Here is a 57,671-nt window from a genome sequence, read left to right on the forward strand (position 1 = left end):
CGGCTGCGCTGCCGCAGCGCCGGCACGCTCGCCCGGCGCCGGCGCTGCGGCGTCTAGCGCCGCGGCATCCGGCACCGCCGGCTTCGCGGCGTCGCCGCTCGAGCGCAGCAAACGCTGCAGCGCTTCGGCATGCGCGGCTTCTTGCGCCCGCAGCCGCTCAAGCGCCTGCTGCGCTTCGCAGCGCCGCTCGAGCGCAGCCAGCTCCGCGCGTAGCGACTCCGCTCCGGAGCGGCTTGCGGCGGCCAGCTCCGCATGCGCGCGATCCAGCACGTCGAGCGCCAGCCTGCGGTAATGCGTCTTCACTTCGCCCGCGATTTGCTTCGCGTAATTGAGCGTATATTCGCCTGTGAAGCTTGCGCCCGGCTGCACCTGATCCGCCAGCCATTGCGGCGTAATCGGGAATAGAATCGAATCGGTCGCGCCATCATAAGCGTCGCCCTTCAAGCCGCTCTCCTCCAGCGACGATTTCACCATCGCCTGCAGATGCCAGGCAATGCCCGCCCGCACGCGCTCGCTGAAATCGGACTGAAACGCCAGCAGCCTGCTTTCCGTTTCCTTGGCCGTCTTTGCCGCTCCGGCAAAAAAGCCGACCTTAAAGCCGGGTTTCCTGCTTTGCAAATAACGCTCCGCAAGGTCGCGAGTAGCGGCTGGCGTAATATTGGCGTTATCGAGCAGTGACTGCAGCTCCTTCTTCCATTCGGCCAGCTTCAGGTCCGCTTGCTCCGTCAATGCCGACAGCTCCCGCCGCTTCCGATCGAGCGCTTCCAGCAAGCTCCCCGCATCCAAGCCGGCTCTTTCGTTCTCCGCTTCTTCGGCAGCGCTTTCCTCATAGACGTCTTCCGTGTTTTCACCGTCCGACATGCTGCTATCCGCTGCAGAACCGGCACTGCCTAATGCTATCTCGGCAAGCTTGCTCTTTTCCTCTTCATTGCCGGCTTCGACAACCTTCGCATGGTCCCTTATCAGCTGGTCAGTCGAACAGACCGCAGACCATTCGCGCAATTCGTCCGCCTTCGCTTGAAGGCCGCCGATCAGCCAAAGCAGCTTATCCCATTCATGATGCGGGTGATCCGGATACTTCAACGACAAATAGACGAACCCGTCCGGCGATATATGCCAGTTGGCGAACGCCTCGGCTACCCCCTGCCGGAACGATTCGAAGGTCAACTCCTGCTCGCGATGCTTATCGATCTGGTTCACGATCAAGTAGATCGGCTTGCCCCATTCCTTCAGCTTCTTGGCAAACTCGAAATTCATTTCCGAAAGCACATGATTGTAATCCATGACGTAAAAAACGACGTCGGCAAGATGGAGCGCGGATTCCGTCGCCATCCGGTGCGCATCGTCGGTCGAATCTACGCCCGGCGTATCCAGCAGCGCGAGCCTGTCGCCGAGCAGCGGGATCGGATACGAAATATCGATGGAGGCGATATCCTCTCCGTTCTTGCAATAGGCATCAAGTTCTTCAGGCGCGATTACCGCCGTCCGCTCTCCTTCTCCTTGATCGGTACGCGTTACTTTAACGGCAGGCTCGCCGTTGCGAATGGCGACGATATTCGCGCTCGTCGGGATCGGACTCGAAGGCAATAACCGATGACCGCAAAGCCTGTTAACGAGGCTTGACTTCCCCGCCGAAAAATGACCGCAAAATGCGATCGTCAGCTCGCCCGACGAATATTTCCGCTCTACTTCAGCCAGCTTATCCGCGTGAATGCCGTCACCTGATTCCCGCATCAGCCGCGCAATATCCAAAAGCGTTTGATTAATCATTCCTGTTCCCCTCGCAGCCCGTCATTCCCGGGAAAATTCGCCGCCTCTCCGCAGCGCTATCCCGTTTTCTCGTTTCTCACACTGCATTATGCGACGCAAATCTCACATACAAGCTTCCGGCACGCCGGTTAAGCTTCTAAACATATCAATGAACCCCACATACAGCATGGGGTTTTGTCGTATTTGTAAAAAGAAGCCGAAAAATCCGGCTTCTATTGCAAAACATTTTCTTCTTCAGGAATGAAGATTTCAAACACGTCGCCGTGCTGCAGGATCGTAATGTCCTTTTCTTTCACTTTCATGACGACTACGTCCGGACGCACTTTCATACGCTCCAAGTAATTTTCCGGAACGGTACCCGACTCGCTTACCACGACGCCTTCGACCTCGCGTTCTTCATTTTCCGCCAGCGGCGTGTTCAGAACCTCTTCGTAAATGTCCGAGAATTGCTCGAAGCTTTTCGTGTAGACTGCGATGCATTTCATTTTTAATCCCATCCTTATTTAATATCTGCTGCTACTTCTGAATCTTACCAGTGTTTCTAACCTTCGGCGTTTTCATACGCTTTTTGCCTTCCCGGCATACGTCCAGCAGCGGGCAAACCGTACAAGCAGGGTTTTGCGCCTTGCAATGGTATCTGCCGAAAAAAATAAGGCGATGATGCGTGATCGTCCATTCGTCCTTCGGTACTTTCTTCATCAGTTTCTTCTCGACTTCAAGCACCGAATCTTCTTCCTTGGCGAGTCCCAAACGTTTGGAAACACGATCAACATGGGTATCGACAGCGATTGCCGGCACGCCGAATGCGTTCGAAACGACAACGTTAGCCGTCTTCCTGCCGACGCCCGGCAGCTGCACAAGCTGCTCGTGCGCCTCCGGCACGTTCCCGCCGTATGTATCCAGCAAAATGCGGCACAAGCTTTGGATGTTTTTGGCCTTGCTGCGAAACAGTCCGATCCGACGTATATCCTGCTCGAGTTCTTCAATCGGCACAGCCACATAATCATCGGGCTTTCTATATTTCACAAACAGCGTTTGGGTCACTTTATTGACCGTTTCATCCGTGCACTGAGCGGATAGCAGAACGGCAATTGTTAATTCGAACGGGTTGGAATGGTTTAACTCGCAATGCGCATCGGGAAACATGTCCGCGATTGTGTCGAGTACATGACGAACTTGTTTCGAGACCACTTGCATTTAACCCCTTCCGTCGCTGAAGTAGCTTTTGCCCAATACCCATCAGTGTACAGAATAGAACCGGGATAATCAATATTTTCTTTCATCAAAAATCGAACTTTTTTTGCAAAAAAATTAAAATTCGTTCGAAAACAAGGATAAAACACTGTCCGCATCCTTGAAGCCGGCGTGAACGGTGGGTCTCGAGCCGCTTGCCATTTATGCGATTGATTAAAAAAAAGGCCGTCCCCTGGTCATTTAGACCTTAAGGGACAGCCCGATTCGGATGATTGCGGAAAGCTCGGTTATTCTGCTATGGCTTGCATGAAAAAAACTATTGCCGTTCCACTTCGATGATTTTACCGTCAAGCAAATAAATCGTGACTTGCTCTTGAGACACTAAATAGTTAGGAATGTAAGACGTATCCCCTCTGTGTACATAAACGTTCGGATGAAGCAAATATTCGGTTTTGTCGCCGATCGATCGAAGCAGCAGCGAAAGTACTCTGGAAGTCGCATTGTACGAAGAAACCGTTCTTTGCTGCTTCTCCGCCACGACAGCAGTGAAGCCGCCTTCCGGGTTCGCATTCAGCTCGATGCGGTCCCCTTCTTTAAGAGCGGAAAGCGAACCTGTCGCATTGCTTCCTTGGCGTACCACGATGTTACCCGCCGTATCGATCGTTTGCTTGGCGCCCGACGAGTCCTGCACGGTAAGCTTGCCGCCGGCTGCATCTAAATTTGTAACGAAACCGCGTAAAGTTGATTGTAACGCTATTTTAGTCACCTTTGATCCAACAAAAGATACGTGCATATTTTCGTCAAGAGGCATGTCGGAAAACTTAGCATTCGCCTTCACCGAATTAAGGATTGGAACATCGTAATTTACTACAAAAGTCTCTGTCGTTCCCACTACATCGGTTACCTTAATTTGACGGTTTGGCTCATCCTTCGAAACAAGACGGACAAGCTTCGATTTTATTTGTTGAATATTTCCGACGCGGTCTTGAGAAGAATTCAGCGTAATTCTCACTTTATCATCGATCGCCAGCTTTGAAGGAACAACCGAACCTTGTACGCCTGCAAGCTCAACGAAAGGCGATGAACTCATTTTTACTGGGATAATTTGACCATCATCAGTTTTAATTGTCAAATCCGAAGTTGAAGTATTAATAAGTACGATCTTTCCTTCATACGTGTTCGAAACCATAATTTTTTGAACGGATTTATCGCTTTGGGAAGCGACCAGATCGACTTTCATTCCCTTTGGAAATTGACCTGAGAAATTTGAAAGTGCAACCGGATACCCGTTTTTGTCGATTATCGTGCTATCGTTTAATACATATGCTTCAGGTTTACCGTCCTGCAACACCGTAAGCGACTTCGAATCCGCGTCGTAGCTGACAATGGACAATAAATAAGTTGATCGAATAGAACGCGACGTAACAGTAATCGCCGAAACGCTATTATTTTCGTCAAGTTCGATATTCAGCTCGTCTCCTGCTTTCAAATCCTTTATCCCTGCATGAGATATCCCGTTAATCGTAACTGAGACGTCAGAGCGTAGATCATAACTTGTCAGCTTATTTCCGTTCGCTTTACGGATTGTCAAATAGGAATTATTTACGTCGGAATTGACATACTCCAGCTTCCCTTGATCGATCGATTCCGCGTACAGCTTCGTAATATTAAGCGACGTAATGAGACCGTTCAACGTTTCGTAAGCAACCTTGTCGCCCTTCTGGAAGCTTCCGAGCTCGGTCGTCGTCGTGCCTTTGAGCGTTAAATCCGCGTCGGATGCCAGCTTATACTCAACCGTGCTGCCGTCTTTATTCGCGATGGTCAGCTTGTTTTCCGAAGCTTTGACGCTTTGCACCGTACCTTCGCCGTTCGTTATAACAGGCAGCTGAACGATCGTTACTTGGCTGAACTTGCTGCCGGCCGGGTAAGACAGCCGTTTAAGCGAAAGCGTGCTCCCTACTTCCAGCGAGCCGATGCTCGAGCCGCTTCCATCCTTATTAAGCACGGTAGCCGTTTGAGACAAATCGTACCAGCCGCTCCCGTTTGCGGCAGCCAGCTTAAGCTTCATTTCGATCAGGTTGACCTCTTCCAATACGCCTTCTACGAGCTCGAAGCCCGCATCCTCGCGCAGCACCTCGATGTATACCGCATTCGTGCCTGACGTAACCGCATAAACCTGGCTGCCGGTTTTCAAATTGCTCAGCCGGATTTGGCTGGGATCGTTCGATGCGTTGAAAATGGCGCTTCCGGCATTGATCCCGAAGGATGCGGAATTGCCGTTCGAATCGGCCAGACGTACGGAGGATTCTCCGATTTGATCGATGAAGCGGATGGAAGCGAGACCCGATTTCTCGGCGATATCCTTCGCTCCGCGGCTAAGGAATGTCGCCATTTCGGCGCGCGTTACTTTACCGGCAGGCTTGAAGCTGCCATCCTCGAAGCCGTCAACCAGCTTCAAAGCGACTGCTTCGTTTATGTATCCGATAGCCCAGGAAGACATGCTCCCCGTATCGGTGAACGTTGTGGAACCGGTCTGCAGCTTGTCCGCTTCTTCTTGCTTGCCGAGCATACGTACCACGATTTTGGCGATCCATTCGCGGGAAGCGCCCCGTTCGCCCCAAATCTTTTTATCGGGATTTTCCGCTCCGCCGGACTCTTCTTCTATTTTGATCAATCCGCTTTCGATCGCTTGTATGACGTATGGCTTGGCATAAGCGGTTATGGCCATGTCTTTCGGCAGAACGGTTTCGACGCTGATTTCTTTCGCTTTCTCCTCAAGCCCCATCATCCGGATCGCCATGATGAGCGCATCTTGCTGGGAAACGTTGTCCCCCGGGAAAAACTTACCGTCATACCCTTCGATAATACCCAGCAGCGATAATTTCGTTATATGCTTGTTAGCCCAATGACTCGTCGCCACGTCGGGAAAGCTCGCTTTAGCCGATACGGCGCTTCCCTGACTCGATCCGGTTCCCGTGTTCGTTTCGGCCGCCCATGCGGGCGCACCGCCTAACGCCATCGTCGCCGCGATCGTTACGACGACGGCGCGTTTTGCCACCTTCGAATTATGCATGTATGATCTCCTCTCTCCGTGAGCCGCACTTGCGTCTTACCTTCGCATAGGATGCGGCAAATCCATATGCCCCATTAAACTTTCCACTTGCTTGCCGTCAAGCAGAACGTCGATCGATTTCAGCTCCTGGAACTGAAACATCGTCTTCTGCAAAGCTTGCAGCAGCATGGCTTCTCCTCCGGAACCCAGCTGCCCGTCAGGCTTCAGGGAAACATCCAGGACGAGCTCGCCGTCCTTGACCGCCGCCGATTTCAACGTCAATCCCTCCAAGAGAGGGATCGCTTGCTTATCCGGCGCTGTCTGCAGCGCTTTGAAGGCTTCCGCGTATTTGTCTTGCTCCTTCTCGTACCGAATCGTTACGGTTCTGGTCTCCAAATTACTGGCCGACTCGTCCGAATAATAAGACTGAATGCTTGTTTCCTGCATAACCGGCGCAGCCGAAGGCGTCGGCGATGGACTAAGCGATGGCTGCGTTGCGGCAGATGGCTGCGCGGCGTTGTTGTTCGGCTGCTTCGCTTGCCCGCAACCGACGGCGGTTACGGCCACACAGGCAGCTACGATGTACGTGATGGTTTGTTTGCGCATGGTATCCCCTCCCGGTGATTGGATTGCCTGAACGATCGTCTAAGCAGGTTTGGTTTACCGTTTAAGGTATTCCTTAATGCCGGACGCGATCGCTTCGGCAACCTTCGTCTGAAATTGCTCGTTAAACATTTGCTTTTCGTCTGCAACATTCGACAGGAACCCGATTTCGCACAGCACGGCCGGCATCGAAGTATATTTAATGACACGGAAATCGGAATTTTTCACTTTTCTGTCCGGGAAGCCCGCTGCCGCCAAAATCTTCTCATGCAGCAGCTTCGCCAACTCGAGACTATCTTCCTTCCAATAGTACGTTTCCGTACCGCGGGTATTGGGCGCCGTAAACTTATTTCCATGGATCGATACGAACACATCCGCATTGTTGCCGTTGGCGAAATCTACGCGTTCGTTCAATTCCAGGAAGGTGTCGTCTTCGCGCGTCATCAAAACCTCGATGGAAGAATCCTGCTGGAGCAGCTTCTGCACCTTGAGCGCCATAGCCAGCGTGAATTCCTTCTCGGATCTGCCCGTTACCGAAGATGCCCCGGGATCGCCGTCACCGTGCCCGGCATCGATGACCACTCTGTATTTGCCGTTAGGGTTAGGCCGCGTTTCCTTATCGCTGAACGCGACGACTATCGTTCCCGCCGAAGCCGACTCTTCTAAATTATAAAATATTTTTGAATTCAGGTCGACCACAACCCGGACAACAGGCGGCTCATTCGAAAAATTCGCGAATCGGATCTTGCCGATCGCTTTATGTACGGTTGTAAATTCTCCTCCGTTGCTTGAAAATATGGCCGGTACGGCATCCTTGCCTTTCTCCGTTTCGCCGCCGGCCGGGCTGCCGGTTGCTCCATCCGGGCTGCTCGAGGAACCGCCTGCATTTGCATTCGGACTTGGCGTAGGGCTCGAGGAGCTTTCGCCCGCTTTGGCGGAGATGGTTGGCGCCCCATCCACAGAACTTGCGATCGCCTTGGCCTTAGGGCTAGGCGTAGGACTTGCCGAGCTTTCGCCAGTCTTTGCAGAGGAGTTCGGCGTAGGGCTTATCGGATTTTCCCCGATTTTAGCGGCCGGACTTTGCGTCGGACCGGACGTCTCGAGTCCGTTGCCCTCAGAACCGTTCAAGCCTGCCGATTTCACTTGGTTCGAAGCGGAACTATCGCCTGCAATCTCTCCTGCCTTCAACGATTTCGACAGCTTGCTGTTCGGCAATTCGATAACGAGCCGATTCGGATTGCTAAGCGTAAACAGCTTGGGCTTTACATTCCCGCTTGCCTTTATGGTCAGCTTATTATCCGTGAATCCGATGGCAGTGACCTCAGCCGCTGCAGACGGCTTTTGGCCGCCGCCCACCGGACCCGGCGTGTTCGGAAGAGCTTGTCCGTTCTCGCCTCCGGTTTTCCCATCATCCGGCTTGCTCTCCGCCTGCTTCCGGGCAAGACGCACCGCCTGTCCTTCTTGATCCCAATTGATCTCTAACCCCATCTGCTCGGCAATAAGTCTCACAGGGAGCAGCGAAGTCCCCTCTACGTTGATCGGCGCGACCTCCAGGTTATGAATCGTACCGTTAACATCCGCTTCCTTGCGGCCGATTCGAAACGATACATGCAAATCGCCTTTATCGACCGTTACTTTCTGCTCCTCCTGATTCCATTTGACTTCAGCTCCCAGCGATTCCGTAACGATACGCACCGGTATCATCACATTGCCGTCCACATTACGCGGCGGCTGTTCCGCCTTCAGCAGCTTGTCATCCAAAAACAGCCGTACCGGCGTCTCTTTTGCCATCCCGATTTGCGGCAGCAGCAGCTGCATCAGCAAAAGGGCAGGCAGCATCGCAATCCAAAGCTTTTTCATCGCACACCTCAACCTAGTTCGTATTCGTTCTGCATAAAACTCACGGCTTCCGACTCTATCCGACATTAGGTTAAACGCAAAATCTTCGATAAAGTTGCGATTTATGTCGTATTTTACTAGATTTCGACTTTGTAGGCCGATTCCCTGCTTGAAAGGAATCAAATCTTGCTTTCATTCTCTTTTTCATCGTTTATCAAGGATAAACGGTTTCGCCGACATAAACGCTTTCTAAGAAATCGACTTCGTATGCATAAGCCGGGATACGCGCGTTACCGTTGAAAGATTTGTGAAACCTCTAAAGCTTACATTTTTAAAAAAACGCGCAAAATAGCCGCGGAGCTGCAGCCCCGCGGCTATTGGGAACAAGCTTAATTGTACGCGATACGCTCTGCATGCTTGGCTTCATACTCCGCAATAGCGGAATCATGCTTCAGCGTCAAGCCGATATCGTCAAGGCCGAGCAGCAAAAACTGTCTGCGGTGCTCGTCAAGATCAAAGGCGATTTCAAGGCCTAAATCGTCCGTAATTTTTTTCTGTTCGAGGTCGACGTTGAGCTTGTAGCCTTCATTCGCAGCCGTGCGCTGGAACAGCTCTTCCACTTGCTCCTCGGAAAGCTTGATCGGCAGGATGCTGTTTTTGAAGCAGTTATTGTAGAAAATGTCGGCGAACGAAGGCGCGATTACAACCTTGAAGCCGTAATCCAAAATTGCCCAAGGCGCGTGCTCGCGGGAGGAGCCGCAGCCGAAATTGGCGCGCGAGATCAACACGGAGGCTCCTTCAAAGCGCGGCTGGTTCAAAGAAAAATCCTTAATGACATTGCCGGACTGGTCGAAGCGCCATTCAAAAAACAAAAATTGTCCGAAGCCTGTACGCTCGATTCTTTTCAAAAACTGCTTAGGGATAATCGCATCCGTATCGACATTGACGCGGTCGACCGGTCCGACGATACCCGTATGTTTAATAAAAGCTTCCATCTATTCGTTCTCCCTTCGAAGTCGTTCTAGCGTCCCTTATTGAAAACGAAGACTGCGCAGGTTCTCAAAAAGGGACTCTTAAACGTTCAATTGTACTCTTAATGGAACTGCCATTCGCGAACGTCGTAGAAATGCCCTTTGATCGCAGCTGCTGCCGCCATCGCCGGAGAAACCAGATGCGTACGGCCGTCGCGGCCTTGACGCCCTTCAAAGTTACGGTTAGAGGTCGACGCACAGCGTTCCCCCGGGCTCAGAACATCCGGGTTCATCGCCAAACACATGGAGCAGCCCGCATCGCGCCATTCGAAGCCCGCTTCGACGAACACCTTATCGAGACCTTCTTTTTCAGCCTGCAATTTCACGCGTCCGGAGCCCGGCACGACCATTGCGCGAACGGCAGAATCGACTTTGTAGCCTTTTGCCACGGAAGCCGCTGCACGCAGGTCTTCGATACGTCCGTTCGTACAGGAACCGATAAACACGACGTCCACTTTCAAATCCGTCATCGGAGTTCCGGGAGTAAGTCCCATGTATTCAATCGCTTTTTCCGCCGCCTTGCGCTCGTTCTCCGTAGGGAGGCTTTGCGGCTCGGGCACGGAAGAAGTTACGTCGGTACCCATACCAGGGCTCGTTCCCCAGGTAACTTGCGGCACGAGGGATTCGGCGTCGAATTCGACGACCGTATCGTAAGCTGCGCCTTCGTCCGTCGTCAGCTTCTTCCACTCGGAAACCGCTTGATCGAACGCTTCGCCTTGCGGTACGTATTCGCGTCCGCGCAAGTAATTAAACGTCGTTTCGTCCGGAGCGATCAGACCCGCGCGCGCACCCGCTTCGATCGACATGTTGCAGACGGTCATCCGCTCTTCCATCGACAAGCTGCGGATCGACTCGCCCGTATATTCGACGACATACCCTGTCGCGAAATCCGTGCCGTATTTGGCGATAACGCCAAGAATCAAGTCTTTGGCCGTTACGCCCGGCTTCAGCTTGCCGTTAATGCGAACTTCCATCGTTTTGGACTTTCCTTGCTGCAAGCATTGCGTAGCGAGCACATGCTCCACTTCGCTGGTGCCGATTCCAAACGCCAATGCGCCGAAAGCGCCATGCGTGGAAGTGTGGCTGTCGCCGCAAACGATCGTTTTGCCCGGGTGCGTCAGACCGATTTCAGGTCCCATAACGTGAACGACGCCTTGATCGACATTGTTGAGATCGAACAGCTTGACGCCGAAATCGGCGCAGTTTTGCGACAGCGTATCGATTTGCTGCTTGGAAATCGGATCCGCGATATTGAAACGGTCCTTCGTCGGCACGTTGTGATCCATCGTTGCGTATGTCAGGTCCGGACGGCGAACCTTCCGGTTGTTCAAGCGAAGTCCTTCGAACGCTTGCGGAGAAGTTACCTCGTGAACCAGGTGCAAATCGATATAAATAATGGCCGGCTTGCCCGCTTCCTGATGAATGACGTGATTGTCCCAAATTTTTTCGTACATCGTTTTTTTCGTCATCGTTACCCCGCCTTTTCATGAAGATGTCGAACTTTGATAATAAACTTAACCTATGAATTTCGATGCAAATATCGTATCATTTCTTTGTTCATTGTTCCAAGATATAATATCTATAAGAGCTATAGGATAGAGTAATAAACAAAAACCTCGGTGCGTTCAAGGAGGAATAGAAATGGAAATACGTCAGCTGCTGTACGCAGTCCAAATTGCGGCCGACAAAAATTTTTCCCGCGCGGCGGAAAAGCTTCATATCGCCCAGCCTTCGCTCAGCCAGCAGCTTGCCAAGCTGGAGAAAGAAATCGGCGTACTGTTGTTTCAGCGCAACACGAATTCCGTCGAAGCCACGCATGCCGGAACGGTTTTTGTGGAGAAGGCGCAAACGATACTCGATATGATCGCACAGCTCAAAAAAGAAATGGAAGACATCTCGCAAATGCGGAAAGGGAAGCTGATCGTCGGCTCCTTGCCCATGACGGGAGCGCATATACTGCCCAGAGTTCTTCCGGTATTCTACAAGCTTCATCCCGGAATCGAAGTGATGCTTGTGGAAGAGACGACCTCCAATTTGGAGGCGCTGACGGCCAGCGGACAAACCGATATCAGCTTGCTTACGCTCCCGGTAATCGATCCCGCCCTTTCGTATGCGCCGCTTATCGAGGAGGAAATCGAGCTGGCCGTTCCGCCGCAGCATCCGCTGGCCGCCCTCGGGCAAAACGGAGAAGCCGTCGATATCGGCAAGCTCCGGGACGAGCCGTTCATCGTCCTGAAGCGCGGCCAGGGCTTCCGACAGCTCGCGTTCGAGCTTTGCGAAACCGCCGGCTTCGTGCCGCGCGTCGTATTCGAAAGCAGCAACATCGAAACCGTACAATCACTGGTCGCAGCCGGCATGGGCATATCCTTCGTCCCGTCGATGATCGCAAGGGAGCTTGGCAGTCCGTTCGTTCCCGTATATGTTAAGCTGAACGGAGCGCCGAGCCGGATGCTCGTCATCGCGTACCGTAAAGGCAGGTACCTATCGAAAGCGGCGGAGGCGTTCATCGAAACCGCGGTCGAAGCCGTAAAGCAGCATCCGCAAGGATAAGAGGCTTCGCGGTCCTAAATGCTTTCAAAGAAAGCGACTTCGTAAGCGTAGGCATGGACTCGTGCGTTTTGAAAAAAGCGCTTGATTGGTGAAACAGTTAAAATAACCCCGCCTGCTTTATCATGAAGCGGCGGGGTTACTCTTTTAATATAAATGAGGGCGGCGATCCTCAAAAATCGGAATCGTCCGGCGCACTTTATCGACGTTATCCAGATCGACCGTAGCCGTCAAAATCGTTTCTTCCTCCCCGCCTTCGGCAATCGCCTCGCCCCACGGATCGATAACCATCGAATGTCCGAAAAACGATGTCGTGCCGCTCGTTCCGACCCGATTGCATGAAACGACGTACATCTGATTTTCGATAGCCCGGGCCATAAGGAGCGTACGCCAATGGTGAAGCCGCGGGTGCGGCCATTCGGCAGGCACGAACAGCAGCTTCGCGCCGTCGAGCGCCAGCTTCCTGGACAGCTCCGGAAACCGGATATCGTAGCAAATCATCATCCCGGTTTGTATGCCGTCGAGCTCGAAACGGCCCAGCCGTTCTCCCGCCGTCAAATATTTTTCTTCGTCCATCAAGCGGAACAAATGAATTTTGGAATAATCCGCCGCGACATTGCCCGTCCGGTCGAACGCATAAATCGTGTTCAGGATCGCGTCTTCCTTCTTCTCGGCGATCGAGCCTCCAATAATATTGACCTGATGCTGCCGGCTGAATAACGATAGATATTCGCGCGTCCGCTCGCCTTGCACATCGGCAAGCTCATGAATACGGTCGAGCGCATAGCCGGTATTCCACATTTCCGGAAATACGATGACATCCGGCTTTTCGGCTGTGCTTACGGCCTGCTCCAGCATCGACTCCAGCTTGGCGAAATTTCGCTCCGGTTCCCCGATGGCGATGTCCATCTGCAGCAAACTGATGCGCAGCTTTGATGTAGTCATGGTCGATAAACTCCTCTGTAACGGTTATTTATGCGCTTCATTCCGCAAAAACGGTTTCCAAATGAATGTCCAGATCGTCGAAAATGCCGACCTTCAAAGTATCCTCCGCCGCATACGGCTCGATTTCGCCATACTTTCCGCCGGCGTTCAACTTATAAACGAGAACCGCCTTCTCACCCGGATACACGATCCAGTACTCGCGAACGCCGGCTTTCTCGTAAAGACGGAGCTTCGTCAGAACGTCATGGCGGAAGCTGGAAGGCGAAACGATTTCGACGACCAGATCGGGGCTGCCTTTGCAACCCTTGTCGTCAAGTTTGCCGCGGTCGCAGACGACGGTCAAATCAGGTTGTACGACCGTACGGATATCGTCGTCCTTCTCACTGCCTTTCGGCAGACGCACGTCGAAGGGCGCCATATACACATCGCATGTTTTACCTTTTAAATATTGATGAAAAGCAGCATGTAATTCACCCAAAATACGCTGATGCTGCCGGGAAGGCGCAGGCGACACCGCCACAGCTTCTCCTTCGATGATTTCCACTCTTTCCCCTTCCGGCCAGCTCAAGTAATCCGCATAGGTAAATTCGTGTTTCGGCATCGGCATGCTCATCGCATTCACCTCGTTTCAAAGCTTTTCCTCATTATAGCATATTCCAGCCGCGTCTCGAAGAAATGAGCTAAGTCCGAGCCGGAAGCTTTCTTCGTCCCGCTTGCGCCGAACCGATCCAGAGTAACATGTTCCGAATGCTCTAGGTACGCCTGAGAAGAGCTGCCGCAGTTAACCTGACGAACGTCGGGTTCGCCGCACACTATACAGTTAACCCGTTTTTTGATACAGTAGAAATCGACTTGTGCACAGGATAAACCCAAGCGTGGCCGACCGTTTTCACACGGAGACCCGCCTCAATAATCCACCGGAGTGAAGCGATATGACACACGAAAATAAGGTGACGCAGGAGCCGTTCGTTTTTCGTCCTGCGGAACGAATGAATCAGCTTCCGACGCAATTTTTCGCCACCCTGGTCAAAAAAGCGAATGCGGAAATCGCCGCGGGCCACGACGTTATCAACTTGGGACAAGGCAATCCCGACCGCCCGACTCCCGACCATATCGTTCGCAAGCTGCAAGAGGCGGCGCCGAATCCGCTGTATCACAAATACCCGCCGTTCAGCGGCTACGGCTTCCTGAAAGAAGCGGTCGCCCGCCGCTACGCCGAGGACTACGGCGTTTTGCTTGATCCGGAAACGGAAGTGGCCGTACTGTTCGGCGGCAAAACGGGACTCGTCGAAATCAGCCAATGCCTGCTAAATCCGGGCGACGTCTGTCTTGTTCCGGATCCGGGCTACCCCGATTATTGGTCCGGGGTCGTGCTTGCCGGCGGCGAAATGGTGTTCATGCCTCTGCGCGAAGGGAATCGGTTTCTGCCGGATTATTCGGAATTGAAGCCGGATGAGCTGAGCCGCGCCAAGCTGATGTTTCTCAACTACCCGAATAATCCTACAGGCGTAAACGCGCCGGCATCCTTCTATGAGGAAACCGTCCGGTTCGCGGAGCGCAACGGCATCGTCGTCGCAAGCGACTTTGCCTACGGAGCGATCGGCTTCGACGGCCAAAAGCCGCGCAGCTTCCTGCAAACGCCGGGAGCCAAAGAAGTCGGTGTGGAGTTTTATACGCTGTCCAAAACCTACAACATGGCCGGATGGCGCGTCGGCTTCGCGATCGGCAACCGGGAAATCGTCCGCCAAATCAATCTGATTCAGGATCATTATTATTGCAGTTTGTTCGGCGGCATTCAGGAAGCGGCTGCCGAAGCCTTGACGGGACCGCAGGATTGCGTGCGCGAGCTAGTGGCCGTATACGAATCCCGCCGCAACACCCTCTTCGAGGCGTTGAAACGGATCGGCTGGCATGCCAAGCCTTCGGAAGGCTCTTTCTTCACATGGCTTCCAGTTCCCGAAGGCCATACTTCGGCTTCGCTTGCCGATCTGCTGCTTAGCGAAGCGAAAATCGTCGTCGCTCCCGGGATCGGCTTCGGTTCATGCGGCGAAGGTTATGTGCGCATGGGGCTCCTTACTTCCGAGGAACGCCTCGTCGAAGCGGCAGAGCGTATCGGAAAACTAGGCTTGTTTACGAAAGCGTAATTTGTCCGATTATTCATCATATCCGATAGGCGGAGGCCGCGATTATCACGTTTTACCGGCCGATATTGGCTTTACAACCGGTGATCGGCATGCTATGCTATACGGAAATCATTTCTATCCCGATTATGCAAACGTATTGACGGGGCCAGTAGGAAGAAGAATCGCGTCAGAGAGTAAATTTCGAGGCTGAGAGAATTTACCGCGAATCCTATCCGAAACCCACCCCCGAACGGTCAACGACGAGTTGAACGGGTCCCTGCCGTTACTAGGGTATCAAGTCGGACGGTTCCTTCGGGAAACCCGTCAACTAAGGTGGTACCGCGGAAGCATAAGCTTTCGTCCTTGTTTTTACGAGGACGGAGGCTTTTTTTATTGGCAGCAAGCATGTCCTCCGCTAATTGTTTCTTAGCTGTCCGGCAATCCATTATTATTTTGCAGGGAAGTGACTCTAATGACGCAGCGAATCGTAGTAAAAATCGGCAGCAGCTCGCTGACCTCGGAAGCCGGAGGCTTAAACCGAGAACGCGTAGCGTTCTTCGCCGGCGAGCTGGCAAAGCTTCAAAAAGCCGGCAATCAGGTACTGCTGGTAACCTCGGGAGCGGTGGCAGCCGGATTTACGTCAATCGGCTACAAGCAGCGGCCGAAAAACTTGCACGAAAAGCAAGCCGCCGCCGCCGTCGGGCAAGCCTTGCTGATGCAGGCCTACCAGGAGGCTTTCGCCTCCTACGACGTCCATGTGGCGCAAATTTTGCTGACCCGGTCCGATTTTTCCAACCGGAAACGTATGCATAACGCACAAATGACGATCGACGAGCTTCTCGCGCATGGGATCGTGCCGATCGTCAACGAGAACGACACCGTTTCGATCGACGAGCTCAAATTCGGCGACAATGACAAGCTGTCGGCGCTTGTCGCCAACCTGGTTAAAGCAAAACGGCTGATCATTATTACCGATACGGACGGACTTTATACCGATAATCCGCGAACGAATCCCGAAGCGCAGCGTATTGAGCGGGTCGATATCATTAGCGAGGACATTTACAGGTTTGCAGGCGGAGCGGGCTCGGCCGTCGGAACCGGCGGCATGCGCTCGAAGGTGGAAGCCTCCCGTATCGCGATGCGCGGAGGCGTTCCGGTATTTGTGGGGCGCGTCTGCGAGCCCGGCGATTTGCAGCTGGCTTCCGCCAATACAGGCAAAGGCACTTATTTCGAAACGAGCGAGAACAGCCTGTCGATGAAAAAGCAATGGGTCGGCTTCCACTCGCTGTCGAGCGGCGCCATTACGGTGGACGACGGAGCACGCTCAGCACTGCTTTCCGGAGGCAAAAGCCTGCTTCCTGCCGGCATCACGCTCGTGGACGGTGAATTCCACCCCGGCGACGTTGTCGATGTCATTAGCACGGGCGGACAAACGATCGGGCGCGGCGTCGTCAATTATACCTCCTCGCAGCTTCGCGCCGCGGCCGGCCTGTCTACGGACGAAGTGCAAAAACGCTTCGACGTTCTGCGAATCGAGGTCATTCACCGCGACGAATGGGTCGCCAACTAAAGGAATGGAGGCGAGAGCACGATGAGAATGAAGCATGCATTAATCCCGACCTTGCGTGAAGTGCCCGGCGAAGCGAAAGTCGACAGCCACCGGCTGATGCTGAAGGCCGGTCTCGCCAGACAGCTTGCCGCAGGCGTATATACGCTGCTTCCGCTCGGCTTGAAGGCGCTGCGCAACGTTCAATCGATCATCCGCGAGGAAATGGACGCAATCGGCGCACAAGAGATGCTGATGCCCGCGCTGCATCCCGCCGAGCTGTGGCAGCAGTCCGGGCGCTGGGAGCAATACGGTCCGGAGCTGATGCGGCTTACCGATCGCAACGGCAGCTCCTTCGCCCTCGGCGCCACTCACGAGGAAGTCGTGACCTCGCTTATCGCGAACGAAATCAAATCGTACCGCAAGCTGCCGGTAACCGTCTATCAGCTGCAGACGAAGTTCCGCGACGAACGCCGTCCGCGATTCGGCGTGCTGCGCTCGCGGGAGTTCGTGATGAAGGACGCCTATTCCTTCGATACGACCTGGGAGGGACTCGACGAAACCTACGCCCGGATGTACGATGCTTATACCGCGATTTTCAACCGCTGCGGCTTGACGTTTCGCGCCGTCGAAGCCGATCCCGGCACGATAGGCGGCACGGATACGCATGAATTTATGGCGCTGTGCGCAATCGGCGAGGACACGATCGTTTCCTGCACTAGCTGCGGTTATGCGGCAAATATCGAGAAGGCCGAGGTTTCTCCTTCTAAATCAATTGCAGTAAGCACAAGCGGCGCCGTTCCTAAGCTGCTCGAAAAAATGCATACGCCGGATGTGCGGACGATCGAGCAGCTCACCCGATTTTTCGATTGCTCGGCGGACAGAATCGTCAAGGCGGTCGCTTACAGGGTCGACGATAGAGTAGTGCTCGCCTTGGTACGCGGCGATTATGCCATTAATGAATTAAAGCTGAAGCATGCGCTTAAAGGCTCCGATGCGGCAATGCTCGAAGAGGACGAAATCGCCGAAGCGTTCGGCTGCAAGCCGGGATTTATCGGTCCTTTCGGCGTCCCGGGCGTCACCGTAGTCGCAGACCGCAGTATACGCGGCATTCGGGACGGCGCTGCGGGAGCGAATGAGCAGGACTTCCACTGGACCGGCCTCGATGCGGAACGCGATCTTCCCGGCGTACCGTTCTTCGATCTTCGGAACATGACCGAATCGGATCCTTGTCCGAAATGCGGAGAGCCTGTGCGTTTCACGGAAGGGATCGAGGTCGGCCACGTGTTCAAGCTCGGCACCAAGTACAGCGACGCGCTGAATGCCGCATGTCTGACCGAGCAAGGGAGCCTGGCGCCGATCATTATGGGCTGTTACGGCATCGGCGTAACCAGAACGGTCGCCGCCATCATCGAGCAGCATCACGACGAGCACGGCATCATATGGCCGCTTGAAGCGGCCCCCTACTTCATTCATTTGATATGCGTATCCATGAATGACGAGGTTCAGCGCGAGACAGCCGAAGCCTTGTATGCTTCTTTAAGAGCCAAAGGCTGCGAAGTGCTCTACGACGACCGCGACGAACGCCCGGGCGTGAAATTCAAGGATGCCGACCTGCTGGGTATGCCGGTTCGCATAACCGTCGGCAAGAAAGCCGCCGAAGGCGCTGTCGAATGCAGCACGAGGGCCGAACGCGTCCATACGGACGTTCCTCTGCAAGAGCTTGACGCCTACTTGTCCGCCATTATGAAACGAAACGACAGCCATATACGAACCGATTCATTATAAGGAGGAAAATTTATGACCGCCATTACTGAAGTGAGACAAAAAGCGATGCTTGCCAAAGAAGCCGCGCCGCTGCTCGCCAAGCTGACGACCGAGCAAAAAAACGAAGCGCTCCGCCTCATGGCGGAAACGCTTGTCGAAAGGCAGGATGAAATCATCGCCGCCAATAAGGAAGATTTGCAGCGGGGCGAAGCGAACGGGATGACCCGCTCCCTGCTCGACCGGCTGACACTGACGCCGGAGCGCATCGCAGGCATCGCCGAAGGCCTTATGCAGATCGTCGAATTGCCCGACCCGATCGGCGACGAGCTCGAAAGATTCGACCGTCCGAACGGTCTCCGCGTCCATAAAGTACGGGTGCCGATCGGATTGATCGGGATCATTTATGAAGCGCGCCCGAACGTTACGGTCGATGCAGCCGGTCTTTGTCTCAAATCGGGCAATGCCGTGCTTCTGCGCGGGGGTTCCGATGCGCTATCGTCGAACCGTGCGGTAGTAAGCGTCCTGCACGACGCGCTTGCCCGCACGGATGTGCCTCGCGATGCGCTGCAGCTTGTGACGAGTCCCGACCGCGCGTCCGTCGACGACATGCTTAAGCTGAACGGTTTGATCGACGTCGTCATTCCGCGCGGCGGACGATCGCTCATTCAAAGAGTCGTAGCGAATGCAACCGTCCCTGTCATTGAAACGGGTGCCGGTGTATGCCATACTTATTTGGATGAGACCGCATTGCCCGACATGGCGTCGGACATCGCCTTCAACGCGAAAGTGCAGCGCCCGTCCGTCTGCAACTCCATGGAAACGCTGCTTGTAAACCGCGTATTTGCCGAGTCTCATCTGCGTACGATCGCCGAGCGGTTGCGCGGAGCCGGCGTCGAGCTGCGCGGCTGTACCGACAGCTGCCGTCTCATCGGCGACGCCATACCGGCAACGGAAGAAGATTGGGGAACCGAGTATAACGACTATATTTTGAACGTCAAAATCGTAGACCGTCTCGATGAAGCCCTCACCCATATCCGCACTTACGGCACTATGCATTCCGAGTGCATCGTCACCGAAAACGAAGGGAATGCGCAAAGATTTTTGCTGGAGGTCGACGCGGCTGCCGTCTATCATAACGCCTCCACCCGATTTACGGACGGATTCGAATTCGGCTTCGGCGCGGAGATCGGAATCAGTACGCAGAAACTGCATGCACGCGGGCCGATGGGACTTCCGGCGCTTACTTCCACTAAGTACGTCGTATACGGCAGCGGCCAAATCAGGGGGTAATGAAGCATGGCAAGCAACCGATTATCCGCCAAAAAAATAGCGTTTGTCGGAGCCGGCTCGATCACGGAAGCGATCGTTCGCGGCCTCGTCGAGCAGAAAATCGCCCGGCCGGACTTTTTATTCGCGCTTAACCGCAGCAGCCGGGAGAAGCTCGACGCGATGAAACGGCAGTACGGCATCCAAGCTTGTACGCTGGAAGAAGAACGGGAATGCTACGAAGCATATATTCGCGAAGCCGATGTCGTCGTGATGGCGATGAAGCCGAAGGATGTCGGCGGGGCCGTACACGCCCTCAAGCCCTTCTTGAACGCGAATCAGCTTCTCATTTCCGTAGTCGCCGGCTTATCCATCGACACGGTGGCCCGTATTCTGCTGAACGGCATGCCGATCGTCAGAACGATGCCGAATACGTCCAGCACGATCGGATTGGGCGCAACGGGCATGAGCTTCTCCCAAGAAGCTTCGGCGGAGCAGCAGGCGATCGCGCTGGAAATGTTCCAGGCGATCGGCGAAGTGAGCGTCGTGGCGGAGGACCAGCTCGATATGGTGACCGGATTGTCCGGCAGCGGCCCCGCTTATATATATTACATGATGGAAGCGATGATTAAAGCGGGCGTCCAAGGGGGCCTGACCTTCCAGGACGCACATTCCCTAACGGTGCAAACGGTGCTTGGCGCCGCTTCAATGGTAAAAGCGACGAAGGAAGACCCCGCCGAGCTTAGGCGCAAGGTTACATCGCCCAACGGAACGACACAAGCGGCGCTCGAGCTGATGAACGATAACGGCTTTGCCGAAATCGTTGAGCGTGCCGTACTTCGCGCTTCGGAACGCGCCCGCGAGCTTGGCGACATGATTTCTTCCGATGTCGCCAACAAAACGACATAAAGGGGATTGGCATGAGTTCCTATTGCATAGCGACTTATCGTTCTTATGATGAAAAAGCTGATTTTCACAAAAAAGCGCAAGGCATTGCCGTAGGCCTTACTGTAGGCAGCTGGACAGACCTTCCTGAAGCGAGAAAAGCGGAGATGGAAAAACATCTCGGCCAAGTCGTGAGCGTCGAGGTGCATGAATCGGGCGCTGACGGCCGATATGCCGATATCTCGATCGCTTACCCGGACGTTAACTTTTCCGCCGATATTCCCGCCCTGCTCGTCACTGTTTTCGGCAAACTGTCGATGGACGGCCGTATCCGGTTGATCGATCTGCATTTCTCGGATTCGTTCCTCGGGCATTTCCAAGGACCGAAATTCGGCATTGCCGGCGTTCGCGGCTTGCTTGGGGTTCATGACCGCCCCCTGCTCATGAGCATATTCAAATCCGTTATCGGACATGACGTTCATGGGCTGAAGGAGCAATTTTATCAGCAGGCGCTCGGCGGCGTGGACTTGATCAAGGACGATGAAATATTGTTCGAAAATCCGGATACGCCGATCGGCAAAAGAGTGACGGTATGCATGGAAGCCGCGCGGCAGGCAAACGAGCTCACGGGCCAAAAGCTGCTATACGCAGCGAACGTAACCGGCCCGACCTTAAACCTCAAAGATCAGGCGAAGCGGGCGATCGACGCGGGGGCCAACGCCCTTTTGTTCAATGTATTGGCGTACGGCTTCGATATGCTGCGCGAGCTGAGCGCCGACCCGGACATCAACGTTCCGATCATGGCGCATCCGGCGATGGCCGGCGCTCTTTACCCTTCGCCGCATTACGGAATCGCGGCTTCGGTCCTGCTCGGCAAGCTGATGAGACTGGCTGGCGCGGATCTCGTGCTGTTCCCTTCCCCATACGGCTCAGTCGTCATGCCGAAGGAAGAAAATATGGCCATCAAACACGCGCTGCTAGCCGCAACCGACAGTCCGGCCTACAAGGCGGTCTGGACCGGCTCCGGCGCCTCTTCGGCCGGCCATGCTGCACCTTCGCTGGCTGAAAGCTTTCCGGTGCCGTCGGCCGGTATCCATCCAGGTCTCGTGCCGCTTATTTTGAAGGACTTCGGAGGCGAGGTCGTCGTAAATGCAGGCGGAGGCATCCACGGCCATCCGCTCGGCACCGCTGCAGGCGGCCGCGCCTTCCGTCAAGCGATCGATGCGGTGAAAGCCGGCATCGGTCTCGCGGACTATGCGGCTGACCGCCCTGAGCTTAACGCGGCCATTCAGGCATGGGGGATTCGCGAATGAAGAAGCCTGTCATCTTTTGCGATTTTGACGGAACGATCACCGAAAACGACAATATCATCGCGATTATGAAGCAATTCAATCCTCCCGGCTGGAAGCAAATCGTCGACGATTGCTTCGCAGGCCAGCTTACATTGCAGGATGCGGTCGGCAGCATGTTCGCCCTGCTGCCGTCGGCCGACAAAGACGAGATCGTCAAGTTTGTCCTCGAGCATATCCGCATCCGGGCGGGCTTCCCGGATCTGCTGGCATACAGCAAAAAACACGGCATCGATTTTCTCGTCGCCAGCGGAGGCATCGATTTCTTCGTCTATCCGACGCTAGAGCCATTCGAAATCGAAACGTCGCGCATTTTTTGCAACGGAAGCGACTTCTCCGGAGAAACGATTCGCATCCTCTGGCCCCACGCTTGCGGCGATGCATGCGAGCATAAGGGCTGCGGCATGTGTAAGCCGACCATCATCGAATCGTACCCGAGCGATACTTACGAACGGATCATGATCGGCGACAGCGTGTCCGATTTTCCAGCCGCCAAAGTAGCGGATACGATCTTTGCCCGCTCCCATCTGGCGGAACGTTGCGAAGAGCTCGGTCTGCCCTTCTATCGGTACGAAACGTTTCACGAAGTCGTCACGCAGCTGGACGCTCATCTGACTCGTTCGGGTGCCGGCAGAAGCTAAGCATTAGCGTGAAGTCTACCGTCCCTCAGTGCTAACTGGAATGCAGCTTTGCGGGGCACAGTATAGGAGGATTTAATCAACATGGCGATTACATTGGAACAAAAACAGCAGGCATTCGCCGAGCTGCGGGATATTAAAACGATTTTGGCAACGCGCGGCTGGTTTCCCGCAACGAGCGGCAACTTGTCCATCCGCGTCGGCGACGGTGCCGGAGAGGAACTTACGTTCGCCATCACAGCCAGCGGCAAAGATAAAGCCGTCCAGACGCCGCAGGATTTTCTGCTGGTCGACCGCGATGGAAAACCTACGGAGGCAACAACCCTAAAGCCTTCTGCCGAGACGCTGATCCATTGCGAGATTTACAAAGCGACAGGCTGCGGCGCGATTTTCCACGTACACACTGTATTTAACAATATCGTCTCGGAATTGTTCGCGAACCAAGGCTTTATCCCGGTCAAAGGCGTAGAGCTGATTAAAGGCTTCAATATTTGGGAAGAGGATACGGAAATCCGTATTCCGGTATTGCCCAATTATGCCGAGATCCCGAGAATCGCCGAGCTCGTTCCGGGCGCTATCGTCCCCCGTATTCCGGGCATCGTGCTGCGCAATCACGGCATTTACGCATGGGGAGCGAATGCTTTCGAAGCCAAGCGCCATCTGGAGGCGTTCGAATTTTTATTCGAATATGTTTACCGCTGGCAGCTTTTATCAAACCGCTCCTAACCATTGCTGCTCGTCCTAAACGCTTTCGAAGAAAGCGACTTCGTAAGCATACGCTTAAGGACAGACGCGTTTACCGGTGAAATAGCAGACTTCAGTAATTGTGAAACATATACGCTGATATTTTAAATAAGACCCTTCTATGCAGGGTCTTATTTTTGTGCATCCCCTGGAAGCGGCATCCGTTTCGAAACTTCAGACGTTTATCCTCTTATCGCCGAGCCGTTTGCACTTTAACGAAATTTTAGCATCGTATCGCCCTCAATGAATCGAACGGATGTGCTATAATAGAGAAATATTTTGAAATCTATGATCTTCGCACGACTTCCAGGAGATGACCAAAATGGACAAGATCGAGTCTCATCCTTTCGGGATTCATAATTGGAACCGTAAAATATTAAACGTATATTGGACGATAACCGTCATATACATGGCCGCCAATGCCATTACGATCGCTTACATATTTGGGAGCGGATTGGAGACCGCCCCTCTTGCCGAGGTCATTTTACGCTCGTTCCTGCTGCCTCTCGGCGGAATGATCGTTTGCAATATTCTTGTGGAAACGTTTAACAAAAAGCGGCAACGGGGAGGCGGAAATGCGATTATTGCGCTAGGCACCGTGCTTTCGGGCATCGTAGTCGCCTTCCACTCCAATACGAACGGCATTCAGTTGGTATTTTTGCTGCCGATGCTCATATCGATTTTTTATTTTCAAAGACGCAAGGTGGCGCTGTCCTTTACGCTCAACACATTCGTATTTTTCGTGCTGCTCGCGTTTCACCCCGGTCTGATGGCCCGTCTTAACGGAAATGATATCGTGCTTACGTTAGCCGTGCTCATGGCCGGCCTGGTGATCGCCAACGGCATTTTGAGCCGCGGAATCGAAATGCAGCAGCATCTGAAAAAAACGGTCGAAGCCCAGCAGGATCTGCTCGTCAAAAACGTCATGATGGACAAGCTGTCCAAAACCGATGCATTAACGGAGCTTTACAATCACAAAACGTTCCACGAATATTTGGATAAGCTGATTGAGCATGCGGAGAAAAACGGCTTATCTTTGCAGCTCGCCATTATCGATATCGACAACTTCAAAAAAATAAACGATACGTACGGTCATTGGATCGGGGATATCATTTTGCGTCAGGTTGCATCCGCGATCCGCGGGCACATCGCGACCGACGATTTTGCGGCGAGGTATGGCGGCGAGGAATTTACGGTTATTTTCACGGATAAAACGTTGGATCAAGCCTATCACATCGTAGAATCCATCCGTCATGCGATCGAACGAACGAACCAGCGGGAGCTCGAAGGACAGCCGGTTACGATCAGCATCGGTTTGCAAGCGTACAACCGCGGCGCAGGCAAAGAATCGCTGTTCAAGGATACGGACGCATCGCTTTATAAAGCCAAGCGCTCCGGCAAGAACAGAACGGTCATCGGCCATCGCGCCGAAGCGATCGGATAATCGGCAGCGCCGTCATCTCGAAGGAAGCTGCACGTTTCCGAGACCGATGAACAATCCAGTAATGATAAGCTTTAAGACGTATCAAAAAAGGAGCCTCCAGCCCGGAAGCTCCTTTCTTATTGCTTATGCATAAGCAGTTATCTGCTGCGGAAACGCTGCGCATGCTCTTTCGCCTGCTCGGTCGTCGTGACGCGGTTGCGGCTCCATTCCAGCAAAATGCGGTCGACATAGCGGAAATGCACCTTGCCCGCAAAAACGGCTTCTTTCAACGCGAAGGTAATCAGCTCTTCACGATAGCCGTCCTTATCGATCCAATTCGCGATCGTTTCCAGCTCCATCGGGGTGAGCGGCCGCGCAAACTCCTTCTCGAATACGGAGAACAGGTCGTGGCTCTGCTCGAGTACGGCAAATTTGTTCTGCTCCCTTTCCCGTATCATATCCTCCGCCCCGCAAGCCGCAAGCTTCTTGTAAACGCCGCTTAGGTTATACCGCTCATATCGGATGCGCGATACCGGATCGGTATGCTCGTCGATATTGATCCAGCCTTCCTTCATCAGCTTCTGCAGCAGTCTGACAACGTGCTCCGGATCGGCGGCCATTCGGTTTTGAATCTCCTCGATGGTCGGGAAATCCTTCTTCTCCTTATCGACAAACGCGAGCAATTGGATGAGGAGCATGGCCTCCGTATCGCTTAGCTTCAGCCTTGCATAGTACTTCAGCAGTAAAAGCGGCACGGCGGCGGTTCCTTCCTTGAATGCAGCCAGCATGCCCGCTTCCAACAGCTTTCCCTCGTCTTTTTTGCTCATCTTATTCCTCCGTTGCTAGTATTCCCCCATAATGATGTGCGACTTTTGCTTCAGAGCGCCAAAACGCCGCTTTCTTCGCTTCCTCCGGATAAAGCCTTCCTCTGCAGGTACGGAAAGGACGTTATGGATACAACCTATACAGCAGCCGCGGAAACGGGATCGTTTCGCGCACGTGCTCAAGGCCGCATATCCACGCAACCGTTCGCTCCAGCCCAAGTCCGAAGCCGGAATGAGGAACCGTTCCGTATTTCCTCAGGTCGAGATACCATTGATACGCTTCCTGCGGCAGGTTATGCTCGTCGAATCTTTCGGCAAGCAGCTGGGGGTCGTCGATTCGCTGACTGCCGCCGATAATTTCTCCATACCCCTCCGGCGCTATCATGTCGGCGCAAAGCACGACTTCGGGCCGGTTTGGATCCGGCTTCATATAAAACGATTTGATTTCCGTCGGATAATTCGTAATGAACACCGGTTTATCGTACGATGCGGCAATCGCCGTTTCATGAGGGGCGCCGAAATCTTCTCCCCACGGAATGTCAAAGCCGTTCTCCTTCAAGAAAACGATCGCCTCGTCATAGGAAATGCGCGGAAACGGAGGGACGATCGACTCCAGCTTGCTGACGTCCCGCTCGAGCGTTTGCAGCTCGGCCCGGCAATTTTGCAATACGGATTGAACGACGAAGGAGACGAATTGCTCCTGAATGTTCATATTTTCTTGCTGATCGACGAATGCCATCTCCGGTTCGATCATCCAAAATTCGATTAAATGACGGCGGGTTTTCGATTTCTCGGCGCGAAACGTCGGCCCGAACGAATAGACACGTCCCATCGCCATAGCAGCGGCTTCCATATACAACTGGCCGCTTTGCGTCAAATAAGCGTCTTCGTCGAAATATTTGGTATGGAACAAGTTCGTCGTTCCTTCGCAAGAGGAGGGCGTCAAAATCGGCGGGTCGACCAAATAAAACCCCCGATCGTCAAAAAATTGCTGAACCGCCCTTATAACCTGAGCCCGAACCGCCAAGACGGCACGCTGACGCGGACTGCGGATCCACAAATGCCTGTGGTCCATCAAAAAATCGACGCCATGTTCTTTGGGCGTTATCGGATAATCCTCGGTAATTTGGATGATGTCAACCGATTGTACGGTCATTTCGAAACCGCTTTGGCTTCGCGAATCCGACCGGATCGTGCCGGTTACGTAAAGAGAGCTCTCATGCGTCAGCTTGGAGGCCGCTTCCCAGGTTTCAGGACTCACCTCGTTTTTGGCGACAACCGCCTGTATGTAACCGGAGCCGTCCCGAAGCTGCAAAAATTGAATTTTGCCGCTTGATCGCTTGTTATGCAGCCAGCAGCCGATTTTCACCGATTGATCGACAAACCGGTTTACTTCCCGAATCAGGCAAACGTTGCTCATAACCAAACCCTCCTCAAGTGATCCGTCGATTTTCCGTTCGCGACGGTCGGCGATTCGGAAACTCCCCAAACCGACAACGACCCTGCCATCCGCCTAATGACCGTAAAAGCCGGTTTTCAGCCGTCCGCGCGCTTCCCGTTATCGTGCGCTATCCCGCTAAATCGCATTCGGCCGCTTTCTCTATTCTACACCTTTCGGCCGACTTTTGCAGGCTTATTGGACGTATTCCGAGGAAAAATCGGCAGCTCATCTTTAAGAAAAACCGTCCGAAAATCACAGATGCTCCTTTGGTGCATTGCTATACGTTTGCGCGTGTGGGAGGTAGTGGGCTGGGGCTTTCAACAGGTTTGTTTCCATGTCCTTCGATTTATATGTCAAGGAAAAAGCTGCCCGTCGTCACTTTCATGACTCGGGACAGCTCTTAAGCGCGTTTAAGCGGTCTGTTTATTCAATTCGGCCAGCAGCGACCGAAATTGCTCGCCGGATAGCACTTCCTCACGAATCAAAATGTCGAGCGACTGCAGGAACACGGGCCGGAACCTTTGCAGCAATTCCCGAGTGCGCCCCGTCAGCTCGTCCATGATTTTGGCGTTCTCTTTCATCAGCTCTTCCTTCGTAACAAGGTTGCGGTCAACGATTCCAAGCGAGGTCAACCCGCAGTCGATCATATTCCCGACCATGTTCAGCGCCTGCTCGAAGTCGTTCCGCGAACCGGTGCTGCGGTTGCCGTAAAACATTTCTTCGGCTACAGCCCCGCCGAGCGATATCATAATATGCTGCTCCAAATACGGCTTCGTATACAAATATTGATCCTGCTGGGGATTATGCCGTACATAGCCGAGCGCCTGCCCGCGAGGACTGAGCGCAACCTGCGATACGGTTCCCGGCTTCACCGCTTCGGCTACGATCGCATGGCCCAGCTCGTGATAGGCAACCCGCTCCCGCTCCTCCTTCGTCGTTTCACGGTCTGCCTTCTCTCCCATCATTACCTTGTCGATCGCCAGCGACAGATGCTTCTGCTCGACGTTCTCGCTCGATTCGCGCATCGCGTAAATCGCAGCTTCGTTCATGACGCTCTCCAGCTGCGCGCCCGAAAAATGAAACGTTTCTTCCGCTATTTTATCAAGCGAAACTTCATCCGCGAGCGGTTTATTGGCCGAGTGAATGTTCAAAATATGCAAGCGGCCCTTCTTGTCCGGCAAATCCACCGTAATATGCCGATCGAAACGCCCGGGACGCAGCAGCGCGCTATCGAGCATTTCCTTGCGGTTGGTAGCGGCAATGATCAGCACCCGCGGCGCTTCGCCGGAATGCATGCCGTCCATTTCCGTAAGCAGCTGATTAAGCGTCTGATCGTACTCGCGGTGCTGACCGCCTTCGCGCTTGCCGCCGATGACGTCGATTTCGTCGATAAAAATAATGGCGCTCTCTTTATTTTCCTTTTGCGCGCGCATCCGGGCTTCTTTAAACATATCGCGGATACGGCTTGCGCCGACACCCACATACATCTCGACGAATTCGCTGCCCGCCGCGGATACGAAAACGGAATTCGTATAGTGCGCCGCCGCTTTTGCCATCAGCGTCTTTCCCGTCCCCGGGGGCCCCGTCAGCAAAATCCCTTTAAGCGGGCGAATCCCGAACTTCTTAATGTCTTCATGGCGAATCAGAAAGTCTAGCGCTTCCTTTAATTCATGCTTGGCGCGATCCTGACCGCCGATATCATCAAATGTCATATAGGACGGCGCTTTGGGCTTCATCTGCCGTTTGCGGTCCATGCCTCCCGATACGCCGTCACGCATGCGAATCATATAAAATAAAACGCCGCCGATCGCCAGCGCGAACATAATCGGAAGCACGTTCACGCCGACAAAAGCCAGAAACAGAAGAATGACGGGTACGCCGCCAATCGCAATTTCCTTGCCGTATTTACTCATTCGGCCACACCCCCATTTTTCCCGGGTCGCGAGGAAGGATTTCAAATTTGCTGTGGTCACCCTCCGTTAGGCGGATGTACACGTATTTATCATCGATTTGAGCATCGACTGCAATGCCTTGATCGGCAGCTCTATCGTTCAACAGCTTCGGTATGTGGGCGTACTGTTTCGTTTCCATGGCTTGCGCCACGCCGAAAAGCGCTTCGGACCACCATTTATCCAGCTTATCGGAGCTGTCGCTTTGAACGTTAAGCTTCACTTCCCGTTTGCCGATTTGCTTGTTGCCCTCAGTTGTCGCTTTATGCATCAAATCTATGAGACTCGCTTCTTTGTTTACCTTCAAATCGAAAGCGACTTGTCCGGCGGACAGATCGGCTTTTACGCTTTGAACGCCGGCTTCGTTAGCGAGCAGCTGGGTGAGCGGATTTTCCATAGCCATGCTGTTATAAACGAACCAGCCTCCGAACAAAATAATGCAAGAGGCCGCAAACGTAACGATTACCGGTATGAGACGCAGTTTCAATTTCACCGTTGACGTCCCCCTTTCGAATGTTTATCGCGAATCGATCCACAAACTGTATATCGAATGCTATACGTTGAGTATATCACATTATACATATTCGCTGATGATGTAATGCATGGTAAAGATGCCGATCCTTGAGCCGGCTAACGCATTTTCGGAATAATCAAGAAAAAACGTCCGGAAATCACGGACGGTCCTTTGGTGCATGGCTATACGTTTGCGCGTGTGGGAGGTAGTGGGATGGGGCTTTCAGCCGCTCTTGAAATCATGTTTCTTTGAACTTATTAGGCGGGAGTAACACGATTTCAAAGGCGGCCCATAGCGAAGCTCCTTTGTAGCCCTCCCCAACCCACTACCTCTGCTCCTCAATGCTGCTTTCCCGTTACGTCTTTTCCAAACCGACGCCGATCGATCACGGTCCGTTTGACCCTTCAGACTTATATCGGTTCTCATTGCGCTTATTTCGATAAAAATCTAACTTTTCAAAATCTAGAGGCTTTACGCGTGTATTTTGCCATTTTAGCACCAAATTCGGCTTCGCAAAAATAGGGGCAACTCTTACCGTTAAATTTATCCATCCGCCGTTTTTCACAATTTAGGGGCTCCTGCATCCATTAGCAGTACCTCTACAACATATAAATTCTTTATCTTCAAGGATAAACGGCTTCGCCGTCCTAAACGCTTTCGAAGAAAGCGACTTCGTAAGCATAAGCTAAGGACGAGCGCGTTTACCGGGAATTGGAACATACTGCGGAGGATATACTTTCTGACAATTCAAAAAAACCGGCCGGACATAAGTCCGAACCGGCTCAATAAACAACTTGCGTTATTTGAGACTCAATTTCCAGGTATCGATAAACGCTCCGTCCCGGAACCGGTAAAAATCATAGAAATAGTGCGTTTTCCCGTCTTCTTCTTTTTTGTAAAAGGCTTCCCAGACGAAGTCGCTATCCAGCTTGCCCGGCGAAATGCGAAGCATTTCGATCGTAGAATCCTTGCTTTCCAGCGCCTTCTGGATATCCTCCTTCGTAACGCCGTTCGCCGTATATTCGCTGTGAACCTCGGTCTCGCTCACCCATACGATAACCTCTTGTCCGACTTTGTCTTGTCCGTGCACGATCGTATAGGGACGATCGCCGACAAACTGCTCCGTGCGGGTTGCCTTCGCCAGAATCGTTTGCTCGTAAGCGATATTGACGGCTTCGTTCTCCCGCTCCCATTCGCCGGCTTGCACATTCTGATACCATGCCGCTCCTCCATAGAGAAGCAGCGCGGCGGCAACGACGGACCCGATCGTTATTTTCGTTCTTCTGCGCATGTAGCCTGGCCGCTCCTCTCCGCCGTTCTAAACGATTAACCGCTTGTAGCAAGCGTTGAATTCCGCTTTGATCCGCTCTTCGTCAAGCGTTTTGCATTCGCCGTTGCGCACGAGCTCACGCCCGTCGACCCACACATCCGTAACGTCTTTGGCGGATGCGGAATACACGACATGCGAGATCAAATTCGAATGCGGCAATAAATGCGGCTGATCGATATCGATGGCGATAAAATCGGCCTTCATTCCCGGCTGCAAACTGCCTACATCCTGGAGCCATATGGAGCGTGCGCCGTCGATCGTTCCCATCCGCAGCGCCTGCCATGCCGGAACGGCTGTCGGCTCGAACGAAACGCCTTTGTGCACCAGCGCGGCGAGCCGCATTTCTTCGAACATATCCAGATTGTTATTGCTGGCCGCACCGTCCGTACCTAACGAAACGAGCACGCCTGCATTAAGAAGCTCGGGCAACCTCGCCACGCCGCTTGCCAGCTTCAGGTTGCTGCCGATGTTATGCGAGATGCGCACATCGTATTTGCAGAGCACGTCAATTTCCTCGTCCGTCAGATGAACCGCATGCGCGACGAGACACGGACGCGTAAATACACCGAGCTTCTCCAAATGCGCGACAGGGCGCAAACCGTATTGAGCTTCGTTTTCCCTTACTTCATGTATCGTCTCGGACATATGCGTATGAATAGGCAAATTCAATTCATGCGCCGCCGCCACTATTTTCTCGATATAGTCGGGCGGACACGTATATGCGGCATGTGGCGCCATCATCGTCGTAATTCTGCCGTCAGCCTTGCCGTTCCAGTCTCGCGCAAACCGCTTGGCTTCTTCGAGCTTCGATTGCTGGACGTCCGGCGGGCAAAGGCCGATTACACCGCGGGTTAAACTTGCTCTCATGCCCGCTTGCTCGACCGCCAGCGCAACCTGATCCATATGATCGTACATGTCGACGAAGCACGTCGTTCCGCCTTTCAACATTTCGAGAATCGAAAGCAGCGTACCGGCGCGAACGTCGTCAGCCGTAAACTTCGCTTCATTCGGCCACATTTTCTCCTGAAGCCACACCTGCAGGGCAAGATCGTCTCCTACTCCGCGGAGCAGAGACATCGCAGCATGTCCGTGCGTATTGACCAAGCCGGGCATGTATAGCCGGCGGCGCCCGTCGATTACCTCGTCCCCCGGCGCAGGCGGTTCTGGAAGCTCCGCGCCGATAAAGGCGATTCGCCCGTGCTCGACGACCATATGGCCTTCCACTACGGGTTTGTTTTCATCATTCGTTATAAAAATGCCGTTTTGTATAATCAGCTTTGGCAAATCGATCTCCCCACTCTCCGAAAAATCTTCATCATTGTCCAATGTACCGTTTTGGAGAGCTAAAATCAAGGCTAAAACGGCTGACCGCCTTTCATCCGGCCGGAATGACCGGAAGCGTTAGCGGATCATTTCAAGAAAAGATGATGATGACATTGCATTTCTGTCCCCCATTATGCTAATTTTAAAGTTATGAGCTTTCCGTTTGTGAATAACGTCACTTTTGGGGGACTTAGCGCTTTTCCAGAGACAAGTTCGAGGAGGATACATACAATGGCACTTGGCAAAAAAGACATCGATTTTTTCGTATTGCTGATTGAAGGAGCGGAAAACGTTCTGGAAGCCGCACACATGTTCCGGCAAGCAATGCTCGGAAACGAACCGCCCGCTACTTATTTCAACCGCTTGAAGGACTTGGAGAACAAAGGCGATTCGATTACACACACGATCTACAAAGGACTTAACAAGGTATTCATTACGCCGATCGACCGCGAAGACATCTTGGAGCTGGCCGTTAAGATCGACGACGTTATAGACGGAATAGAAGCGACGATCGCCCGATTCGACTACCTTAACATCGTCCATACGGACAATTATATGAAAGAATTTTCGGCCGTTATCGTCAAATCATGTCAGCATATTCTCGACGCGCTCAAGCTGCTCTCCAAGAAAAAATATTTGCAAATTGCAGAACATTCGGTGCAAATCAACAGCCTCGAAAACGAAGGCGACCGCCTGATGCGCGAAGGCATCCGGCAAATCTTTCTCGAACAGAAGGATCCGTATCATGATTTCAAGCTGAAAGAACTATACGAGCGCTTGGAGCAAACGACAGACGCTTGCGAAGACGTCGCCAACATTCTCGAAAGCATCGTGCTTCGATATTCATAATAGCTATCCATAAGCCCTGCAGCCGGCAAGCAAACCGGATGCCGGGCTTTTTTTACGCCGCCGAATCGGCATGTTCGAGTAGAAGCCGCCCTCCCTACCCATAATAAGCTTTACCGAAACTTTACATAGCGAGGCTAACGAACATGATGCTTTGGCAGTTGACGGAACATGAAACCGCAGCCGTTATTATCGGCGTTTGCTTTGGCGTCGCCGCCAGAATTATGATGCTGCGCACGGATTACCGGCAATATCCGACCCATCCGCACGGAAAGATCATCCACTTGGCGTTAGGCGTCATCGCAGCGGGCCTTGGAGCCGTTGCGGTTCCGTCCCTGCTCAGCAAAAACTATACCGCGATCACGTTCCTCTCGCTCGCCGCCCAGCAGTTCCGCGACGTTCGCAATATGGAGAGGCAGACGCTGACCCAGGTCGATAAAATGGAGCTCGTCCCGCGCGGCACGACTTATATCGAGGGCATTGCGATGGTATTCGAAGGCCGTAACTACTTGGTCATTTTCAGCGCGTTCGTTTCGTCCTTGTTTGGGCTTTTATTCGAGTGGTATTGGGGCATCGCGGCGGGACTTTTGTCGCTTTTCGTGTCCAAATGGTTTCAATCCGGCAAAAACCTGGGGCAAATCGCCGAAATCCGGACGGCCGAAATCCGATTGTACGGTCCGGACTTGTACGTCGACTCCGTTTACATTATGAATATAGGTCTCGAGAGCGATCGGGAGGTCATTGCCAAACACGCAATGGGTATGCTCGTCGTACCGAAAAACGCCAACGTGAAAGTGACGATCGCGAACCTCGGCCAGCGGCAAGCGATTTTGCATAACATGTCCACGATACTAGGCGTATACCGCGATTCCGGAGAACCGGCTCTCTTGCCAATGGCGAAGCTCGATTTATCCAGCGGTACGTTGGCCGTGTTCCTGCTTCCGCGCGTTAATGACGAAGCGCTCGCCATAAACGTATTAAGCCGCGTGCCGGTGCTCGAGAATGCCGTAAGGCTGCCCTCCGAGTTCGCAGGCGAGAACAGCAAGGAGGCATAATCCTATGGCCAAAATCGCAGCCATCGTCGTATTCGAAGCCGAGCGGGTTGACGGAGGAGCGCCCATTTTTATTGCAAAAAATCCCGAGGAGCAGCAGCGCATGGCATTTACATTGGAAAAAATATTGGACGCAAACGCCCATGACTTGAACAACGGGATCATCGTGCTCGTGGACCATTCGTCATCTTAAACTGACAGCGCCATGAACGACACGATTACCGTACATGCAAGGATAGAAATCGCTTATATTTCAAAAAAAGAACACCTGCAAACCCCGTCACCGGATTTGCAAGTGTTCTTCACGCCAATAGCTTCCTCAATCCAAATAATAGGCCAAGCTCTGCAGCTCGGTCGTAAAATCCGCATGATGCACACGCACTTCATTCGGCACCTTGATAATGACGGGGGCAAAATTCAAGATCGCCTCCACGCCCGCTTTGACGAACTCGTCGGCAACGTTTTGCGCCTCCCCGGCTGGTACCGTAATGATGCCGATGCGCACCTTCAACCGGTGTATCGTCTCGATCAGCTCGCTCATCGGCTGAACGGCCAAATTATTGATGCGTGCGCCTATCTTATCCGGCACCGCGTCGAATACCGCGACGATTTTCATATTGTCCCGAAGATAGGCGTTATAATTGCTTAACGCGCGTCCGAGATTGCCCGCTCCTACGAGCGCAACATTGATATGCTGGTCAAGCTTTAAAATTTGCCGTATTTTCTCGATTAAATAGACGACGTCATAACCGATCCCCTTCTTGCCGAACTCCCCGAAATAAGCGAGATCCTTGCGAATTTGAGCGGGGTTCAGCTCGAGCTTCTGCCCCAAATCCTGCGAGGAAACGGTTTGCACGTTTCGCATATTCAGCTCGTTAAGAAAGCGTAAGTAAATGGGCAGCCGCCTTACAACCGCTTCCGATATTTTGAGCGATTTCATCGGTGCTCCTCCTCCATCCAATCCTTGATTCTCGGAACGAGCCGGTTCGTGTTCATATGCTCGATTTTCGGCCCGGGCAGCGAATACAGAAAGTATTTGCCGTAATGGGTCTCAAGCACGCGCGTATCGTAAATAATGACGATTCCGCGGTCATTGGCGGTTCTGACGAGCCGCCCGAACCCTTGCTTGAACCGGATGACCGCCTGCGGGACGGAAAGCTTCATGAACGGATTCTGATTCGCTTTCTTGATGTTCTCGCATTTGGCCTCGACAACCGGATGCGTCGGCGGCTGAAAGGGCAGCCGTACGATCGCCAGACAGCTCAACGCGTCACCAGGTATATCGACGCCTTCCCAGAAGCTGCTTGTGCCGAGCAGAACGGCTGAGGGGCTTTCCTGGAACATCCGCGTCAGCTTGCTGCGGTTGCTGCTGTCAATCCCTTGTCCGAGGACTTGAATGTTATCCGGTGTCAGACGTTCTTTAAGAAGTCCGTGGACGACTTTAAGCATCTTGTAGGAGGTAAACAGAACGAGCATTCTTCCGTTCGTTTGCAAAGCGACATCGCCAAGCGATTCGACAAGCTTCTCCAAAAACACCGCGTCTCCAGTCTGCCCTTTAATCGTCGGAAAGTCGCGCGGGATGACGACAAGCGCCTGCTTCCGGTAATTAAACGGCGAAGGGAGCATGACCGTTTTGAGCCGATCCTCGCGATCCGTGCGCAAGCCGAGCTGTTCTGCCGTATAATCGAACTTTTTATCCACGGACAATGTTGCCGACGTCAATATTATACTATCCTTCACATTGAAAAAATACTGCTGCAGCATATCGCTCACATCGGTCGGCACGCATACGAGCTGAAGCGACTTGGCTTTGTACGTAGCGCTCGCTTCCAGCCAGTATACATAATTGGCGTCCGTCCTTTTCATAAAGAAGCGCATCGCGTCCCGCTGCTTATAAAGCGTCTTGACCGTTCCGTTCAAATCGGTAACGAGCCCCTGCACGTCCAGCTCATCCTGCAGCTCCTTGAGCGTTGCCAGCATCTTCTCGATTTTTTTCAAGCTGTCCGACAAACCCGTATAGATGTTATCTTCGATTTCCTGAAGCTGCTCCCATTGAGCGGGAAGCGTTTCGTCCTTAATCCGCCAAACGAGCTGGCCGGCTTCAGCCGAGCTCGAATCATGCTGCTTGATAAGCAGTTCATACAGCTGCAGCGTAAGCTGATCCCAGTGCTCCTTTACCTGAACGAGCGCCGAGTACGTATCGTCGATCAGTTTCGACCATTCGGCCGCTTTTTCCGCAAGCTCCCCGTCCGCCCGAGATAAACGAACCTTAAGCAATGGAAGCTGCCCCGTTTTGCTGTCTTTATAGAGCCACGTAAGAGCACCTACGAAGCCCATATATTGAGCCTCGATGCCGAGATGCTTGCTGGCCACATCTTCAAAATGATGTGCCTCATCGATAACCAAATGCTTATAGGAAGGCAGCAGCCGGTTTTCCGCTACGATATCGGTAAACAGCATCGAGTGATTCGTGATGACGACATCCGCTATATTCGCTTCATTACGTGCGCGGTGGTAAAAGCATTTTTTGAACCACGGGCAGGCCCTGTTCAAGCAAGAGTCGGCATCGCTGGAAACCGTTCCCCACAGATCGTTTCCGCGTCCGGTAAAATGCAGCTCTTCATCGTCCCCATGTTTCGTATCGCTTAGCCAAACGATCATTTGCGCGGCGGTCATCCGCTCTTCCTTGCCGTATTCGAAATCATGCGTCACGATTTTCTGCTCGAATTTGCGCAAGCATAAATAATGGCTCCGCCCTTTAAGCACGGCTGCCCGGAAAGGCACCGGAAAAATATCGTGAAGCAGCGGAACGTCCCGCTGGCGAAGCTGCTCTTGGAGGTTGATCGTATGCGTGCTTACGAGTACTTTTTTGTCCTCCTTGATGCCGTAAAAAAGCGAAGGAAGCAAATAACCGAGCGACTTGCCCGTACCTGTACCCGCTTCGATCATGAGATGACGTTCCTTATCGAACGATTCGTTTACTTCCTTGATCATCAAATCCTGCGATTCCCGGTCCTCGTATACCTCGAATTTGGCGCGAAGCGACTCCTTGAAGTTATTGTAAAAATCCGCAAAATCCATTTTGGATAGCGCCGAGGCTTCCGTATCGTTCCGAACGGGCTCTTCATCGCCCCAGTCGTCCACATTCAAGGCGAATTGCCGGTGATATCTATACGAATCGCGCTCGAGCGTCGGCGACTGCTCCTTGCGAATGAGCAGCTCGTTCATAAACCATCCGAGATCGCTCGGATCGTCGTCAAATATTTGTGCGATGCGTTGTACGGCCACGAGTGGAAGCTCGTCGAACCGCTGCAGGCATTTCAGCCAAACCTCGGCCGTGGCCAGCGCATCGGAGTCGGCCTGATGCGGCCGGTCGTGCATAATGTCCAGCGACTGGCAAACCATGGACAGCTTTAAGCTAGGCAGCGCCGGGAAGCAGATGCGAAGCAGCTCGGTCGTATCGAGCACCCTTCCGTCAAACGACGAATAACCGCTCAAGTCGAGCGCACGCTGCAAAAAGCCGAGATCGAATCCCACGTTATGCGCAACCAGTATGCTATTTTGCAGCCTGCGCTGCATCTCTCCAATTACATCCTCGATCGGCGGCGCGTCGGCCACCATGTCGTCGTTTATGCCCGTTAACGAACAAATATAAGAAGGTATACGTATCCCGGGTTTCACGAGAGACGTATACCTGTCGGTGATTTGCCTATTTTCGATAATGACAAGGCCAACCTGGATAATCTCGTCTCCAGGCTGCGTTCCGGTCGTTTCGAAATCGAGTACGGCGAATTTCACTGCGTATTCCAGTCCCTTCTTCTATATAAAAGCAGCCGCTTGGATGCCAAGTCTATTCCTTAGCATACCAGACAACGAAGAGGAAAGGGAAGGATAGTTTGCGGAAAATTACTGTCTTTTTGTCCAACCCACCAGCTGAAAGGCCGCATCTACGCATGTCGGATCGGAACGGTAAGCCATTTTGAAGTATTCGTACGCCTTATCCATATTCTGATTTTGCGCATGAATGCAGCCCATCGCATTGTAAGTAATCGCCCTGATTTTGGAATTGTCGGTGAGCGGAAGCAAAAATTGAAAATGACGGTACGCTTCTCCATATTCGCCTAATCTCAAGTAACCCATTGCCAAATAAATGCGTGCGAGTAAAAAATCGGGCTGCTGCCGAACCAGCTTCTCGAATTCTTCGACGGCTTGCGTGAACATGTACAGCTTATAATACCCTTGACCGCGGGCAAACGATTCGTTCGCTTCCTCGTCCTGCACGGCCGCCGGCATCAGCGTCGCGACGCAGGCTGGCACCTCCGGTTGCGGCTTTCCGGTATACACCAATTTGCCCATCTTCTCTTCGAACAGAAGCCATTCTTCGATACAGACGTCGCTCATCGATTTCAGCATCGCCAACTGATCTTCAAGATCCTTGCGTTCATGTCCTTCTGCAAGCGGATAACGGCCGGCAATTTCCTCAAGCACATCGTTCATCGTCGAAAATAACTGTTTGAACACGTTCATCCCACCTTGCGCACGGAATATGTCCCAGCTCCCGGTTCACACTCATTGTTTGTCAAGGCGGGCCGTTTCATTCCGCTTTCCGCTGGAAACTTGTGCGGCTTTTGGACGTTTTCCATCCGTTTTCAACCCGGTAAAATTCCATCGATTTAAACGACGGTCGAATGCGGCTCTGCGCTTAAAGAAGCGACAATTTTGTTTTTCTCATCCAAAAGAGCGATTTTCGGCGTATAGCTGCGAGCTTGTTCGTCGGTCATAAGCGCATACGATATGATAATGACGTTATCTCCCGGTTGAACAAGCCTTGCCGCCGCACCGTTCAAACAAATGACTCCGGAGCCGCGCGGCCCGGGGATAATATAAGTTTCCAGCCTTGCCCCGTTGTTGTTGTTGACGATTTGCACTTTTTCGTTAGGCAGCATATCGACAAAATCGATGAGATCCTCATCAATGGTTATACTGCCTACATAGTTCAAATTCGCTTCGGTCACCGTGGCCCGGTGCAGCTTCCCTTTCATCATCGTCCGGAACATGCGCCCGCCTCCTCCGCCTTGTTCATCCAGGCTTTATTTATCGGTAAAATCCGATTGTCGATCAATCTCGTTTTGCCGAATTTAACGGCCAATGCCAGCACCATCCGATCATCCGTTATGCCGGCTTCACTCCATTCCTGCGTACTCGTCAGCGAGGGGTACGAAAGCAGCTCGACATAATCGATGACTGCGGAAGGAGCCGATTCGATATGATTCCGCACCCGCCGAATAACCGATTCGCTGTCTTCTCCAGCCTCAGCGCTCCATTTTTCAGCGAATCCGAGCGCCTGGGAAAGCACAAGCGCTTGTTTGCGCTCATCGGCGCTTAAGTATACATTGCGCGAGCTCATGGCCAAGCCGTCGGCTTCCCGCAAAGTCGGGCACGGCACGATCGTGACGCGCATGTTCAAATCCTTCGTCATTTGTTCCACGACGGCAACCTGCTGGGCGTCCTTCATGCCGAAATACGCGCGGTCCGGCTGCACGATGTTGAACAGCTTGCTGACAACGGTCGCCACCCCGTCGAAATGGCCGGGACGCGAAGCCCCGCATAGCTTTTCCGTTACGCCGCTAACCGACACCGTCGTCCGGATCCGCTGCGGATACATCGTTTGGACGTCAGGCATAAAAATGAAGTCGACGCCTTCTCGGCGCGCTATTGCTTTATCGCGCTCCTCATCCCTCGGATACCGGTCAAAATCCTCGTTCGGCCCGAATTGCAGCGGATTGACGAAAATACTGAGCACCACCGTGTCGCATTCCCGTTTCGCTCTTTCCATCAAGCTCGCATGCCCGTCATGAAGAAAGCCCATCGTCGGCACAAAGCCGATTTTTCCCGTTTTATTCGAGCCGAGCGGTTTCCCGCGGCGCAAATCCAGCGCGGCCCTCAGCTCTTCTATAGTTGTAACGACTTCCATTCTCTCCACTCCAATCCGTTAATTTCCGCGGCTGCCTGACGATCCGTACAATTGATCGATGACCTTGCCGTCGCCTTTGAACGAATGCTCCTGGGCGGGAAATTGCTTGGTTTTAACGTCTTTCACGTATTCCGCAAGACCGCTGCGTATTTGCTCTCCTAAATTCGCATAGGTTTTAACGAATTTTTTGGGCGCGGAGCCGGAACCGTATTGCAGAAGATCGTGGAACACGAGCACTTGTCCGTCGCAGCCCGCACCGGCGCCGATCCCGATCGTCGGAATGGATAACCGGGAGGAGATGTAAGCGGCGACTTCATCCGTTAGAAGCTCAAGCACGATGGAGAACGCACCCGCCTCCTCCAACGCCTGGGCATCCTCCAGCAGCTTTTTCGCTTGCTGCTCGGTTTTGCCTTGGATCAAATAACCGCCGATCTGGTAAACCGATTGAGGCGTCAAGCCCAGATGGCCCATGACCGGAATGCCGGCGGACGTACAAGCGGCGACTGCCGCGGCGATCTCTTTGCCGCCTTCCATCTTGACCGCCTTCGCTCTGCCTTCCTGCATAAGTCTTCCTGCATGGCTCAAGGTCGTATCGATCGAGCCGTGATACGTGTTGAACGGCATGTCGGCTACGACGAAGCTTGTCGATACGGCACGGGTAACCGCCCTCGTATGATATACCATATCGTCGATCGTAACGGGGAGCGTCGATTCATACCCGAGTACGACGTTGCCGAGCGAATCGCCGACAAGCAGGACGTCTACGCCCGCTTCCTCGGCCAGCTTCGCCGACGGATAATCGTAGGCGGTCACGACCGAGATCGGTATGCCCTCTTGTTTCATTTTTCTCATGCGGATGGTACTGATCGGCTTGCGTTGTTCCATCATCGTTCCTCCTTGCGGTACTCCTACTTTGAGTGTGCGCAATTTCCACATAGATACCCGCTAAAGCTGCCCGTTTTATTCCCGGAATACCTGGGTAGACGCAGTTCGCGTTCAAGCCACTTTATTTACCGCAGGTTCAAGCCGCTTTAGGCGAGTACTTTCCGGAAAATTCAAAAAACCTTCTAGTCCCAGACTAAAAGGTTACGAAATACAAAGAATCTGTATCGCGTATGTTCCTCCTGTCTCGGTCCTTGCGGCTCAGAGCAGAATCCGACATCGTCGCATTTTCAAAACCTATTAACTTGGATAAACGAATTGCCCTACTTGCGCAGAGTGCAGTTCCCGGGGATACCGCCTCTGCCAAAAGTATAGCATAATTCTCACAAAAACGACACGAATTTATGAACATGTCATGACAATAACCGCTTTACGGTTGTCCGACATCTCCCGAAAAATACGTAACCGTACGGCCGTCCGGCTTCGCTACAAGGAGCGCTCCCATATCGTCGATCGCCACCGCGGTACCTTCCTCTATACCTTGTGCGGTTTGAATCGTCACCTTTCGCTGCAGCGTCACGGTCAGCGCTTCCCAAAGCGTCCGGATCGGGGCAAAGCCCTGATCGCGGTACAATTCGTACAAGTCCTCAAGCTGCAGCAAAAAATCGCATACCAAAGCCGCCCTGTCGATCGGCTCGCCTCTTTCAATCAGTAATGACGTCGCCTTCTCGCGCAGATCGTCCGGATAGTCTTCTTCCTTCAGATTTGCGCTAATGCCCACTCCGACGATCACATAATTGAGACGTTCGTCCTCCGCACTGGATTCCAGCAAAATACCGCTTATTTTTTTGCCGCGAACAAGCAGGTCATTAGGCCATTTAATTCCGACCTCAGGGGTCAGCTTGCGGATGGTCCGGCATAATGCCACGGCTACAAGCAGAGTAAGCTGCGGAGTGAACGGAAGCGGTATTTCCGGCTTCAGCACGACGCTCATCCATATGCCCTTGCCCTTCGGCGACAGCCAATTGCGGCCCATTCTGCCGCGTCCCTTGGTCTGCTGCTCGGCGATGACGAGCGTTCCTTCGCCGGCGCCATTCCTTACGAGCTCATGTGCAATGTTTTGCGTGGAATCGACCTCGTCATACAGCTTGATCGTGCGGCCGAGCGTACGCGTTTGCAGCCTCGCGAGCAGCGATGCCTGATCGATTCTCTCGGGCACCTGCAGAAGCCGGTAGCCGAGCTTAGGAACCGCTTCAAATTCGAAGCCTTCTTTGCGCAGCGATTGAATATGCTTCCATACGGCCGTTCTGCTGCAATTGAGTTCTTTGCTAAGCTGCTCGCCTGAAAGAAAAACGCCTTGATTTTGTTTAAATAGCTGAACTAATCGTTCGTTCATGGCATCTCCAACTCTTTACCATATTGTTGGGCCAGCAGGATAAGCCGGCTCTTGTCATTTTCCGTTCCTTGCAATGCCGCTTCGGCAAGCAGCCTGTCCAGCATTTGCGCCGTCCATGGCCCAGCCTCTCTTCCAAGCGCGTCGGCAATCTCGGCTCCCGTAACGGCGAGCTCCGTCCGGTCCCAAAGGGCGATTTCCTCAAGCCATTGGGCGCCGGAATCCGAAAGCCGCACATAGAGCCGCGCATACGGCCCGCGAAACGTGACTAATAACGCATTTATCGCAAGCCAATCCTGCGCGTTGCTTTTGCCGTATCGGAGCGCCTGCTTCTTGAAAAACATGTTCAGTTTTTCATCAGACAGCTCGCTCGTTCCGGCAATGCTGTTTATTTCGCGATCGATTACCTGCTTGAATTCGAGCAGCTTGACGATACGATCCGATTTTCTGCGCGGAAAAACGAGCGCCATCATCCCTTGAGCCGCTTCCTCCGGACTTAGCTGCACCGCCGCAAAAAGAAAAGCCCAACGCATGACATCGCCCGATAGCTCCGTCCATCGATGCAAGCGTTCGGGAAGCTCCTCCCGCTCCTTTACGGATGAAGCCGTTTGTTGAGACGGCGGATCCGGATGTTCGGACGCTGCCAAGGCTATTCGCTCCGCAAATGCGCCGAGCGGAATCTTCGTATGCCGCAGCAATCCGCTGCGCGCAAGAAGCCGGAGCGCCCGCAGCGGGTCCGTTCCGGCTATCATCTTCGTAAGCTCGGCTTCCACTCTTTCCATCGCAATATGTCGCAGCAAAGGAGCCTTATCGAGCAGTGCAAGCCATGTGCCCTCTTCGATGGAGAACATGTAATTGGAAGCAAAACGAAGACACCGCAGCATGCGCAGCGCATCTTCCTCGAATCGCTCATGCGCATCGCCTACGCAGCGGATCACCTTGCGTTCGATATCCGTTCGGCCGCCGTAAGGATCGATCAGCCGGCCGCTTCGTTCCATAGCGATCGCGTTGATCGTAAAATCCCGGCGCTGCAAATCTTCGCGCAATTCCGGAACAAACGTTACGGATGCGGGTCTCCGGTGATCCTCATATTTCGATTCCGTGCGGAACGTGGTCACTTCGACCGGCGTCCCCTGAATGACGACCGTAACGGTACCGTGCTGCAGCCCGGTAGGCAGCGTACGCGCGAAGGAGGCGATTACCTGCTCCGGCAGTGCGGAGGTGGTGACATCATAGTCTTTGACGCTTCGATTCATCAGCTTGTCGCGGACGCAGCCGCCGACCAAATAAGCCGAATGGCCTTCGGCTTCGAGCCGGGCGATAACCGCATGAGCAACTTCTTCTTGATCCAAGGCTGCGTCCTCCTTTTCTATCGACAGGGCTGTTACTTGCTTAATGATACGCAAATTGTTATCAGCTTTCTTGGCAGATCATTTTATCGAATGTCCGATTTCGTTCTGGGATTTCCCTGCCGAGAATCCGGTAATAGATGTTCTCATATTGCATCGTGATCAGATCGTTGCAGAACGTGAATCTTGCTCTATCCAGGCAAGCCTGCCTCATTCTGCTGTACAGCGATTCGTCCTGAAGCAGCCTCAGCACATGACCGGCCATGGCATTCGTGTCCCCGATCGGGGCCAAATAGCCGGTTTCGCCGTTCGTTATGAGCTCGGGAATCCCGCCCGCTTCAGAGCCAACCGTCGGCACGCCGCATGCCATCGCCTCGAGGGCTACAAGACCGAAGCTTTCCTTCTCGGAAGGCAGCAGCATCACGTCGGCGAGCGAAATAATTTGTGCCACATCGTCCTGCTTGCCGCAGAACGTGACGCGATCGGATAACCCAAGCTCCTTCACGGCCGAGCAGACGCGCGACAGCTCCGGCCCCTCGCCGACAAACAAGAGACGGGTAGGCACCTGTTCATTCACCTTGGCAAAAATATCGACGACATCCATTACCCGTTTAACCGGTCGGAAATTCGAGATATGAATCAATATTTTCTCGTCGGGCGAAGCAAACTCCTTCCGCAGCTCCGTTACCTCACGAGGATAATATACGCGTTTATCGACGAAATTGTATACGAGATCGATGTCCCTGTCGATCGAAAGCGTCTCTCTCGTTTCTTGGATTAAATCGTCGGAGACGGCGGTAACCGCATCGCTGCGGTTGATCGCATACCGGATTAAATCGCTGAGCGAGTGATCCTGCGCCAGCACCGTTATATCCGTGCCGTGCAGCGTAGTCATCACCTTCAAATGATCGCCGACCATCTGCTTGGCCAGCAAAGCGCATACCGCATGCGGAATGGCATAATGAACGTGGAGCAGGTCTAGCCCTTCCATCTGAGCTACTTGCGCCAGCTTGCTCGCCAGCGACAGATCGTAAGGCGGGTAGCGGAACACGTAATAATCGCTTACCTCTACCTCATGATAGTAAATGTTTTTATCGAACTTGCCGAGACGGAACGGGATGCTGTGGGTTATAAAATGAACCTCATGCCCTTTTTCGGCGAGCAGCTTGCCGAGTTCCGTGGCGACTACGCCCGAACCTCCCAACGTCGGATAACACGTAATGCCGATTTTCAACCGATCGTTCAAGGCGCTCTTCCCCCTTCAGCCCCACCTTGTGAAGCTAAGCATAAATGCATGACCGGTATGTTGCGGGACCCGCTCACCGGCTGTAAATATAGAGGACTGCATACGATAGATGCAATCCTCCGAAGCCATTTCCACGAAATACCTTTTCAATTGATTATTATCATTATGCCGAATAACGTTAAAATAGGTCGACAACATAAGGCAGCCTGGTCACAAATCCTTCCGCATAAGGAACCAGCTGCTTTTGGCCGAGCACACGGTCGCGCGCTTCAACCCGCTCCAAATATCCTTGGTTAAGCGGCGTCGAAACGAAATCGTTGCTCTGTCCGGCAGGCTCGAACTGGGTTCGATAAGCGCGAAGCGAAGCCATTTTCTGCTCGTACTCCGCACTGACATCAACAAGCAAATCGGCCTCATGCAAATCGTTTATGAAATAAAATAAAGTTTTTTCAACGGTTACAGGCTCCGCTTGCGGTGCATATCTTCTCAGCTTCGCGTTAAATACGGCCTGCTGGACAAGCTGACTGCAAAGCACATGATCGGGATGGCGATCTTCCCAGTAAGGCGCAAATACGATTCGCGGCCGCCACTTTCTAATCTCCAACGTAATCGCTTCGATCTGCTCCGCGCAAACGAACAGGCCGCGATCCGGCAGTCCGAGATTCGTGCGAGCCGCAAGACCCATAATCCGAGAGGCTTCCTCCGCCTCTTGCTTACGGGTTTCTACGTTGCCGTTCGAAGACATTTCCGCGTATGTCAAGTCGCATATGCCGACTTTATATCCCGCATTCGTATGCTTGACAATGGTCGCTCCCATGCCGATTTCCGCATCGTCAGGATGCGCGCCGAATATTAACATATCAAGCGTCATTCGAAATCACCCGGCTTATATTTATGGACAAGCTCGCGCCATGCGAAATCGCCTCTGTCGAGCGCCTTTACCAATATTTCGGCGGTTGCGATATTCGTCGCTACCGGTATGCCTTGTACGTCGCAAAGTCTAAGCAGCGCGATGATGTCCGGCTCGTGAGGCTGCGCCATAAGCGGATCTCTCAAAAAGATGAGCAAGTCCATCTCGTTCTGGGCGACAAGCGCCCCGATTTGCTGATCACCGCCGAGCGGTCCCGACATGAAGCGGTGAACGTCCAGCTTCGTTTGCTCCATTATTCTTTTGCCTGTAGTGCCCGTTGCATACAATTGATGACCTCTTGCAAAAACATGCTCATATGCGGTAACGAAATTGACCATCTCATCTTTTTTACGGTCATGTGCAATTAACGCAATGTTCAAACTCATGCCAGTACTCCCTCTCTGATTATATCCGAGTTATCTAGCCTAGGCTTTCGAGCGGGCATCCCGCCTGCCGTTATGATTAGTCTTCCATGAAGTGTTCGAAGCCGTATACGAGTCCGGTATAACCCATTACTTTCTTGACCGCAATATTGACGCCCGGCATATAACCTGCACGGTCATAGGAGTCATGGCGGATTTTGAGCGATTGCCCGAAGCCGCCGAAGATGACTTCCTGCTGCGCGAATACGCCCGGCAGCCGAACGCTATGTATGCGGAATCCGTTATAATATCCACCGCGGCTGCCTTCGATCGTCTCTTCTTCCTTCGGATTTCCTTGACGCAGCTCCTGCCTGTTTTGCGAAATGAGTTCGGCTGTCTTGATCGATGTGCCGGAAGGCGCATCCAGCTTCTGGTCGCCGTGATACTCGATGATTTCGACATGAGGCATATATTTAGCGGCTTGCGCTGCGAACTTCATCATGAGAATGGCGCCGATCGAGAAGTTCGGTGCGACCAATCCGCCGATTTCCTGCTCTTGGCACAACTTGTCCAGCTCGTTGATCTGCTCAGGGGTCAGGCCTGTCGTCCCGACAACCGGACGAACCTTATGCTTGATCGCGATTACCGCGTTGCTCATTACGGTTTGCGGCGTCGTGAAATCGACGATGACATCCGGCTTCGCTTCCGCCAGCGTCAGTTCCAAATCGGTCGTCACCAGCACGCCGCAATCCTCTTGACCGACGATACGCCCTGCATCCGCCCCTGCCGAAGACCGGTCGACAGCGGCGACCAGCTTCAGCTCAGGATCGTTCAAAACCATTTTTACAACTTCCTGCCCCATTCGGCCGCTTGCTCCAGCTACTGCTACTTTAATCGGTTGACTCATCGTTCGACACCTTGCCCTTTCTTTACGTCGTATGCCGTAAGCGCATATTTGAGATAAACAATCTTTCGTATTCGGCGAGCAGTCTTAGTCCGCTCGCGTTGTCGGGCTCGAGATTGAGCGCTTCTTTGATCGCTTGGATAGCATCCGCATACTCGCCTAAGGCACCGTATGAGACGCCTTGTAACAGATAGGCGTTGAAAGAAAGCGGGTCAAGTCTAACCGCTTCCTTGAGCAGCGTTACCGCCATGAATAGCTGCTCGGAATCGCCGTCGAAGTATTTCTCCGCCTGCTCGATCAATAATCTTGACTGAATATGCCGCAGATGAATGCCGTATGTTACGTTATCAGGCTCCAGCTCGCAAGCGCGGCGCGCATGCTCGACCGCCTTGTTTAACCGGTTGCTTCTTGCGAATGTCACCGAGAGCTTATAATGGTAACCGCCGTTATCCGGACTGCGCCGGATCGCTTGTTCGAAGCATGCGATCGCTCTCTCGAAATCGTTGACGAGTATCGCCTCATAGGCTTCTTGAATATACATTTCTCCGCTCACTGTCCACATCCCCCATTACGATTTCGCCTCGAGAAACAAAGACGTTTATCAGGTGATGGTACAGCATATGTTCGTTATTGCGGATCGGAATCGACAGGAGTCCAGCGGGTCGCGTCGCGCGTGCGAAACTTCTCCATAACGCGGTCATGCGATTCGGTCAGATCTATGCCGAGCGAATTCGCGAAGCAAATGACGATAAACAAAATATCGCCCAGCTCCATTTCGATGGAATTATCCGCTTCATCCTGCTTTTTCGGCTTCTCGCCGAACCGGTGATTGACCTCCCGGGCCAGCTCGCCGACTTCCTCCGACATGCGGGCAAGCATGGAGAGCGGACTGAAATATCCTTCTTTATATTGCGATATGTAACGATCTACTTCCTGCTGCAGCTCATGCAATGTTTTATTCGACATCGGGTCCCCTTCCTTATATTCGATCGCGGGCCGTCTTGAGCCCGTCTTTAGTTGAATGGAGCGATTATTCCTTTTTTACATGTTAACCGAAAGCTTTATTTAAAACAAATGCTTTTCGCAAAAAAACGGGCATACTGTACGTTATCGGACAATTTTTCTACTATATATTCCCTTTTTTTTCGACAAGGAGGCATCAAAGCCATGCTCCTGTTTAAGGAACGACTCAGACTCAAACAATTGGTGCCGATTTTTATCGGTACTGCCGTTTACGCATTCGGCCTCCATTACTTCGTCATTTCCAACGAACTGATGGAAGGCGGCATTACGGGCGTAGCGCTGCTGCTCAAGTATGCGTTCGATCTCCCCCCATCCTATACGACGCTGCTGTTGAACGTGCCGTTGTTTTTGATCGGCTGGCGTGCGCTCGGCAAAGGAGCGCTCGCTCTTTCCATATTCGGTACGGTTTCGCTCTCCTTTTTCCTCTGGGTCATGGAGCGGCTGATTCAACGCAATTGGATCGAGCCTTTCACGACGCATCAGGATTTCTTCCTGGCGACTCTTTATGCAGGCGTTACGCTGGGCACCGGTCTCGGTATCGTTTTTCGGTATGGCGGGACTACGGGGGGCTCGGATATCATCGCCCGTTTGGCGAACAAATGGAAGGGATGGTCGATTGGCCAGGTCATTTTGGCGCTGGATGCGATCATTATCGGGGCTGCGATATTTTACATTCCCCGCGAAAAAATACTGTACACGATGGTCGCCGTCTTCGTCGCCTCCAAGATGATCGATTTCATTACCGAAGGCGCATATGCGGCCAAAGCGTTCACCGTCGTTTCGGATCGGAGCGGCGAATTGGCGCAGCTGATCACGAATGAGATGGACCGCGGAGTCACGCTCCTGCAGGCCAAAGGCGCATATTCGCAGCAAAACAAGGAGGTCGTCTACTGCGTAGTAGCCAGGTCGGAAATGCGCCAAATTAAATCGCTCATCAAGGCTGTCGACCCAAAGGCGTTCATCATTATTAGCGATGTGCACGATGTGTTGGGCGAAGGATTTAAAGAGGGGTGAGAAATAAGTCACCCCTCGCTTGGTATCGCTCCGCAGCTTTATCCGCAAAGAAATGAAAGTGGCCTAAGTCACACCCGGGCTAAGGGGTATCCGCCTCCACCTCCGTGAAAGTCGCTTCCTCTCAATTAGACACAAGGTCACGAAGCAACTTTCAAGTCGGCCGCCAGGTCTTTCCACCGCATACCCCCTATCCCTCCGCAGCACAATTGAATGTTTTGCCACTTTCAAATAAATTACAAAAAACAGCCCCGATTCGCTCGGGGCTGTCTTATTTTAATAGGGTGTGGCAGGAAGAATAAAACATTATGCTACAGCTTTTCCTTCTCGTTCCGCCCGACTTTGACCAAACTGCGCTCGGCGTACATCCGCCAGCCCGCGAAGGCAAGAACCGGGATGATAATAACCGCCATCAGCATCGTCCACCAAGTCGGGTTGGCGTTCTGACCGAGCGGCAAATAAGCCGTATCTTCTTCGCGCTTATCGAAAATAAGATCCAGCGCCGATTGCAAATGCTCGGAGGCGTTCGCCAAGTTTTCGTAGGCTATCGCTTTAGCCGTTGATTGTGTTTTTATGAAGGACATCAATGAATCAAGCTTCTCGACATCCGAAGGATCCCGGCTTATAAACAGCGCCGGCCGAATGGTCGAATAATGCCTTTCATAGCGCACTACCGCCTGTCCCACCTGAGTCTCGTTTTTCTGCTGGACAGCCAGCTGCAAAACGCGAACGTCCTCTTTCATCACCTTGTAATATTGATGCCACATCGGCTCGTTCGGATGTGTAAGCGCGTCGGCCACCAGCTTGATTTTGGCGGCGGCTATTAGCGTATCCTGTTGAGTCGCATATACGCTGTTAAATGAGCGCTTCGCTTGTACGACGGATTGGGCCAGCGCATTCATCCCCTCCACCGACGTAATACCGCCGTATTTGATCGTCGGAATGAGCGCGCTGATTTCGTTCATTCTCTCCAATACGCCAACTACATTTCCTTCCGTCGTCAGCTTGTATATGTCATCGGCAGCTCGATTCAATTGTTCGATTTTATGCAAATCGTCAGCTCCGGCCATCACCGGCTTCTGTTTTTGCTCCTGCCGGATACAGCCTCCCATTACAGCAAGCATGAGGCAAAGAGCAAACAGAACGAACATCCTCCGGTAACCATGAACAAACATGGACATCCCCTCCTCATCATTAAGATATGGGGGGATGTCCATGTTTAGACCGCTGCAGATTCTCGGGAACGGCAATCTTTTCTATGTTTTTTTAACGGAAACGATCAAGAACACGAGCAAGCTTGCCGCGCTAAGCAAAATCGTAAACAGCTGGATGACGGGTAAATCGTCCAAAAGCACCTGCGGCAGCGCAGGAAATACATCGTACGTGTAATCGACAAAGTCGCTTGCAAACACCCAAAGAGCGGCTGCAGCAAGCCCTATTGGCCGAAGACGGAAGAAACGTGCGAAGAGCAGCGCTTCGGCAGCCATACCTAGATGCGAAATCGAAAGCATCCAATCCTGCCAGCTTCCCGGCGATCCTTGACTATTCGCCGCAACAATGACGACGACCGCCCATATGCCGTACTTAAACGAGGCGACAACGCCGACCGATTCGATAATCGAACGCAATGCCGACGTTTTCAAGGCTGTTCGCGGACGATAACTGTCCACGAGCAAATAAACCAGTGCCATCGTAAAGAACAAGCTTCCCGTCGGACTGTCCGGAACCAGAATAACCATCCAAAGCGGCTTCGTCTCTACAGTTAATTTCAATTGCGCCCAATACCAAACATAACCGTAATACGTCCCGCCAAAATTGACGATGAACAATAACCAAAGCACCAAACGAGAAGTCAGAAACGGTTTGCTCCAATAATGCGCAAGCGATGTCGGCATAATCGATTCCCCATCATGTGAATTTCCTGAATTTTAATGAAAAGCCTGACCGCTCTTAGGAGGGTCAGGCTTAGTCAGCAGCTTATTGCGCTTTTTTCTGTTTGGCGAGCCAGTCTGCAAGCTTATCGAGATCGGCATCGGTTAAGCCCTTGCCTTTGTTCGCATCCCATAAGCCTGGAGGCATTTGGCCTACGCCTTCCTTCATGATCTTCACGATTGCTGCTTTGTCATGCGTGTCGCCGACTCCGAGCAATGCCGGAATTTTAGCTGCCGACATGCCCTTCAAGCCGTCGCCGTGACAAGAAATACAAGTGGATTTCTTGTAAATCTCGGCGGCCGGATCACTCGCATCGACCAAAGCAACCGCCGCTTTTTTGTCGGTAGACGGAGCCGGCTTGCCGCTTTGCTTCGCTTCGCGCATTTCTTCCTCGCGCTTGATGTGCTCGGGAATCATGCCTTTAGCTTCCATTTCCTTCGTGTAATGGTGCCACGAGAAAACGGTCAAGTACGTTACCGCTACCAGCGATACAAGCATCAAGCTGGAAGCGATCGGTCTTCTGTAGAAACGTCTTTCTTTACCTGTATCGAGGAACGGAGCCAAGAGAAGGCCGCCGAACATGATAGCGGGAAGGACCAACGCTCCGATAAGCTTGTAGTCGCCCGATGCATACGGATATTTGAGCAGCTGATACAGAAACAGGAAGTACCAGTCCGGCATCGGAATGTAACCAGGCGTCGTCGGATCGGCCGGGTAACCGAGCGGAGCCGGTTCGGACATGACGAGCGCAAGAATACCGACCAAGCAAACCGCCGCAACCATCCATTCCTTAAGCAGAAAGTTTGGGATGAAAGCTTCGGATTTGCCCGGATATGCAGAATAGTCGATCGGCAGCGGGCGGTTCGACTTTTGACGAACGCGCGAATCGCCTACGTAAACGATCTTTTCATCACTTTTATGACCATGAGCCAAGCTCTTCCCCTCCTAATAGAACTTATAGTGGTCCGGAAATGCCTTGCTTCCGAATCATAATAAAGTGACCGGCAAGAAGAGCTAGCAGCGCCCCAGGCAAGAAGAACACGTGGATTGCAAAAAATCTTGTCAAGGTAGTAGCGCCTACAATGTCTCCCCCTTGCAGCAACGTCTTGATGTAGTCACCGATAATCGGAGGCGAGGCGGCAATCTGAATACCTACTTGCGTTGCGAAATAAGCTTTGTTATCCCATGGCAGCAAGTAGCCTGTAAAGCCAAGACCTAACATAACGAAGAAAATCAACATCCCGACAACCCAGTTCATTTCGCGCGGTGCCTTATAGGAACCCGTGAAGAAAACCCGCAAGGTATGTAGGAACATCATGACGATTACAAGACTTGCTCCCCAGTGATGCATGCCGCGAACGATGACGCCGAATGCAACTTTATGCTGCAGGAAGTCAACGCTCTTGTAAGCGTTAATGACATCGGGCGTGTAATACATCGTCAGGAACATGCCGGACAATATTTGAATGACCGTGATAAAGAAGGTCAATCCCCCAAAACAGTAAACGAATGCGGAAAAGTGATGCGCCGGGTTCACGTGTTCAGGAACTTCGTGATCGGCAACGTCTCTCCACATTGGCGTAATGTCAAGGCGTTCGTCAACCCAATTATAAAGACTTTTCAGCATTTAACTGTTACGCCTCCTTACTTATTAACTATTTGGTTCGGCCCGAGCTGACCCAAATAAACGAAGCCGTTCTCGATCTTTACCTTGTACTCGTCCAAAGGCGCGGTTGATACAGCAAGCTGTTTGCCTTCTTTCGTGTAATGCGCACCATGGCAAGGACAATAAAACTGATCTTTATAATCAGCATTGTTGTTCCAGCCAACCGTACAGCCGAGATGCTTACACGTCGGATTTAAAGCAAAAATATTGCCGCTCTTGTCCTTCGCGATAAAAGCCTCGATCTCCGGATCGCTTTCATACCAACCGTCGACTTGATGGATTTGGAATTTAAATGCCTGCGGCGAGTCGGTTACCTTGCTCTCTTCGACAACCTTAACCCAATCCGCTTCCTTCTTCGGTTGCAATACCGGATCAACGGCAAAACGAACCATCGGCACAAGCATGCCTGCAGCCAAGAAGCCTCCCGTTCCACCGAGCGTGTACGACAAAAATTGACGTCGCGACATTTCCCGCTTCGCTACCGGCATATTCTCGGATCCGTGGGATGCGTGATTTTTGCGTTCGCTCATGTTCTCTTCTACCCCCTTTTGCCATTCATATCATCATGTCATATCGACAGAACCTTACAACATACTAGGACATAAATATAATAGCCTACGTCCCTATAGGCGTCAAGAACGGCTGAGTATAATTGGTAAACCGTTTGCTCGACGTTCGCCTAAACGTTAACGAAATTGTCACATCTCCTAAATATCCTTGCAGATAAATGTTTTACGGGCATAAAACCTGACATTTATCGGGTCGGCCGGAATTGGCATGCCGAACTGCAAACAGTAATAATAGCTTTTTCCAAAATCGCTTCATTCATGCGTCCTTTGACAAGTTTCCCTTGCTTCGCCAAATCTCCTGCAGCTTCTCGCCGACAAGCGTTTTGCCTCCGGATGCCATCTCCTCCGTAATGAACAAATCCGCCCCGTCGAAGGGCAAGATCGATATGGCGGCGTCCGAGCTGATCAGGACCACATAAGCAAATCCGCTTTCCTTGAGCTTGCCGCATAGATGATTGACTCCCGAGACGAAGGTTCCGGGCTGACCGTTATAATGCAATGACGGGTAAGTGACGACCCGCCCTTTGAACGGAATTTCTACATGCTCCATAATATCGGCGAGCCGCTCGAGCGATTGCGTAACCTCCCAAGGCTCTTCCCCTCCGGTAAGGCCGGTCAGCGGAAGCAGGCAAGTATCCAGATACGGCTGGAGATCCGGCCATTGATCTTTTTTGATATCGCTAAATTTCATGCGGCTTGTCCCCTCTCTCCAAACTATACTCCATTCCTTTCTCTACATAGCTCGCAGATGTCCGTTTCATTCTCTTCAAGTCGTCCTCCGTCAACTCGCGAACGACTCTGGCCGGCGAACCCATAAGCAGCGTATAAGCGGGAAAACGTTTGTTCTCGGGCACGAGAGAGCCTGCCGCGACGAGCGTGTATTCGCCGATTTCAGAGCCGTTCAGCAAAATGGCGCCCATTCCGACGAGGCTCCCTTCACCGATTTTGCAGCCGTGAATGATTGCGGCATGACCGACCGAGACATCGCTGCCGACAAGTAAAGGCTGCTTCGTATTGACGTGCCCGATGCATCCGTCTTGAATATTGGATCGGTCGCCGATCGAAACGGGCGCCAGATCGCCTCTCAGGACGGCGTTATACCATACGGTCGCTTGCTCCCCCAGCGTAACGTCTCCGATCAGTCTGGCGCCTTCGGCGATGAACGCGGATTCATGCAGGCGCGGCTTGATTCCTTTATACGTATGTATCATTCGTATCCCTCCAGTTATGGCTCCGCTGGAGATTGTAGCAATCCCCTCACCTATTGTCAATGCTCAAATCAATCGCTTCCTCGTCCTTATACGACCCCTTAATAACGCTGCTGCCGAGCTTGCTTACCAGAACGACCTTGCCGCACGCTTCATCTTCTCCGATCCGGATCAAGCCGATATGCATCATCATCTGCAGAATGCGCGCCTCCAGAATCGATTCCGAGGAGTCGTAATAATAGGGGCGAATCAGTTTGCAAAGAACGCCGCCGACCGATTCGACCGTCACCCAGCTGCCGGCAAGCCGCTCCAGCCAATGTACGATAGAACGAATATTCGGTATCGGCCCTTTATAAAGACGCAGCCAGAAACGGTAAACCTCGGTAAGCGGCTCTTTTTGACCGGATACCGTCCGCGCTCTGCCTAAATCCGTAATCGTAAGCTGATTGCCGATTTCCGCGATTAATCCTTGATAATAACAGTAATCGTAAATAAAAGACAACCGGATCGGATATTCCCGATATCTGCGGCCGTAGCCGAAGCGCCAAGCCGTCTTGCCTACGGGCTCTTCCGCGACCGACAGACGTTCCATCAGTTGCTGCACGTGTTTTTTGTACATAAAGCCTTCGGCGGACAGCTGGATTTCCTGTTCCATCACGTAGCGTAAAAAATGAAGAATGTCGCCCAGCAAAAGCTGCTGCTCATCCCGATAAACGGACGGCGCATCGTCCAGAGTATGAATGGATCTCCGGAACTGCGACGTCAGCATCTCGTCAAATCGGCGCTTTAAGTCATCAGGGAGCTGAAAAAGCGATTTCGTTTGCTGCAAATATCCGTTAAACAGCCAGCCGTTTCGTTTGAATTTTACGATCATCTCCCGCGAATCGGACTTCGCCGCTTCTTCCTGCTGCCATTTGGACAGGCTGGCTCTGGCTAGCAGCTCCTCCATGCTGAACGAATTTCTGGCATCGAACATGAGCGAATTCAAAAACCGGACGTCCTCTACGGTTAAGCCCGACAATTGGCGTTCGAACACGTCTCTGCGGTTAATGGCCGCAAGAATCGTTTGAATCAAATCGTTCTTCGAATGGCCGTTGCATTCGCATTCGTAGGTTTTGGCAATGCGGCTCAATTCGTGAATGTCGGCGTAGCAAAGCATGTCGGCTAAATTCATGCCGGTATCCTCCCATACGTTTAGGTATCGTGAAAGTCCGGGCGAGAACGCTGGCGAGACAGCTTTCTTCGCTTACCCTTTCCTTTTCCATTATGGGAAAAATCCGGCTAAATCATTCCGCAGCCGTTAAACTAGCCCTAAACGAAGGCGGCATCGCCCGTAATCCGCCTTATTACAATATGAAAAGCGTCCTGTTGGACGCTTTACTGGAATAGCCGGGTTCATGCCCGCTCCTATAATCGATTTCAGTTTCGCGTTCGCGACAGCCAGTTCATGATTAACAGGGAACTGATCAGCCCAAGTATCGATAAAGCAAGTAAATAATCCGCATACGAATGAATGGGACCGAGCTTCATCGGTTCGATTACACGGCCGGACGTGCTGGCGAGCGCGAGCTTCGGTACGTTGCTTACGTTGATCGCCCCTCGATCATCGCTTGCTTTAGCCGCTTGGTGAAAGCCGTAGGACGACGTCTCTGCAGCATCCTTCTCAAAGAGGTCCCCTCCGGCAATCGTATACATGAAACTGAAAACGAACAAGGCGAGGCAGAAGGAAAGTACGGCGGTCAGATTACGCCTGATGCGGTATGGAATCGCATATATCCGCTCCGCAATCGGGATTCGCCAAGCTTCGTCTTTATATATGCGATCCATCACCCGGCTTGAAATCATGTAAGGCTCCGTTGAGGAAGTGGGAAGATCGCGCGCCGCAGTTTGAATGAGCTGCAGGCTTTCTTCCCATATCTCGAATTGTTCGGCGCAATCCTTGCAACGGCGCACATGCTCATCAACGCACACCCGTTTGAGATCCGTCTCGGCCAGATCGAAATAATCGCCGAACAACTCCTGAATTTCCTCGCATTTCATCGCTGACTCATCCCTTCGTACTCTTCGTAAATCGCTTCGCCAAAGTAAGGCTCCAGCTGCAGCTTCACGCTCGCTCGTGCCCGAAACAGCAAAGATTTCACGGCGCTGACGGTTTGCCCCAATATATTTGCTATCTCCTGGTAATCAAGCTGCTCGTATTCCCGCAAAATCAGAGCCGATCGCTGCTTCTCCGGCAGGTTATTGATCGCTTCGCGAACAAGCGCAACCTTCTCGTTCCGCAGAATCGTCTGCTCCGGCATCGCTTCGAAAGAAGCATGCGGCGTCAACCCGCTTTGATCTAGAGATATTTTTACATGCCTTTGTTTGCGCATTTCGCTAAGCACGGTATTCCTGGCTATCGTATACAGCCATGTCGAGAAGGAAGCCTCTACCTCGCGAAAGGTTTGCAGGCTGCGGTAAGCCTTATAGAACGTTTCCTGGCTTAAATCGTCGACCAACAGTTCCATATTGGCGCTTTTGAGCATATGGAAGATGAATGCGTAAATTTTCCGCTCGTAACGACGCACGAGTTCCGCATACAATTCCGTATTGCCGTCTTTAATCTCGCGAATCAACTGGGAATCGGTCATTTACAAGCGATCCTCCTTGCAAAGCACCCTTCCCCCGAGTCTTCATGTTCGTTATGTAAGATATGTACCCGACTGGGAGATAAAAGTTGCGGCATTCTATTCAAAATATTTAGACGTATGACGATTCAAAAAAGTTTCATTGTACAAATATTCGTTAAAAACGTTAATTTTCCTGCTTTTTCGACAAATGCCCGCATCCATTCGGCCGTCGGCTTGCTTCTTATCGATCTATATAAACAAATAAACGGCAACGAACAAAAAAAAACCACCGGATCACCGGTGGGCGCACATAGTGCAAATTCGGATAGGAGTGGAGAGAAACCATACTGTAGTTCTTATTATATGTATCCGTTTACATTTTGTCAACACATTTATGCAAGCGGTTTCTTGATTCGGTACGAATCGAATCCTCTCTCAGGTTAAACGTTCATTCCGTTCGTTTCTGCCGCATAAATGATAGCGTTTCGTTTCCCATATCCACGGAGCGCTTCCGGCTGCCTGCTTTCCGGTAAACGCAAAAAACGAGCGCATCAGCATTATGACTGATACGCTCGAACAATCGGCGTCGGCAAAATATCCGCAACCGTTCCGCGAGAATGCCCCCGGTTCGC

Annotated in this window: 54 protein-coding genes; 14 read left to right on the forward strand and 40 right to left on the reverse strand. The window is 52.6% G+C overall.

Annotation, left to right across the window (positions count from 1 at the left end):
- The 8 genes from DQG23_RS24425 to leuC form a co-directional block, all read right to left on the reverse strand.
- Window positions 1-1,770 (reverse strand): dynamin family protein (locus DQG23_RS24425; protein ID WP_192894628.1); only part of this gene is annotated, 1,770 nt, incomplete at its 3' end.
- Between the two features lie 212 nt (window positions 1,771-1,982).
- Window positions 1,983-2,255 (reverse strand): NAD/NADP transhydrogenase alpha subunit, encoded by a 273-nt coding sequence (locus tag DQG23_RS24430; protein ID WP_113033578.1) that lies wholly within the window; start codon window positions 2,253-2,255, stop codon window positions 1,983-1,985.
- 31 nt (window positions 2,256-2,286) lie between these two features.
- Window positions 2,287-2,961, reverse strand: coding sequence for an endonuclease III (gene nth / locus DQG23_RS24435; RefSeq protein WP_113033859.1), 675 nt, complete (start codon window positions 2,959-2,961; stop codon window positions 2,287-2,289).
- Between the two features lie 319 nt (window positions 2,962-3,280).
- Complete coding sequence (locus DQG23_RS24440) at window positions 3,281-6,037, reverse strand: S-layer homology domain-containing protein (protein ID WP_113033579.1); 2,757 nt, start codon at window positions 6,035-6,037, stop codon at window positions 3,281-3,283.
- Window positions 6,038-6,073: 36 nt separating this feature from the next.
- Window positions 6,074-6,622 (reverse strand): GerMN domain-containing protein, encoded by a 549-nt coding sequence (locus tag DQG23_RS24445; protein ID WP_113033581.1) that lies wholly within the window; start codon window positions 6,620-6,622, stop codon window positions 6,074-6,076.
- 54 nt (window positions 6,623-6,676) lie between these two features.
- A complete protein-coding gene (locus tag DQG23_RS24450) occupies window positions 6,677-8,479 on the reverse strand; it encodes an N-acetylmuramoyl-L-alanine amidase family protein (protein ID WP_158560672.1) in 1,803 nt (600 codons plus the stop codon).
- A gap of 368 nt (window positions 8,480-8,847) precedes the next feature.
- A complete protein-coding gene (leuD, locus tag DQG23_RS24455; RefSeq protein WP_113033585.1) occupies window positions 8,848-9,453 on the reverse strand; it encodes a 3-isopropylmalate dehydratase small subunit in 606 nt (201 codons plus the stop codon).
- A 98-nt stretch (window positions 9,454-9,551) separates the two neighbouring features.
- Window positions 9,552-10,958 carry a 3-isopropylmalate dehydratase large subunit gene (gene leuC / locus DQG23_RS24460; protein ID WP_113033586.1) on the reverse strand — a complete coding sequence of 469 codons (1,407 nt, stop codon included), beginning with the start codon at window positions 10,956-10,958 and terminating at the stop codon, window positions 9,552-9,554.
- Window positions 10,959-11,130: 172 nt separating this feature from the next.
- Here leuC and DQG23_RS24465 point away from each other — a divergent pair, with 172 nt between their 5' ends.
- On the forward strand, window positions 11,131-12,039 hold the full coding sequence (locus DQG23_RS24465; protein ID WP_113033589.1) for a LysR family transcriptional regulator: 909 nt from the start codon (window positions 11,131-11,133) through the stop codon (window positions 12,037-12,039).
- A gap of 144 nt (window positions 12,040-12,183) precedes the next feature.
- Here DQG23_RS24465 and DQG23_RS24470 read toward each other — a convergent pair whose 3' ends face one another.
- Window positions 12,184-12,981 carry a carbon-nitrogen family hydrolase gene (locus tag DQG23_RS24470; RefSeq protein ID WP_113033591.1) on the reverse strand — a complete coding sequence of 266 codons (798 nt, stop codon included), beginning with the start codon at window positions 12,979-12,981 and terminating at the stop codon, window positions 12,184-12,186.
- 37 nt (window positions 12,982-13,018) lie between these two features.
- The gene (locus DQG23_RS24475) at window positions 13,019-13,594 is read right to left on the reverse strand and encodes a Uma2 family endonuclease (protein WP_202865955.1); all 576 of its coding nucleotides are present in this window, start codon (window positions 13,592-13,594) and stop codon (window positions 13,019-13,021) included.
- Window positions 13,595-13,913: 319 nt separating this feature from the next.
- Between DQG23_RS24475 and DQG23_RS24480 the strand changes: the two genes are divergently transcribed.
- From DQG23_RS24480 to DQG23_RS24520, 9 genes are all read left to right on the forward strand, one after another.
- Complete coding sequence (locus DQG23_RS24480; protein ID WP_113033593.1) at window positions 13,914-15,125, forward strand: pyridoxal phosphate-dependent aminotransferase; 1,212 nt, start codon at window positions 13,914-13,916, stop codon at window positions 15,123-15,125.
- A gap of 451 nt (window positions 15,126-15,576) precedes the next feature.
- On the forward strand, window positions 15,577-16,674 hold the full coding sequence (proB, locus tag DQG23_RS24485; protein WP_113033595.1) for a glutamate 5-kinase: 1,098 nt from the start codon (window positions 15,577-15,579) through the stop codon (window positions 16,672-16,674).
- A 21-nt stretch (window positions 16,675-16,695) separates the two neighbouring features.
- A complete protein-coding gene (locus DQG23_RS24490) occupies window positions 16,696-18,438 on the forward strand; it encodes a proline--tRNA ligase (RefSeq protein ID WP_113033597.1) in 1,743 nt (580 codons plus the stop codon).
- Between the two features lie 12 nt (window positions 18,439-18,450).
- On the forward strand, window positions 18,451-19,707 hold the full coding sequence (locus tag DQG23_RS24495; protein ID WP_192894629.1) for a glutamate-5-semialdehyde dehydrogenase: 1,257 nt from the start codon (window positions 18,451-18,453) through the stop codon (window positions 19,705-19,707).
- A gap of 6 nt (window positions 19,708-19,713) precedes the next feature.
- On the forward strand, window positions 19,714-20,592 hold the full coding sequence (proC, locus tag DQG23_RS24500) for a pyrroline-5-carboxylate reductase (protein ID WP_113033599.1): 879 nt from the start codon (window positions 19,714-19,716) through the stop codon (window positions 20,590-20,592).
- An 11-nt stretch (window positions 20,593-20,603) separates the two neighbouring features.
- Window positions 20,604-21,881 (forward strand): 2,3-diketo-5-methylthiopentyl-1-phosphate enolase, encoded by a 1,278-nt coding sequence (locus DQG23_RS24505; protein WP_113033601.1) that lies wholly within the window; start codon window positions 20,604-20,606, stop codon window positions 21,879-21,881.
- Window positions 21,878-22,558, forward strand: coding sequence for a 2-hydroxy-3-keto-5-methylthiopentenyl-1-phosphate phosphatase (locus DQG23_RS24510; protein ID WP_113033603.1), 681 nt, complete (start codon window positions 21,878-21,880; stop codon window positions 22,556-22,558). Before DQG23_RS24505 ends, DQG23_RS24510 begins: the two co-directional genes overlap by 4 nt.
- Before the next feature lie 81 nt (window positions 22,559-22,639).
- The gene (gene mtnB / locus DQG23_RS24515) at window positions 22,640-23,281 is read left to right on the forward strand and encodes a methylthioribulose 1-phosphate dehydratase (RefSeq protein WP_113033605.1); all 642 of its coding nucleotides are present in this window, start codon (window positions 22,640-22,642) and stop codon (window positions 23,279-23,281) included.
- Window positions 23,282-23,621: 340 nt separating this feature from the next.
- Window positions 23,622-24,743: a GGDEF domain-containing protein gene (locus DQG23_RS24520; RefSeq protein ID WP_158560673.1), complete on the forward strand. Its 1,122-nt coding sequence runs from the start codon at window positions 23,622-23,624 to the stop codon at window positions 24,741-24,743.
- Between the two features lie 137 nt (window positions 24,744-24,880).
- Here DQG23_RS24520 and DQG23_RS24525 read toward each other — a convergent pair whose 3' ends face one another.
- The 6 genes from DQG23_RS24525 to DQG23_RS24550 all read right to left on the reverse strand — a co-directional run bounded on the left by DQG23_RS24525 (window position 24,881) and on the right by DQG23_RS24550 (window position 32,064).
- A complete protein-coding gene (locus DQG23_RS24525) occupies window positions 24,881-25,549 on the reverse strand; it encodes a DnaD domain protein (protein ID WP_113033608.1) in 669 nt (222 codons plus the stop codon).
- Window positions 25,550-25,670: 121 nt separating this feature from the next.
- On the reverse strand, window positions 25,671-26,966 hold the full coding sequence (gene asnS / locus DQG23_RS24530) for an asparagine--tRNA ligase (RefSeq protein WP_113033609.1): 1,296 nt from the start codon (window positions 26,964-26,966) through the stop codon (window positions 25,671-25,673).
- Between the two features lie 431 nt (window positions 26,967-27,397).
- Complete coding sequence (locus DQG23_RS24535; protein WP_113033610.1) at window positions 27,398-28,900, reverse strand: AAA family ATPase; 1,503 nt, start codon at window positions 28,898-28,900, stop codon at window positions 27,398-27,400.
- Window positions 28,893-29,429 carry a hypothetical protein gene (locus tag DQG23_RS24540; RefSeq protein WP_113033611.1) on the reverse strand — a complete coding sequence of 179 codons (537 nt, stop codon included), beginning with the start codon at window positions 29,427-29,429 and terminating at the stop codon, window positions 28,893-28,895. The genes DQG23_RS24535 and DQG23_RS24540 overlap by 8 nt, the downstream gene beginning before the upstream one ends.
- 820 nt (window positions 29,430-30,249) lie before the next feature.
- On the reverse strand, window positions 30,250-30,741 hold the full coding sequence (locus tag DQG23_RS24545) for a cell wall elongation regulator TseB-like domain-containing protein (RefSeq protein ID WP_113033613.1): 492 nt from the start codon (window positions 30,739-30,741) through the stop codon (window positions 30,250-30,252).
- A 27-nt stretch (window positions 30,742-30,768) separates the two neighbouring features.
- A complete protein-coding gene (locus DQG23_RS24550) occupies window positions 30,769-32,064 on the reverse strand; it encodes an amidohydrolase (RefSeq protein ID WP_113033862.1) in 1,296 nt (431 codons plus the stop codon).
- Window positions 32,065-32,334: 270 nt separating this feature from the next.
- On the opposite strand from DQG23_RS24550, the gene DQG23_RS24555 reads away from it, so the two are divergent.
- The 3 genes from DQG23_RS24555 (at window position 32,335) to DQG23_RS24565 (ending at window position 34,194) form a co-directional block, all read left to right on the forward strand.
- Complete coding sequence (locus DQG23_RS24555; protein WP_113033615.1) at window positions 32,335-32,952, forward strand: DUF47 domain-containing protein; 618 nt, start codon at window positions 32,335-32,337, stop codon at window positions 32,950-32,952.
- Between the two features lie 143 nt (window positions 32,953-33,095).
- The gene (locus DQG23_RS24560; RefSeq protein ID WP_113033617.1) at window positions 33,096-34,004 is read left to right on the forward strand and encodes a YIEGIA family protein; all 909 of its coding nucleotides are present in this window, start codon (window positions 33,096-33,098) and stop codon (window positions 34,002-34,004) included.
- 4 nt (window positions 34,005-34,008) lie between these two features.
- Window positions 34,009-34,194, forward strand: a complete 186-nt coding sequence (locus tag DQG23_RS24565; protein WP_113033619.1) for a capping complex subunit for YIEGIA — start codon at window positions 34,009-34,011, stop codon at window positions 34,192-34,194.
- Between the two features lie 126 nt (window positions 34,195-34,320).
- Here the strand turns inward: DQG23_RS24565 and DQG23_RS24570 are convergent, their stop codons facing one another.
- From DQG23_RS24570 to DQG23_RS24635, 14 genes are all read right to left on the reverse strand, one after another.
- Complete coding sequence (locus DQG23_RS24570; protein WP_113033621.1) at window positions 34,321-34,941, reverse strand: redox-sensing transcriptional repressor Rex; 621 nt, start codon at window positions 34,939-34,941, stop codon at window positions 34,321-34,323.
- A complete protein-coding gene (dinG, locus tag DQG23_RS24575) occupies window positions 34,938-37,799 on the reverse strand; it encodes an ATP-dependent DNA helicase DinG (RefSeq protein WP_113033622.1) in 2,862 nt (953 codons plus the stop codon). Before dinG ends, DQG23_RS24570 begins: the two co-directional genes overlap by 4 nt.
- 108 nt (window positions 37,800-37,907) lie before the next feature.
- On the reverse strand, window positions 37,908-38,522 hold the full coding sequence (locus tag DQG23_RS24580) for a hypothetical protein (RefSeq protein ID WP_113033624.1): 615 nt from the start codon (window positions 38,520-38,522) through the stop codon (window positions 37,908-37,910).
- A gap of 152 nt (window positions 38,523-38,674) precedes the next feature.
- Window positions 38,675-39,058: an aspartate 1-decarboxylase gene (gene panD / locus DQG23_RS24585; RefSeq protein ID WP_113033626.1), complete on the reverse strand. Its 384-nt coding sequence runs from the start codon at window positions 39,056-39,058 to the stop codon at window positions 38,675-38,677.
- A complete protein-coding gene (panC, locus tag DQG23_RS24590) occupies window positions 39,043-39,975 on the reverse strand; it encodes a pantoate--beta-alanine ligase (RefSeq protein WP_113033628.1) in 933 nt (310 codons plus the stop codon). Before panC ends, panD begins: the two co-directional genes overlap by 16 nt.
- A gap of 18 nt (window positions 39,976-39,993) precedes the next feature.
- Window positions 39,994-40,860: a 3-methyl-2-oxobutanoate hydroxymethyltransferase gene (gene panB / locus DQG23_RS24595; protein ID WP_113033629.1), complete on the reverse strand. Its 867-nt coding sequence runs from the start codon at window positions 40,858-40,860 to the stop codon at window positions 39,994-39,996.
- A gap of 427 nt (window positions 40,861-41,287) precedes the next feature.
- Entirely contained in the window at window positions 41,288-42,253 is a 966-nt protein-coding gene (locus DQG23_RS24600; protein WP_113033630.1) for a biotin--[acetyl-CoA-carboxylase] ligase, read from the reverse strand.
- On the reverse strand, window positions 42,250-43,602 hold the full coding sequence (locus DQG23_RS24605; protein WP_158560674.1) for a CCA tRNA nucleotidyltransferase: 1,353 nt from the start codon (window positions 43,600-43,602) through the stop codon (window positions 42,250-42,252). Before DQG23_RS24605 ends, DQG23_RS24600 begins: the two co-directional genes overlap by 4 nt.
- Before the next feature lie 61 nt (window positions 43,603-43,663).
- A complete protein-coding gene (gene bshA, locus DQG23_RS24610; RefSeq protein ID WP_113033634.1) occupies window positions 43,664-44,845 on the reverse strand; it encodes an N-acetyl-alpha-D-glucosaminyl L-malate synthase BshA in 1,182 nt (393 codons plus the stop codon).
- A gap of 178 nt (window positions 44,846-45,023) precedes the next feature.
- The gene (gene bshB1 / locus DQG23_RS24615; RefSeq protein WP_113033636.1) at window positions 45,024-45,716 is read right to left on the reverse strand and encodes a bacillithiol biosynthesis deacetylase BshB1; all 693 of its coding nucleotides are present in this window, start codon (window positions 45,714-45,716) and stop codon (window positions 45,024-45,026) included.
- Window positions 45,713-46,141: a methylglyoxal synthase gene (locus DQG23_RS24620; protein ID WP_113033637.1), complete on the reverse strand. Its 429-nt coding sequence runs from the start codon at window positions 46,139-46,141 to the stop codon at window positions 45,713-45,715. The genes bshB1 and DQG23_RS24620 overlap by 4 nt, the downstream gene beginning before the upstream one ends.
- A gap of 76 nt (window positions 46,142-46,217) precedes the next feature.
- Entirely contained in the window at window positions 46,218-47,024 is an 807-nt protein-coding gene (gene dapB / locus DQG23_RS24625) for a 4-hydroxy-tetrahydrodipicolinate reductase (protein WP_113033639.1), read from the reverse strand.
- Window positions 47,025-47,046: 22 nt separating this feature from the next.
- Window positions 47,047-47,574: a tetratricopeptide repeat protein gene (locus DQG23_RS24630; RefSeq protein WP_113033640.1), complete on the reverse strand. Its 528-nt coding sequence runs from the start codon at window positions 47,572-47,574 to the stop codon at window positions 47,047-47,049.
- A gap of 74 nt (window positions 47,575-47,648) precedes the next feature.
- Window positions 47,649-47,987: a nucleotide pyrophosphohydrolase gene (locus tag DQG23_RS24635; protein WP_113033642.1), complete on the reverse strand. Its 339-nt coding sequence runs from the start codon at window positions 47,985-47,987 to the stop codon at window positions 47,649-47,651.
- Window positions 47,988-48,188: 201 nt separating this feature from the next.
- Between DQG23_RS24635 and DQG23_RS24640 the strand changes: the two genes are divergently transcribed.
- Window positions 48,189-49,058, forward strand: a complete 870-nt coding sequence (locus DQG23_RS24640; protein ID WP_113033643.1) for a YitT family protein — start codon at window positions 48,189-48,191, stop codon at window positions 49,056-49,058.
- Window positions 49,059-49,366: 308 nt separating this feature from the next.
- On the opposite strand, the gene DQG23_RS24645 is transcribed toward DQG23_RS24640, so the two are convergent.
- The 10 genes from DQG23_RS24645 to DQG23_RS24690 all read right to left on the reverse strand — a co-directional run bounded on the left by DQG23_RS24645 (window position 49,367) and on the right by DQG23_RS24690 (window position 57,060).
- Complete coding sequence (locus DQG23_RS24645; RefSeq protein WP_158560675.1) at window positions 49,367-50,230, reverse strand: sporulation protein YpjB; 864 nt, start codon at window positions 50,228-50,230, stop codon at window positions 49,367-49,369.
- An 81-nt stretch (window positions 50,231-50,311) separates the two neighbouring features.
- The gene (locus DQG23_RS24650; protein WP_113033647.1) at window positions 50,312-50,950 is read right to left on the reverse strand and encodes a DUF1405 domain-containing protein; all 639 of its coding nucleotides are present in this window, start codon (window positions 50,948-50,950) and stop codon (window positions 50,312-50,314) included.
- Between the two features lie 82 nt (window positions 50,951-51,032).
- Window positions 51,033-51,920: a c-type cytochrome gene (locus tag DQG23_RS24655; protein WP_113033649.1), complete on the reverse strand. Its 888-nt coding sequence runs from the start codon at window positions 51,918-51,920 to the stop codon at window positions 51,033-51,035.
- Window positions 51,921-51,942: 22 nt separating this feature from the next.
- Window positions 51,943-52,614: a menaquinol-cytochrome c reductase cytochrome b subunit gene (gene qcrB, locus DQG23_RS24660; protein WP_113033651.1), complete on the reverse strand. Its 672-nt coding sequence runs from the start codon at window positions 52,612-52,614 to the stop codon at window positions 51,943-51,945.
- Between the two features lie 17 nt (window positions 52,615-52,631).
- Window positions 52,632-53,183 carry a Rieske (2Fe-2S) protein gene (locus DQG23_RS24665; protein WP_113033652.1) on the reverse strand — a complete coding sequence of 184 codons (552 nt, stop codon included), beginning with the start codon at window positions 53,181-53,183 and terminating at the stop codon, window positions 52,632-52,634.
- 295 nt (window positions 53,184-53,478) lie between these two features.
- Window positions 53,479-53,913 (reverse strand): DUF2487 family protein, encoded by a 435-nt coding sequence (locus DQG23_RS24670; RefSeq protein ID WP_113033654.1) that lies wholly within the window; start codon window positions 53,911-53,913, stop codon window positions 53,479-53,481.
- The gene (locus tag DQG23_RS24675; RefSeq protein WP_113033656.1) at window positions 53,903-54,433 is read right to left on the reverse strand and encodes a gamma carbonic anhydrase family protein; all 531 of its coding nucleotides are present in this window, start codon (window positions 54,431-54,433) and stop codon (window positions 53,903-53,905) included. Before DQG23_RS24675 ends, DQG23_RS24670 begins: the two co-directional genes overlap by 11 nt.
- A 46-nt stretch (window positions 54,434-54,479) precedes the next feature.
- Window positions 54,480-55,604: a hypothetical protein gene (locus tag DQG23_RS24680; RefSeq protein ID WP_113033657.1), complete on the reverse strand. Its 1,125-nt coding sequence runs from the start codon at window positions 55,602-55,604 to the stop codon at window positions 54,480-54,482.
- Window positions 55,605-55,849: 245 nt separating this feature from the next.
- Entirely contained in the window at window positions 55,850-56,470 is a 621-nt protein-coding gene (locus tag DQG23_RS24685) for an anti-sigma factor family protein (protein ID WP_113033659.1), read from the reverse strand.
- Entirely contained in the window at window positions 56,467-57,060 is a 594-nt protein-coding gene (locus tag DQG23_RS24690) for an RNA polymerase sigma factor (protein ID WP_113033661.1), read from the reverse strand. Before DQG23_RS24690 ends, DQG23_RS24685 begins: the two co-directional genes overlap by 4 nt.
- Window positions 57,061-57,671 lie beyond the last annotated feature (611 nt).

Source organism: Paenibacillus contaminans, from assembly GCF_003285015.1.
In the GTDB taxonomy this organism is placed as follows: Bacteria; Bacillota; Bacilli; order Paenibacillales; family NBRC-103111; genus Paenibacillus_V; species Paenibacillus_V contaminans.

What these genes read in the sequence shown, in the direction of transcription:
- DQG23_RS24430 (WP_113033578.1), bottom strand. Translation starts at nt 2,255, where the DNA reads ATGAAATGCATCGCAGTCTACACGAAAAGCTTCGAGCAATTCTCGGAC.
- DQG23_RS24440 (WP_113033579.1), bottom strand. Translation starts at nt 6,037, where the DNA reads ATGCATAATTCGAAGGTGGCAAAACGCGCCGTCGTCGTAACGATCGCG.
- DQG23_RS24445 (WP_113033581.1), bottom strand. Translation starts at nt 6,622, where the DNA reads ATGCGCAAACAAACCATCACGTACATCGTAGCTGCCTGTGTGGCCGTA.
- DQG23_RS24450 (WP_158560672.1), bottom strand. Translation starts at nt 8,479, where the DNA reads ATGAAAAAGCTTTGGATTGCGATGCTGCCTGCCCTTTTGCTGATGCAG.
- leuD (WP_113033585.1), bottom strand. Translation starts at nt 9,453, where the DNA reads ATGGAAGCTTTTATTAAACATACGGGTATCGTCGGACCGGTCGACCGC.
- leuC (WP_113033586.1), bottom strand. Translation starts at nt 10,958, where the DNA reads ATGACGAAAAAAACGATGTACGAAAAAATTTGGGACAATCACGTCATT.
- DQG23_RS24465 (WP_113033589.1), top strand. Translation starts at nt 11,131, where the DNA reads ATGGAAATACGTCAGCTGCTGTACGCAGTCCAAATTGCGGCCGACAAA.
- DQG23_RS24470 (WP_113033591.1), bottom strand. Translation starts at nt 12,981, where the DNA reads ATGACTACATCAAAGCTGCGCATCAGTTTGCTGCAGATGGACATCGCC.
- DQG23_RS24475 (WP_202865955.1), bottom strand. Translation starts at nt 13,594, where the DNA reads ATGAGCATGCCGATGCCGAAACACGAATTTACCTATGCGGATTACTTG.
- DQG23_RS24480 (WP_113033593.1), top strand. Translation starts at nt 13,914, where the DNA reads ATGACACACGAAAATAAGGTGACGCAGGAGCCGTTCGTTTTTCGTCCT.
- proB (WP_113033595.1), top strand. Translation starts at nt 15,577, where the DNA reads ATGACGCAGCGAATCGTAGTAAAAATCGGCAGCAGCTCGCTGACCTCG.
- DQG23_RS24490 (WP_113033597.1), top strand. Translation starts at nt 16,696, where the DNA reads ATGAGAATGAAGCATGCATTAATCCCGACCTTGCGTGAAGTGCCCGGC.
- DQG23_RS24495 (WP_192894629.1), top strand. Translation starts at nt 18,451, where the DNA reads ATGACCGCCATTACTGAAGTGAGACAAAAAGCGATGCTTGCCAAAGAA.
- proC (WP_113033599.1), top strand. Translation starts at nt 19,714, where the DNA reads ATGGCAAGCAACCGATTATCCGCCAAAAAAATAGCGTTTGTCGGAGCC.
- DQG23_RS24505 (WP_113033601.1), top strand. Translation starts at nt 20,604, where the DNA reads ATGAGTTCCTATTGCATAGCGACTTATCGTTCTTATGATGAAAAAGCT.
- DQG23_RS24510 (WP_113033603.1), top strand. Translation starts at nt 21,878, where the DNA reads ATGAAGAAGCCTGTCATCTTTTGCGATTTTGACGGAACGATCACCGAA.
- mtnB (WP_113033605.1), top strand. Translation starts at nt 22,640, where the DNA reads ATGGCGATTACATTGGAACAAAAACAGCAGGCATTCGCCGAGCTGCGG.
- DQG23_RS24520 (WP_158560673.1), top strand. Translation starts at nt 23,622, where the DNA reads ATGGACAAGATCGAGTCTCATCCTTTCGGGATTCATAATTGGAACCGT.
- DQG23_RS24525 (WP_113033608.1), bottom strand. Translation starts at nt 25,549, where the DNA reads ATGAGCAAAAAAGACGAGGGAAAGCTGTTGGAAGCGGGCATGCTGGCT.
- asnS (WP_113033609.1), bottom strand. Translation starts at nt 26,966, where the DNA reads ATGAGCAACGTTTGCCTGATTCGGGAAGTAAACCGGTTTGTCGATCAA.
- DQG23_RS24535 (WP_113033610.1), bottom strand. Translation starts at nt 28,900, where the DNA reads ATGAGTAAATACGGCAAGGAAATTGCGATTGGCGGCGTACCCGTCATT.
- DQG23_RS24545 (WP_113033613.1), bottom strand. Translation starts at nt 30,741, where the DNA reads ATGCGCAGAAGAACGAAAATAACGATCGGGTCCGTCGTTGCCGCCGCG.
- DQG23_RS24555 (WP_113033615.1), top strand. Translation starts at nt 32,335, where the DNA reads ATGGCACTTGGCAAAAAAGACATCGATTTTTTCGTATTGCTGATTGAA.
- DQG23_RS24560 (WP_113033617.1), top strand. Translation starts at nt 33,096, where the DNA reads ATGATGCTTTGGCAGTTGACGGAACATGAAACCGCAGCCGTTATTATC.
- DQG23_RS24565 (WP_113033619.1), top strand. Translation starts at nt 34,009, where the DNA reads ATGGCCAAAATCGCAGCCATCGTCGTATTCGAAGCCGAGCGGGTTGAC.
- DQG23_RS24570 (WP_113033621.1), bottom strand. Translation starts at nt 34,941, where the DNA reads ATGAAATCGCTCAAAATATCGGAAGCGGTTGTAAGGCGGCTGCCCATT.
- panD (WP_113033626.1), bottom strand. Translation starts at nt 39,058, where the DNA reads ATGTTCCGGACGATGATGAAAGGGAAGCTGCACCGGGCCACGGTGACC.
- panC (WP_113033628.1), bottom strand. Translation starts at nt 39,975, where the DNA reads ATGGAAGTCGTTACAACTATAGAAGAGCTGAGGGCCGCGCTGGATTTG.
- panB (WP_113033629.1), bottom strand. Translation starts at nt 40,860, where the DNA reads ATGGAACAACGCAAGCCGATCAGTACCATCCGCATGAGAAAAATGAAA.
- DQG23_RS24600 (WP_113033630.1), bottom strand. Translation starts at nt 42,253, where the DNA reads ATGAACGAACGATTAGTTCAGCTATTTAAACAAAATCAAGGCGTTTTT.
- bshB1 (WP_113033636.1), bottom strand. Translation starts at nt 45,716, where the DNA reads ATGACGCTTGATATGTTAATATTCGGCGCGCATCCTGACGATGCGGAA.
- DQG23_RS24620 (WP_113033637.1), bottom strand. Translation starts at nt 46,141, where the DNA reads ATGAGTTTGAACATTGCGTTAATTGCACATGACCGTAAAAAAGATGAG.
- dapB (WP_113033639.1), bottom strand. Translation starts at nt 47,024, where the DNA reads ATGAGTCAACCGATTAAAGTAGCAGTAGCTGGAGCAAGCGGCCGAATG.
- DQG23_RS24635 (WP_113033642.1), bottom strand. Translation starts at nt 47,987, where the DNA reads ATGTCGAATAAAACATTGCATGAGCTGCAGCAGGAAGTAGATCGTTAC.
- DQG23_RS24640 (WP_113033643.1), top strand. Translation starts at nt 48,189, where the DNA reads ATGCTCCTGTTTAAGGAACGACTCAGACTCAAACAATTGGTGCCGATT.
- DQG23_RS24645 (WP_158560675.1), bottom strand. Translation starts at nt 50,230, where the DNA reads ATGTTTGTTCATGGTTACCGGAGGATGTTCGTTCTGTTTGCTCTTTGC.
- DQG23_RS24650 (WP_113033647.1), bottom strand. Translation starts at nt 50,950, where the DNA reads ATGCCGACATCGCTTGCGCATTATTGGAGCAAACCGTTTCTGACTTCT.
- qcrB (WP_113033651.1), bottom strand. Translation starts at nt 52,614, where the DNA reads ATGCTGAAAAGTCTTTATAATTGGGTTGACGAACGCCTTGACATTACG.
- DQG23_RS24665 (WP_113033652.1), bottom strand. Translation starts at nt 53,183, where the DNA reads ATGAGCGAACGCAAAAATCACGCATCCCACGGATCCGAGAATATGCCG.
- DQG23_RS24670 (WP_113033654.1), bottom strand. Translation starts at nt 53,913, where the DNA reads ATGAAATTTAGCGATATCAAAAAAGATCAATGGCCGGATCTCCAGCCG.
- DQG23_RS24675 (WP_113033656.1), bottom strand. Translation starts at nt 54,433, where the DNA reads ATGATACATACGTATAAAGGAATCAAGCCGCGCCTGCATGAATCCGCG.
- DQG23_RS24680 (WP_113033657.1), bottom strand. Translation starts at nt 55,604, where the DNA reads ATGAATTTAGCCGACATGCTTTGCTACGCCGACATTCACGAATTGAGC.
- DQG23_RS24685 (WP_113033659.1), bottom strand. Translation starts at nt 56,470, where the DNA reads ATGAAATGCGAGGAAATTCAGGAGTTGTTCGGCGATTATTTCGATCTG.
- DQG23_RS24690 (WP_113033661.1), bottom strand. Translation starts at nt 57,060, where the DNA reads ATGACCGATTCCCAGTTGATTCGCGAGATTAAAGACGGCAATACGGAA.